Annotated in this window: 32 protein-coding genes; 23 read left to right on the forward strand and 9 right to left on the reverse strand. The window is 69.5% G+C overall.

Features of this window, described 5'->3' with window-relative positions:
* Positions 1 to 264 precede the first annotated feature (264 nt).
* The 4 genes from AC1DYN_RS16615 to AC1DYN_RS16630 all read right to left on the reverse strand — a co-directional run bounded on the left by AC1DYN_RS16615 (position 265) and on the right by AC1DYN_RS16630 (position 9,273).
* Positions 265 to 1,464: a metallophosphoesterase gene (locus AC1DYN_RS16615; RefSeq protein WP_477961459.1), complete on the reverse strand. Its 1,200-nt coding sequence runs from the start codon at positions 1,462 to 1,464 to the stop codon at positions 265 to 267.
* 13 nt (positions 1,465 to 1,477) lie between these two features.
* The gene (locus tag AC1DYN_RS16620) at positions 1,478 to 3,127 is read right to left on the reverse strand and encodes a right-handed parallel beta-helix repeat-containing protein (protein ID WP_477961461.1); all 1,650 of its coding nucleotides are present in this window, start codon (positions 3,125 to 3,127) and stop codon (positions 1,478 to 1,480) included.
* Positions 3,128 to 3,282: 155 nt separating this feature from the next.
* A complete protein-coding gene (locus AC1DYN_RS16625) occupies positions 3,283 to 6,273 on the reverse strand; it encodes an InlB B-repeat-containing protein (RefSeq protein WP_477961463.1) in 2,991 nt (996 codons plus the stop codon).
* A 15-nt stretch (positions 6,274 to 6,288) separates the two neighbouring features.
* Positions 6,289 to 9,273 carry an InlB B-repeat-containing protein gene (locus AC1DYN_RS16630; protein WP_477961465.1) on the reverse strand — a complete coding sequence of 995 codons (2,985 nt, stop codon included), beginning with the start codon at positions 9,271 to 9,273 and terminating at the stop codon, positions 6,289 to 6,291.
* Positions 9,274 to 9,930: 657 nt separating this feature from the next.
* Here AC1DYN_RS16630 and AC1DYN_RS16635 point away from each other — a divergent pair.
* From AC1DYN_RS16635 to AC1DYN_RS16670, 8 genes are all read left to right on the forward strand, one after another.
* The gene (locus AC1DYN_RS16635; RefSeq protein WP_477961467.1) at positions 9,931 to 11,211 is read left to right on the forward strand and encodes a nucleotide sugar dehydrogenase; all 1,281 of its coding nucleotides are present in this window, start codon (positions 9,931 to 9,933) and stop codon (positions 11,209 to 11,211) included.
* 2 nt (positions 11,212 to 11,213) lie between these two features.
* Positions 11,214 to 12,269 (forward strand): SDR family oxidoreductase, encoded by a 1,056-nt coding sequence (locus tag AC1DYN_RS16640; RefSeq protein WP_477961469.1) that lies wholly within the window; start codon positions 11,214 to 11,216, stop codon positions 12,267 to 12,269.
* A 75-nt stretch (positions 12,270 to 12,344) separates the two neighbouring features.
* A complete protein-coding gene (locus AC1DYN_RS16645) occupies positions 12,345 to 12,587 on the forward strand; it encodes an acyl carrier protein (RefSeq protein WP_477961471.1) in 243 nt (80 codons plus the stop codon).
* Between the two features lie 28 nt (positions 12,588 to 12,615).
* A complete protein-coding gene (locus tag AC1DYN_RS16650; protein WP_477961472.1) occupies positions 12,616 to 13,791 on the forward strand; it encodes an acyl-CoA dehydrogenase family protein in 1,176 nt (391 codons plus the stop codon).
* Between the two features lie 195 nt (positions 13,792 to 13,986).
* The gene (locus tag AC1DYN_RS16655; protein ID WP_477961473.1) at positions 13,987 to 14,907 is read left to right on the forward strand and encodes an amino acid--[acyl-carrier-protein] ligase; all 921 of its coding nucleotides are present in this window, start codon (positions 13,987 to 13,989) and stop codon (positions 14,905 to 14,907) included.
* Positions 14,908 to 14,920: 13 nt separating this feature from the next.
* Positions 14,921 to 15,895, forward strand: coding sequence for a DUF1839 family protein (locus AC1DYN_RS16660; protein ID WP_477961474.1), 975 nt, complete (start codon positions 14,921 to 14,923; stop codon positions 15,893 to 15,895).
* Positions 15,892 to 18,372 (forward strand): glycoside hydrolase family 2 protein, encoded by a 2,481-nt coding sequence (locus AC1DYN_RS16665; RefSeq protein ID WP_477961476.1) that lies wholly within the window; start codon positions 15,892 to 15,894, stop codon positions 18,370 to 18,372. The genes AC1DYN_RS16660 and AC1DYN_RS16665 overlap by 4 nt, the downstream gene beginning before the upstream one ends.
* Complete coding sequence (locus tag AC1DYN_RS16670) at positions 18,362 to 20,167, forward strand: serine aminopeptidase domain-containing protein (RefSeq protein WP_477961478.1); 1,806 nt, start codon at positions 18,362 to 18,364, stop codon at positions 20,165 to 20,167. The genes AC1DYN_RS16665 and AC1DYN_RS16670 overlap by 11 nt, the downstream gene beginning before the upstream one ends.
* Positions 20,168 to 20,218: 51 nt before the next feature.
* Here AC1DYN_RS16670 and galE read toward each other — a convergent pair whose 3' ends face one another.
* The gene (galE, locus tag AC1DYN_RS16675; RefSeq protein WP_477961480.1) at positions 20,219 to 21,232 is read right to left on the reverse strand and encodes a UDP-glucose 4-epimerase GalE; all 1,014 of its coding nucleotides are present in this window, start codon (positions 21,230 to 21,232) and stop codon (positions 20,219 to 20,221) included.
* Between the two features lie 103 nt (positions 21,233 to 21,335).
* On the opposite strand from galE, the gene AC1DYN_RS16680 reads away from it, so the two are divergent.
* The 6 genes from AC1DYN_RS16680 to aspS all read left to right on the forward strand — a co-directional run bounded on the left by AC1DYN_RS16680 (position 21,336) and on the right by aspS (position 28,075).
* Positions 21,336 to 21,881 carry a hypothetical protein gene (locus tag AC1DYN_RS16680; protein WP_477961482.1) on the forward strand — a complete coding sequence of 182 codons (546 nt, stop codon included), beginning with the start codon at positions 21,336 to 21,338 and terminating at the stop codon, positions 21,879 to 21,881.
* The gene (gene ubiB, locus AC1DYN_RS16685; protein ID WP_477961484.1) at positions 21,878 to 23,425 is read left to right on the forward strand and encodes a ubiquinone biosynthesis regulatory protein kinase UbiB; all 1,548 of its coding nucleotides are present in this window, start codon (positions 21,878 to 21,880) and stop codon (positions 23,423 to 23,425) included. The genes AC1DYN_RS16680 and ubiB overlap by 4 nt, the downstream gene beginning before the upstream one ends.
* Positions 23,426 to 23,544: 119 nt before the next feature.
* On the forward strand, positions 23,545 to 25,008 hold the full coding sequence (locus tag AC1DYN_RS16690; RefSeq protein ID WP_477961486.1) for a high affinity choline transporter 1: 1,464 nt from the start codon (positions 23,545 to 23,547) through the stop codon (positions 25,006 to 25,008).
* A 102-nt stretch (positions 25,009 to 25,110) separates the two neighbouring features.
* Entirely contained in the window at positions 25,111 to 25,491 is a 381-nt protein-coding gene (locus AC1DYN_RS16695; RefSeq protein ID WP_477961488.1) for an FmdB family zinc ribbon protein, read from the forward strand.
* A 16-nt stretch (positions 25,492 to 25,507) separates the two neighbouring features.
* Positions 25,508 to 26,179, forward strand: a complete 672-nt coding sequence (locus AC1DYN_RS16700) for a DUF502 domain-containing protein (protein WP_477961489.1) — start codon at positions 25,508 to 25,510, stop codon at positions 26,177 to 26,179.
* Between the two features lie 99 nt (positions 26,180 to 26,278).
* Complete coding sequence (gene aspS / locus AC1DYN_RS16705; protein ID WP_477961490.1) at positions 26,279 to 28,075, forward strand: aspartate--tRNA ligase; 1,797 nt, start codon at positions 26,279 to 26,281, stop codon at positions 28,073 to 28,075.
* 71 nt (positions 28,076 to 28,146) lie between these two features.
* Here the strand turns inward: aspS and AC1DYN_RS16710 are convergent, their stop codons facing one another.
* On the reverse strand, positions 28,147 to 31,701 hold the full coding sequence (locus tag AC1DYN_RS16710; protein WP_477961492.1) for a fibronectin type III domain-containing protein: 3,555 nt from the start codon (positions 31,699 to 31,701) through the stop codon (positions 28,147 to 28,149).
* Positions 31,702 to 31,895: 194 nt separating this feature from the next.
* Here AC1DYN_RS16710 and AC1DYN_RS16715 point away from each other — a divergent pair, with 194 nt between their 5' ends.
* Both AC1DYN_RS16715 and AC1DYN_RS16720 read left to right on the forward strand, forming a co-directional pair.
* On the forward strand, positions 31,896 to 32,693 hold the full coding sequence (locus AC1DYN_RS16715; RefSeq protein WP_477961494.1) for a CsgG/HfaB family protein: 798 nt from the start codon (positions 31,896 to 31,898) through the stop codon (positions 32,691 to 32,693).
* Positions 32,694 to 32,893: 200 nt separating this feature from the next.
* Positions 32,894 to 33,805: a hypothetical protein gene (locus AC1DYN_RS16720; RefSeq protein WP_477961496.1), complete on the forward strand. Its 912-nt coding sequence runs from the start codon at positions 32,894 to 32,896 to the stop codon at positions 33,803 to 33,805.
* A 19-nt stretch (positions 33,806 to 33,824) separates the two neighbouring features.
* On the opposite strand, the gene AC1DYN_RS16725 is transcribed toward AC1DYN_RS16720, so the two are convergent.
* Positions 33,825 to 35,099 carry a GNAT family N-acetyltransferase gene (locus AC1DYN_RS16725; protein WP_477961498.1) on the reverse strand — a complete coding sequence of 425 codons (1,275 nt, stop codon included), beginning with the start codon at positions 35,097 to 35,099 and terminating at the stop codon, positions 33,825 to 33,827.
* Positions 35,100 to 35,178: 79 nt separating this feature from the next.
* On the opposite strand from AC1DYN_RS16725, the gene nudB reads away from it, so the two are divergent.
* The 6 genes from nudB to gorA all read left to right on the forward strand — a co-directional run bounded on the left by nudB (position 35,179) and on the right by gorA (position 41,940).
* Positions 35,179 to 35,631 carry a dihydroneopterin triphosphate diphosphatase gene (gene nudB, locus AC1DYN_RS16730; RefSeq protein WP_477961500.1) on the forward strand — a complete coding sequence of 151 codons (453 nt, stop codon included), beginning with the start codon at positions 35,179 to 35,181 and terminating at the stop codon, positions 35,629 to 35,631.
* The gene (locus tag AC1DYN_RS16735) at positions 35,628 to 36,413 is read left to right on the forward strand and encodes an endonuclease/exonuclease/phosphatase family protein (RefSeq protein WP_477961502.1); all 786 of its coding nucleotides are present in this window, start codon (positions 35,628 to 35,630) and stop codon (positions 36,411 to 36,413) included. The genes nudB and AC1DYN_RS16735 overlap by 4 nt, the downstream gene beginning before the upstream one ends.
* A gap of 1 nt (position 36,414) precedes the next feature.
* Entirely contained in the window at positions 36,415 to 37,719 is a 1,305-nt protein-coding gene (gene clsB / locus AC1DYN_RS16740; protein ID WP_477961504.1) for a cardiolipin synthase ClsB, read from the forward strand.
* A gap of 87 nt (positions 37,720 to 37,806) precedes the next feature.
* The gene (locus AC1DYN_RS16745) at positions 37,807 to 38,841 is read left to right on the forward strand and encodes a ligase-associated DNA damage response exonuclease (RefSeq protein ID WP_477961506.1); all 1,035 of its coding nucleotides are present in this window, start codon (positions 37,807 to 37,809) and stop codon (positions 38,839 to 38,841) included.
* A complete protein-coding gene (locus AC1DYN_RS16750) occupies positions 38,838 to 40,565 on the forward strand; it encodes an ATP-dependent DNA ligase (RefSeq protein ID WP_477961508.1) in 1,728 nt (575 codons plus the stop codon). The genes AC1DYN_RS16745 and AC1DYN_RS16750 overlap by 4 nt, the downstream gene beginning before the upstream one ends.
* Positions 40,549 to 41,940 (forward strand): glutathione-disulfide reductase, encoded by a 1,392-nt coding sequence (gene gorA, locus AC1DYN_RS16755; protein WP_477961510.1) that lies wholly within the window; start codon positions 40,549 to 40,551, stop codon positions 41,938 to 41,940. Before AC1DYN_RS16750 ends, gorA begins: the two co-directional genes overlap by 17 nt.
* A 55-nt stretch (positions 41,941 to 41,995) precedes the next feature.
* Here the strand turns inward: gorA and AC1DYN_RS16760 are convergent, their stop codons facing one another.
* Positions 41,996 to 43,030: an asparaginase gene (locus AC1DYN_RS16760; protein ID WP_477961512.1), complete on the reverse strand. Its 1,035-nt coding sequence runs from the start codon at positions 43,028 to 43,030 to the stop codon at positions 41,996 to 41,998.
* A gap of 60 nt (positions 43,031 to 43,090) precedes the next feature.
* Here AC1DYN_RS16760 and AC1DYN_RS16765 point away from each other — a divergent pair, with 60 nt between their 5' ends.
* Positions 43,091 to 43,972, forward strand: a complete 882-nt coding sequence (locus AC1DYN_RS16765) for an EamA family transporter (protein ID WP_477961514.1) — start codon at positions 43,091 to 43,093, stop codon at positions 43,970 to 43,972.
* Between the two features lie 39 nt (positions 43,973 to 44,011).
* Here the strand turns inward: AC1DYN_RS16765 and AC1DYN_RS16770 are convergent, their stop codons facing one another.
* Entirely contained in the window at positions 44,012 to 45,475 is a 1,464-nt protein-coding gene (locus AC1DYN_RS16770) for a S10 family peptidase (RefSeq protein WP_477961516.1), read from the reverse strand.
* Positions 45,476 to 45,573: the final 98 nt, after the last annotated feature.

Genomic DNA, 45,573 nt, shown 5'->3' on the forward strand with positions numbered 1-45,573 from the left:
TTGATTGCCTGGCGGCAATCAAGGCGCTCCTCCTTTACTTCCCTCCGAGGAGCCCCCCAGCTCCCCACGCCGCACCGCGCACTTCCCCCCAAAAAAAGAGCGTGCGTCGTGTTTTTGGGGGGGAGGGAGCGGTGCGCGACGCGAGGAGGTGGGGTGCTCCTCGGAGGGAAATAAAGGAGGAGCGGAAGGCCTGCCGCCAGGCAGGCGTTCCGCGGGGGACATTCCCGCAGAGGAGCGCCCCACCTCCTCGCGGCAAAAGAACCATCAGCGCGAGAACGAATCGACGACGCTGCCATCGACCCCGATGGCCTTGACCGTGATGGTCGAGTCCTTGATGTCCAGCCGCAGGTAGTGGTTCACCGCGCTCGCCTTCGCGTTCAGCGAACCGATCGCACGGAACCCCGCCAGGTCGGAGCCGCCGCCGCCGGTGATCACGTACACCGTGCCTTTCGCGTCGTCGCGCACGCCGGCCGGGTTGCTGCTGTCGGCATACACCGGCACCGAGCGCTCGTACACGTGGTTGTGGCCCGAGATCACCATCTTCACCTTGTACTTGCTGAAGTCCTGCAGCAGCGTGTTCCACGAGGCGTTCGCCGCGTGCCCGTCCGAGTACGTCACCAGCGGCGCATGCGTCAGCACGATGGTGTTCCTGATCAGCGGGTTGGCCGCCGCCTTGGCCAGGTCGTAGCGCAGCCAGTCGAGCTGGTGCTTGTAGTAGTACGAGTCGTAGTTGCTCTCGTTGGCCGCGGTGCAGTTGTTCGAACACTCCATCAGGTTGTAGTAGTCCGAGTTCAGGTGCATCACCGCGAAGTGCGTGTTCTTGTAGTCGAACGAGTAGTACATGAACTCGCCGTACACGCCCCGGGTCTTGGCGCACGCCGAGGCATAGAACTCGCTGTCGGTGAAGTGCTTCACGTCACTGCGCGTCCAGTCCTGGAAATAGGCCTTGGCCTGCGTGTGGTTGGGCACCAGCTTCTGCACGCTCGCCTGGTCGAACACGTCGCAGAAGCCGTTGCCGAACTTGTCGGGGTACCAGCCGTCGCCGAAGTTGTCGTCATGGTTGCCGACCACCGGGAAGTAGTACACCGGCAAGCCCGCCGCCGGCGTCTTGGTCTGCAGCGGCGCGATGATCTCCTTGAAGCTGCCCTTGGACGCATCGCTCGGGCAATCGCCGCGCTGCACCCAGTTGGTCGACTTGTCGTAGCCGGTGATCATGTCGCCGGTGTTGAACACGAAGGCGGCCGACTTCTCCGCCGCCATCTTGCCGACCAGGTTCATGTGGATGACGTTGCCGTCGCAGCCGCCGCCGGCCCGGCTGTCGCCGTAGGCCAGGAAGCTGAAGCTGGTGCCGTCGCCGGCCGGCGTGCTGGGCGCGGCCGCTTCGGCCGATTCGCCGCCACCACCACCGCTGCAGGCCGCCACGACCGCCAGCACGAGCAGGCCCAGGTGAAGAAGACGATGCATCGCAGGACCCCGTTCAGTATTCATAGGCGCCGACGTCGATCTTGCCGCCTTGCGGCCGCGCGGTCGCCAGGTAGTCGCGCGCGACCAGCGCCGTCGGCACGCCGGTGTCGATGGCCGGGCTGGTGCTCTTCAGCGTCAGCGGCGTGCCGCCGGTGGTGGTGGCGTACTGCGGGTCGAGCACGCGGCTCGCATCCGTGAGACCCGTCACCGTCGAGTACAGCGTCGGCCACTGCCCCGCCGGCACCTGGGTGTCGTTCAGCGAGAAGGTGGGCGCGCCGTTCGAGGTCCAGTAGATGTTGCCGCTGATGCGCAGCGTCGCGAAGTTCGTCAGCGCGTCGCCGTTGACCTTGATCACCGGCCGGTTCGCCGAGCCGTAGATGATGTTGTTGACGATCTCGACGCCGGTGCCGGCCTGCCCGACCTCGGATTCGTTGGACAGGAAGATCGAGCCCTGGCCCGCCGTCGCGGTGTTGTAGCAGCTGTTGTTGTAGATGCGCACGTTCGACGACGACGACGTGGCCACGCAGGCCCAGGTGGCGTTGACGACGACGTTGTTGCGCACGATGCCGTCGTAGCTCTCGTAGTTGCCGTCGACCAGCCGCTCGGCATCGGTCTCCTGGCCCAGCATGATCGCGTGGCCGTTGTCGGCGCGCCCGATGTTGACCAGCAGGTTGTTCTCGAAGATCGTGCTGCGCGCATTGCCCTTGGCGTACATGCCGAAGTCGGGCACGTCGTGCACGTAGTTGCCGGCGACACGCGTGTTGTTGGCGCCGACGATGTCGATGCCCTGGGCATTGCTGCCCGGCGTCACGACGCCCGCGCTCTGGAAGATCTCGTTGTCCAGCACTTCCACGTCGTTGGCGGTGCGCACCAGCTTGACCACGTCGGCCACGCTGCAGCACAGCTTGTTGCCCTGGATGCGCACCTTGGCGGTGTCGACCTTGATCACGTTGCCGTCGTCGCCGCCGGTGGTGCTGCCGCGCACCTCCAGGCCCTGCACCGTCCACCAGCTGGCAAAGCAGTCGGTGTTGCCGGTGCCGCTGCCGATCGCGTCCTCGTCGCAGGCGTCGTTGTAGAAATAGATCGTCGGGCCGGTGCCGCTGCGCTGCAGGACCGGCCGCTCGCCGTTGTAGCCGCGCAATGTGATGCGGGCGGTCGAGGTGCCTGCCGTGCGGATCACGACCGCCTCGCTGTAGGTGCCGGCGCGCACCTGGATGGTGTCGCCGGGCTGCGCGCTGTCGACCCCCTTCATGATGGTCTTGAACGGCGCGTCCAGCGTGCCGGCGGCGCTGTCGCTGCCGCTGTTGCTGACGAACCAGCTCTTGCCGTTCGAGCTGCCGCCGGGCGTGAAGCTGGCGCTGACGAGGGTCGCCGCGCTCATCGTCACGGTGCAGGACGCGCTGCCGCTGCAGGCGCCGCCCCAGCCGCTGAAGACGTAGCCGGTGGCCGGCACGGCGTTCAGCACGTAGCTGTTGCCTTGCGACAGCGAGAGGTTGCAGTCGGTGCTGCACGACAGGCCGGCCACCGTCGAGGTGATGCTGCCGGAGCCGTCGACGTGGACCTGCAGCGCAAGCTGCGGTCCGTCGGATCCGCCGCCACCGTTGTCGCCGGAGCCCCCGCCACCCCCACCGCCGCTGCAGGCGGCCAGGATGGAGACGGTCATTGCGGCGGCCGCCGCGAAACGCTGAACTCTGCTGATGCTCACTGCCAGGACCCCGGATGCCACTCACCGGGTCGACAGCCCGGGCGAGTCGGGATTGTCCGACAACGAGGCGGCCCGTGCCGCCGCGCATCCCCCCTAGTCAGGTGGCCCCTGGATCAGCGGGAGAAGCTGTCGAGCACCGTGCCGTCCTTGCCGGTCACCTTGACCGAGACGGTGCTGCCGTTGACGTCCAGCCGCATGTAGTGGTGCGCTGCCGTCGCCTTCGCGTTCAGCGGCCCCAGCGTCTTGAAGCCCGCCAGCGCCGAGCCGCCGCCGCCGGTGACCACGTAGACGGTGCCCTTGGCATCGTCGCGCACGCCGTTCGGGTTGGCATCGTCGGCATACACCGGCACCGAGCGCTCGTAGACGTGGCTGTGGCCCGAGATGACCATCTTCACCTTGTACTTGCTGAACTCCTTCACCAGCGTCGGCCACGAGGCCACCGGCGCATGGCCGTCCGAGTACGAGATCACCGGCGCGTGCATCAGCACCACGGTGTTCTGGATGGCGGTGTTGGCGGCGTTCTTCGCCAGGTCGTAGCGCAGCCAGTCGAGCTGGTGCTTGTAGTAGTACGCGTCGTAGTTGCCTTCGTTGGCCGCAGTGCAGTTGCTCGAGCACTCCATCAGGTCGTAGTAGTCGGAGTTGACGCGCAGCACGACGAAGTGGGTGTTCTTGTAGTCGAACGAGTAGTACATGAAGTCCGGGTACACGCCGTTGCGCGTCTTCGCGCAGGCCGCGGTGTAGAACTCGGCATCGCTGTAGTGCTTGACGCTCGCGGTCGTCCAGTCCTTGAAGTAGGCCTTGCTCTGGGTGTGGTTGGGCACCAGCTGCTTCGGGTCGAACACGCTGCAGAAGCCGTCGCCGAACTTGTCCGGGTACCAGCCGTCGCCGAAGTTGTCGTCGTGGTTGCCGACCACCGGGTAGTAGAAGACCGGCAGGCCGGCGGCCGGCGTCTTGGTCTGCAGCGGCGCGATGATTTCCTTGAAGCTGCCCTTGGATGCATCGCTCGGGCAATCGCCGCGCTGCAGCCAGTTGGTCGACTTGTCGTAGCCGGTGATCATGTCGCCGAGGTTGAAGACGAACGAGGCCGGCTCGGCCACCATGCGGCTCACCAGCGCCATGTGCGCGACGTTGCCGTCGCAGCCGTTGCCCGAGCGGCTGTCGCCGTAGGCCATGAAGGTGAAGGCCCCGCCGGCCACCGGCGCGGCGCCGGTCGTGAAGGTCCAGCTCTTGGCGGCGGCCAGCGCGTTGCCGGTCACGTCCTTCACCGCGGTGCCCAACTGGGCGGTGTAGGTGGTGCCGTAGGCGAGGGCGGCCGACGGCGTGAAGACCGCGTTCGAGCCGGAGCACGACACCGCGCCGGCCACGCCGTTGATCGACAGGCTGGCGCTGGTGACGGTGCTGCAGTTGACCGCTTCCGAGAACGTCACCGACACCGGGCTGGTGATCGCCACCGAGGTGGCGCCGGCGGCCGGGCTGGTGCTGGAGACCGTCGGCGGCGTCGTGTCCGACGGCGTGCTGGACGTGAACGTCGCGGTGACGGCGGCGGCCTGCGCCATCGTCACGGTGCAGGCGCCGACGCCCGAGCAGGCGCCGCTCCAGCCGCTGAAGCTCGCGCCGCTGGCCGGCGTGGCCGCCAGCGTGACGACGGTGCCCGAGGCGAAGCTCGGCGAGCAGCTGGTGCCGCAGGCCGTGGCCGGCGTGGTGATCGCCACCGTGCCGCTGCCGCTGGTCGTCACCGTCAGCGTGAGCTTGGGCCGCTCGGTGAAGGTCGCGCTGACCTTCTGGCTGGCGCCCATCGTGACGCTGCAGGTCGGCACCGTGCCGCTGGCGGCGCAGGCATCGCCCCAGCCGGCGAACTGGAAGCCGTCGGCGGCCGTGGCGGTCAGCACCGTGGTGGCGCCGCTGTCGTAGGTGGCGCTGCAGGTCGCGCCGCAGTCGAGCGCGCCGGAGGCGGCCTTGATGCTGCCCGAGCCGGTCTTGCTGGCCGTCAGCGTGTAGGTGATGGTCTGGAACGTCGCGTTGACGGCGGTCGAGCTCGACAGCGTCACCTTGCAGGTCTCGGCGGTGCCGGTGCAGGCGGACGTGTTGGTCCAGCCGGCGAAGCGCTGCTTGGCGGCGGCCTTCGCGGTCAGCGTGACCTGGGTGCCCATCGGCAGCATCTCGGCGCAGTCGCCGGGGCAGTTGATGCCCGACGGCGCCGACTGCACCGTGCCGCTGCCGCTCACGTTGACGTTGATCGCCGCCATGCTGGCGGGCGTCGGCGCGAAACTCGCGCTGACGGTCTGCGCGCTCGACAGCGTCACCTTGCAGCTGCCGGTGCCGGTGCAGCCCGCGCCGCTCCAGCCGCTGAACGAGAAGCCGCTGGCCGGCGCGGCCGACAGCGTGACGCTGCTGCCCTGCGGGTAGTTCTCGCTGCAGTCGCTGCCGCAGCTGATGCCGGCCGGCGCCGAGCTGACGCTGCCGGAGCCGCTCAGCGTCACGTTCAACGCGAAGCTGGGCACCGGCAATGCGGTGAAGGTGGCGGTCACCGAGCGCGCGCTGCTCATCTGCACCGTGCAGCTGCTGCCGGTGCAGGCGAGGCCGCTGCCGCTCCAGCCGCCAAAGGCGTAGCCGGTGGCCGGCTGGGCCGTCAGCGTGACGGCGGTGTTGGCGGCGTAGTTGCCGATGCAGTCGCTCGCGGTCGCGCAGCTCAGCGTGCCGACGTCCGCGCTGACCGTGCCGCCGCCGGCGATGGTGACGGCCAGGTTGAAGCGGGTGCCGGTCTGCTGGCTGAAGGTGGCGGTGACGGACTTGGATGTCTCCACCGTCACCGCGCAGTCGGCGGTGCCGCTGCAGTTGACCGCGCTGCCGCTCCAGCCGGCGAAGGCATAGCCGCTGGCCGGAGCCGCGCTCAGCGTGACCTGGGTGCCGCTGTCGAAGGCCTGGCTGCAGTCGGCGCCGCAGTCGATGCCGGCCGGCGTCGACTGCACCTGGCCCTGGCCGATGCGGCTGACGGTCAGGCTGGCCTGGGCGGTGGGCGCGGGGGCGGCGTCTTCCTCGCCCTTGCCGCACGCGGCGAGGACGAGCAGGGCGGCGAAGGGCAGCGCGAGGCGAAGGTGCTTCATGGAGGACAGGACCGATCAGTATTCGTAGGCGCCGACGTCGATGGTCCCGTTCAGCGGCCGTGCCGTGCCCAGGTAGTCCTTCGTGACGAGCGAGGTGGCGACACCGGTGTTGATGGCCGGGCTGGTGCTCTTCAGCGTCAGCGGCGTGCCGCCGGTGGTGGTGGCGTACTGCGGGTCGACGATGCGGCTGGTGTCGGTGCGGCCGGTGACGGCCTTGTACTGCGCCGCCCACTGCGTGGACGAGATGCTGTTGTCCTTCAGCGAGAAGCCGGGCGCGCCACCCGTCGCGTAGTAGATGTTGCCGTCGATGCGCAGCGTGGTGAAGTCGGTCATCGCATCGCTGTTCACCTTGATCAACGGGCGCCCGGCCGAGCCGTAGATGATGTTGTTGTAGATCTCGATGTTGACGCCCGGGGTGCCGATCTCGGATTCGTTGGACACGAAGATCGAGCCCTGGCCGGCGGTCGCGGTGTTGTAGCAGCTGTTGTTGTAGATGCGCACGTTCGACGACGACGAGGTCGCGACGCAGGCCCAGGTGGCGTTGACGACGACGTTGTTGCGCACGATGCCGTCGTAGCTCTCGTAGTTGCCGTCGACCAGGCGCTCGGTGTCGGTCTCCTGGCCCAGCATGATCGCGTGGCCGTTGTCGGCGCGGCCGATGTTGACGAGCAGGTTGTTCTCGAACAGGGTGTTGCGGGCATTGCCCTTGGCGTACATGCCGAAGTCGGGCACGTCGTGCACGTTGTTGCCGGCGACGCGGGTGTTGTTGGCGCCGACGATGTCCACGCCCTGCGCGTTCGTGCCCGGAGTCACGAGGCTGGTGTTCTGGAAGATCTCGTTGTCCAGCACTTCCACGTCGTTGGCGGTGCGCACCAGCTTCACGATGTCGGCCACGCTGCAGCACAGCTTGTTGCCCTGCAGGCGCACCTTGGCGGTGTCGATCTTGACGACGTTGCCGTCGCCGCCGCCGCTGGCGCTGCCGTGCACCTCCAGCCCCTGCAGCGTCCACCAGCTCGCGAAGCAGTCGGTGTTGCCGGTGCCGGTGCCGATGGCGTCCTCGTCGCAGGCGCTGTTGTAGAAGTAGATCGTCGGGCCGGCGCCGTTGCTCTGCAGCACCGGGCGCTCGCCGTTGTAGCCGCGCATCGTGATGCGGGCCGACGCGGTGCCGGCGCTGCGGATCACGACCGACTCGGTGTAGGTGCCGGCGCGCACTTCGATGACGTCGCCGGCGGTGGCCACGCCGACCGCCTTCATGAGGGTCTTGAACGGCGCCGTGAGGCTGTTGCCGGCGGCCGAATCGCTGCCGCTGGGGCTGACGTACCAGCTCTTGCCGCTGCCGCCGGTGCTGGTGGCGGTGAAGGTGGCCGTCACCGACTTCGCGGCCGACATCGTCACCGCGCAGGTGCTGCTGCTGCCCGAGCAGGCGCCGCCCCAGGCGGTGAAGCTGTAGCCGCTGGCCGGGGTGGCGGTCAGCGTGACGCTGGTGTTGGCCGCGAAGCTGGTGCAGCCGGTGCCGCAGGCGGTGCCGGTGGGCGAGCTCGACACCGTGCCCGAGCCGGTGGTCGACACCGTCAGTGCATAGGTCGAGGTGGGGGTGGCGGTGAAGACCGCGGTCGCGCTGGCCGCGGCATTGACGGTCACCTGGCAGGTGGCGCTGGTGCCGGTGCAGGCGCCGCTCCAGTTGCTGAAGGTGTAGCCGCTGGCCGGCGTCGCGCTCAGCGTCACCGCGGTGCCGGCGTTGACCGTCGCGCTGCAGGTGCTGCCGCAGGCGATGCTGGCGCCGCTGGCGTTGACGGTGCCGCTGCCCTGCTTGACGACGGTCAGCGTGTAGGTGTTCAGCGCGAAGGCGGCGCCGACGGTGGTGGTGGCCGTGGGCTTCAGCGTGCAGCTGCCGCCGGCGGTGGTCACCGTGCCGATGGTGGCGCAGGCGCCGGTCCAGCCGCCGAAGTGCGAGGCGGTGCCGCTGGTGGCGGTCAGCGTGACGCTCGTGCCGCTGGCCAGCGTCGTGGTGCAGGCGGTCGGGCAGTTGATGCCGGCGGGGCTGGACACCAGCGTGCCGGCGCCGTTGCCGGTGACGGCGGTGTTCAGCGCGACGCTGCTGGCCGGCGTGGCGGTGAAGCTGGCCGACACGCTGCGCGCGGCCGACATCGTCACCACGCAGGTGTTGGTGCCCGAGCAGCCGGCGCCGCTCCAGCCGCTGAACGAATAGCCCGAGGCGGGCGATGCAGTCAGCGTGACGACGGTGTTGTTGTTGAAGCTCGCGTTGCAGGTGCTGCCGCAGGCAATGCCGGCGGGCGACGAGTTCACCGTGCCGGAGCCGCTGGTGCCGACGCTCAGCGCGAAGGTGGACGCGGCCACCGGCGTGAAGCTGACGCTGACGCTGCGGGCGCTGCTCATCGTCACGGCGCAGGTGCTGCCGCTGCACGAGACGCCGCTGCCGCTCCAGGCACCGACCTGGTATCCGCTGGCCGGGGTGGCCGTCAGCGTGACCACGGTGCCGGTCGCGAAGCTGCCGCCGCAGTCGGTGGCGCTGCTGCACGAGAACGGCGTCACGTTGGACGCGACGGTGCCCGAGCCGGCGACGGTCACGTCGAGCGCGTACTCGGTGGCATTCACCTGGCTGAAGGTGGCTTGCAGCGCCTTCGACTTGTCCAGCGTCACGGTGCAATCGCCGGTGCCGGTGCAGCCGGCATCGCTGCCGCTCCAGCCGACGAACTGGTTGCCCGAGGCCGCCGCTGCATGCAGCGTCACGGCCGAATCCTGCGTGTAGGTGCCGCTGCAGTCGACGCCGCAGTCGATGCCGCCCGGTGTCGAGGCCACGGTGCCCTGGCCGACGCGGTTGACCGACAGCACGGCCATCACCGGCTCCGGCGAGCCCGAGACATCGTCTTCGCCACTCTTCGAGCCGCCGCAGGCGGCCAGCGTGGCGGCCATCACGGCCAGGCTCAGGATTCTGGAGACAGGGGAGAACGCAGGGCGCAGGGTCGAGATCAGGGGCATCGCACTTCAATCCGGGCTAACACCGGGATCCGACACGGAGCCCTGGCCGGACGCATTGTGTTGGCGCCCACTCACGAACCTGTTTCCAGATGTGGGATAGACGGACCGGTCCGGATGGTGGCCGTCGGACGACGGATGGACCGCGTTCGGACCGCGCGTGGGCACCCACTCGCCGCAAACCGTGGTGCAGCGCACACAGACCATCCATCGGCTGTCCGAATGGCTGACATCGGCGGCATCCGGTGTCGGGCCGTTGCAACGCTGCCGCGCGCCATGCGCGCAGCCTGCGCTTCGTGCACCCCCGCGTTTGCGGGGAGCTTGTTACAAAAACAATCGGAAAAGACTTCCGACCGGCGCACCCCGGGCTGGCAGAAGTTGCAGGGTGGGCAGCGCCCGTGCCGGGTCGCCGCAAGGTATGTGGGCACCCCGTAACTCAGGGATTGGCGCTGCCCGGGCGTTCTCCGATCATCCCGACCATTCAAATTGGGAGCTTGAGCGGGGTCTGGGTCTCAACCGGTAATCCGGGGCAGTTTTTTTGAAACACCTGGATTTACCATTCGTCCTTTTCCGGCTCGCGTGTTCCCCTCGATGGCAACGCTGGCTTTTCTCAAATTCAACCGCAGACTTATTCGCGGAACACATCGTCCATAAAGAATCATGACCACCGTTGCGATCGTCGGGTTGGGGTATGTCGGATTGCCGCTGGCAGTTGAATTCGGCAAGAAATACAAAACCATTGGCTTTGATTTGTCCGCGCCCAAGATCGCGGCATACCGTGAATTCACCGACCCGACCGGCGAGGTCAGCACCGAGGCGCTGAAGTCTGCCACCTTGTTGCAACCCACCACCGACCCGGCGGCCCTGAAGGACGCCGATTTCATCGTCGTCGCCGTGCCGACGCCGGTCGACGACGCGCACAACCCGGACCTGTCGCCGCTGATCGGCTCCAGCACCTCGGTCGGGCGCAACCTGAAGCGCGGCGCCACCATCGTTTTCGAATCCACCGTGTACCCCGGCGCGACCGAAGAGGTCTGCATCCCGATCCTCGAGAAGGAATCGGGGCTGAAGTGGAAACAGGATTTCTTCGTCGGGTATTCCCCCGAGCGCATCAACCCGGGCGACAAGCAGCACACGCTGACCACCATCACCAAGGTGGTCTCGGGCGACACGCCGGCCACGCTGGCGCTGGTGGCCGAGATGTACGGCAGCATCATCACGGCCGGCGTCTACCCGGCGGCGAGCATCAAGGTGGCCGAAGCCGCCAAGGTGATCGAGAACACCCAGCGCGACCTGAACATCGCGCTCGTCAACGAGCTGTCGCTGATCTTCCACCGCATCGGCATCGACACCCTCGAGGTGCTGGAAGCCGCCGGCACCAAGTGGAACTTCCTGCCGTTCCGCCCGGGCCTGGTGGGCGGCCACTGCATCGGCGTCGACCCGTACTACCTGACGCACAAGGCCGAGCGCCTGGGCTACCACCCGCAGGTGATCCTGGCCGGGCGACGCATCAACGACGGCATGGGCAAGTACGTCGCCGAGCAGACCATCAAGAACCTGATCCAGGCCGGCTTCCAGGTGAAGGGCGCCGACGTCGTGGTGCTGGGCCTGACCTTCAAGGAAGACTGCCCGGACCTGCGCAACTCGAAGGTGATCGACGTGATCCGCGAGCTGCAGAGCTACGGCGTCACGGTGCACGTGCACGACCCGGTGGCCGCGGCCGACGAGGCGCGGCACGAGTACGGCGTCGACCTGGTGGCCTGGGACGCGCTGCCGAAGGCGCAGGCCATCGTCGCCGCGGTCGCGCACAAGGGCCTGAAGGCGCGGACCATCGACGACTACGTCGCCAAGCTGGTGCCCGGCGGCCTGTACGTCGACGTCAAGAGCCAGGCCGATGCCAAGGCGCTGAAGGCGCGCGGCCTGAACGTGTGGCGGCTCTGAACATGGCCGGCAGCGTGGAAACCACCGCATTCGACACCGTGCTCGACCAGGTGCGCGCCACGCCGCGCCGCTGGCTCGTCACCGGCAGTGCCGGCTTCATCGGCTCGCACCTGCTGGAGCAGCTGCTGCGCGCCGGCCAGCAGGTCACGAGCCTCGACAACTTCTCGACCGGCCACCAGGCCAACCTCGACGAGGTGCGCGCCCTGGTGGGCGAGGACGCCTGGTCGCGCCACGCCTTCATCCGCGGCGACATCGCCGACCTGGCTTCCTGCGCGCAGGCCTGCGAAGGCGTCGACGTCGTGCTGCACCAAGCCGCGCTCGGCTCGGTGCCGCGCTCGATCAAGGACCCGCTGACCACGCACCGCTCGAACGCGACCGGCTTCCTGACGATGCTCGAGGCGGCCCGCGCCGCCGGCGTCAAGCGCTTCGTCTATGCGGCGTCCAGCTCCACCTACGGCGACTCGCCGACCTTGCCGAAGGTCGAGGACCGGATCGGCCGGCCGCTGTCGCCGTATGCCGTCACCAAGTACCTGAACGAGCTGTACGCCGAGGTGTTCGGCCGTTGCTACGGGCTGTCGACCATCGGGTTGCGCTACTTCAACGTGTTCGGCCCGCGCCAGGACCCGAACGGCGCGTACGCCGCCGTGATTCCCCGCTGGGCCGCCGAGATGCTGGACGGCAAGCGCTGCGTCATCAACGGCGACGGCGAGACCTCGCGCGACTTCTGCTTCGTGCTGAACGCGGTGCAGGCCAACCTGCGCGCCGGGCTGGCCGAGGATCCGGACGCATCGAACCAGGTCTTCAACGTGGCCGTGGGCGACCGCACCACGCTGAACCAGCTGCATGCGGCGCTGGCCGAGGCCTTGAGGCACGAATGCCCCGGCCTGCGGGTCGAGCCGCCCGAGCATGCGCCGTTCCGCGCCGGCGACGTGCGCCATTCGCTGGCCGACGTGGGCAAGGCGAAGCGCCTGCTCGGCTATGCGCCGACGCACGACGTGGGCGCCGGACTGCTGCAGGCGATCGGCTGGTATGTGCAGCGTGCACGCCAGCCGGCCTGAACCCTTTTGCCCGTTCCGCACGGACGCCGTGCCGCCTTGATTTTCTTTCTTGATTGACTCGACCCAGGACCCGCCATGAACTCCGACAAGATCCGTTCCGTCATCGCCAAGCATGCCCGCCTGTCGGTGGACGCCGCCACGCTGACCGACGACAGCGACCTGTACGCCGCCGGCCTGACCTCGCTGACCACCGTCAACCTGATGCTGGCACTGGAAGACGAGTTCGACATCGAGTTCTCCGACAAGATGCTCGGCCGCAAGACCTTCGAGAGCATCCGCTCGCTGTCCGAAGCGATCGAAGAACTCGTCAGCGCCTGAGCGCTGCGCCGTCATTCCTGGAGACGACATGTCGCAACCCACCAAGCTCAGCCCCCAACTGCCTGCCCTGCTCGAAGGGCTGCACGGCATCGGCCGCGACGTCATCGCGCCGCACGCCGTCGAGGTGGACCGCGACGCGCGCTTCCCGCACGAGGCCTTCGCCGCGCTGAAGCAGCAGAAGCTGCTGTCCTGCTACGTGCCGGTCGAGTACGGCGGCATGGGCCTGAACATCAGCGACCTGTCGCAGATCTGCGAGGTGCTGGGCCAGTACTGCGGCTCCACCGCGATGATCTTCGCGATGCACCAGATCCAGGTCGGCTGCATCGTGCACCATGCGCTCGAGTCCGAGTTCTTCCGCGGCTATGCGCGCGAGATGGTCGAGCAGCAGCTGCTGATCGCGTCGGCCACCACCGAGCTGGGCATCGGCGGCGACGTGCGCTCCAGCATCTGCGCGGTGCAGGTGACGGGCGACCGCTTCACGCTGGAGAAGCAGACGCCGGTGATCTCGTACGGCGCCACCGCCGATGCGATCCTGGTGACCTGCCGCAAGTCGGAAGACGCGGCGCGCAACGACCAGGTGCAGGTGCTGGTGCGCCGCGCCGACTACGTGCTGACCAAGCTGTCGGGCTGGGACACGCTGGGCTTCCGCGGCACCTGCAGCGAAGGCTTCGTGCTGAAGTCGCAAGGGCGCGCCGAGCAGATCCTGCCGCAGCCGTATGCCGACATCCACCGCCGCACCATGCACCCGTTCGCGCACTGCGTGTGGGCGTCGCTGTGGCTGGGGCTGTCGATCGACGCGGTGGCGCGCGCGCGCAGCGCGGTGCGTGCCGAGGCGCGCAAGAACCCGAGCGTGACGCCGATCTCGGCCACGCGCCTGGCCGAGCTCGACACCGTGCTGTTCTCGATGCGCGGCGGCGTCTACCAGGCGCTGCGCGAGTACCACGACCTGCTGCTCGCCGACGATGCCGAGGCCTTCTCCGGCTTCGGCTTCGCGATCAACATCAACAACCTGAAGCTGACCGCCTCGCAGTTCGTCGTCGAGATCGTCGGCAAGGCGATGCTGATCTGCGGCATCCAGGGCTACCGCAACGATTCCAAGCTGACGCTCGGCCGGCACCTGCGCGATGCGTATGGTGCTGCGCTGATGGTCAACAACGACCGCATCCTCGGCCAGAGCGCCACGATGCAGATCGTGCAGCGCTGAAATGAAGACGTTCACTGTCTTCGATGGGCGCCCGCGCCTTTGCCGAACCGGCGGCTTGGTGCGGAGATCCCGGATTGGCATCCGGGCTACCCGGTCCCGTAGCCCGGATGCCAATCCGGGGCAGCACCCTGGCCAAGCCCCTGCTGCAAGCTGCGCGCCCAGCGCCGACTGAGCCATTTTCAAGGACACCACGCCATGTGCACCCACCACGACGATCCGTACAAGCAGTACCAGGCCGAGCTGATCGAGGCCGGCCTGCTGATTCCCCTGGGCGTGCGCGGCGTCTATGGCCGCAGCGGCACCTTCGAGAACATCATCGACCAGTTCGAGTCGCTGGTGACGCGCGAAGGCGCCTTCCAGGACGCCGAGGTGATGCGCTTCCCGCCGATCTTCAACCGGCAGCACTACGAGCGCATCGACCACATCAACAACTTCCCCGACCTGATGGGCTCGGTGCACAGCTTCCTCGGCGGCGAGAAGGAGCACCAGGCGATGCTGGGCAAGTTCGAGGCGAAGCAGGACTGGACCACCGAACTCTCGCCGGCCGAGGTGATGCTGGTGCCCGCCGCCTGCTACCCGCTGTACCCGACCGCCACCGGCACGCTGACCGACAAGGGCCGCGTGGTCGACCTGAAGACCTTCGTGTTCCGCCACGAGCCGTCGGACGACCCGGCGCGCATGCAGATCTTCCGCCAGCGCGAATTCGTGCGCCTGGGTTCGCCCGAGCAGGCGCTGAACCACCGCAACGACTGGCTGCAGCGCGGCCAGGCCATCCTCGAATCGGTGGGCCTGCCGGTGGCGAAGGTGCTGGCCGACGACCCGTTCTTCGGCCGCGGCGCACGCATGATGAAAGCCACGCAGCGCGAGCAGGACCTGAAGTACGAGCTGGTGGTGCCGATCTGCAAGGAAGACAAGCCGACCGCGATCACCTCGTGCAACTACCACCTGGACCACTTCGGCATCTCGTTCGACATCCTGACGCCGGACGGCAAGCCGGCGCACACCGCCTGCATCGGCTTCGGCCTCGAGCGCATCGCGCTCGCGCTGCTGAAGACGCACGGCTTCGACCCGAAGCGCTGGCCGCACGAGGTGCGCCAGCGCCTGGCGATGGCCTGAGCGAGGCCGGCGCATGAAACGTGTCCTCGCGATCGAGCCGGCGAGCTTCCAGCGGCATCCGATCCACACCGAAGCGCGCACCTGGGCCGAGACCAACTGCTACGCCGACGTGCTGATCGAGCTGCTGCACGGCCTGGGCCACGACCCGGTGCCGGCGCTGGCCTTCACGCTGGGCGTCGACTTCGAAGGCGACCAGTGGACCTTCTTCAAGTTCCCCGATGGCGACCTGTACGACCTGTATGGCGTCGACATCCAGGAGCTCGCGGTGTGGCGCCCGCTGGCCGACCACATCGAGGACCAGGTGGCGGCCGGGCGGCCGGTGCTGGTGGAACTCGATTCGTGGTTCCTGCCCGACACGGCCGGCTCGGCCTACAAGCTCGCGCACACCAAGTCGACGGTGGGGGTGGTCGCCATCGACGTGAAGGCGCGCCGCATGGACTACTTCCACAACCAGGGCTTCTACGCGCTGGACGGCGATGACTTCCGCGACGTGTTCCAGCTGGACGGGCTGGTGCACGAGCGCATGCTGCCGCCGTACATCGAGTACCTCAAGAAGCGCCCGAACTTCACGCCGCCCACCGGCGCGGCGCTGCTCGACGCGTCGCTCGCGCTGCTGCGCAAGCACCTGACGCGCGTGCCGGCCGACAACCCGTTCGAGCGCTTCAAGACGCAGTTCGCGAAAGACCTGGACTGGCTGATGCAGGCCGACATCGCGACCTTCCACACCTACTCGTTCGCGACGCTGCGCCAGTACGGCGCGTGCTTCGAGCTGGCCGAGACCTACCTGCGCTGGCTGGCCGGGCAGGGCGTGGCCGGCACCGCGGCCGCCGCCGATGCGTTCGCGCAGATCTCGCAGACCGCCAAGGCCTTCCAGTTCCAGCTGGCGCGCTCGATGGCGCGCAAGAAGGCGCTGGACCTGGCGCCGATCGACGCGATGGCGCAATCATGGGCAGCAGGGATGGCCGAACTGCAGCGCCTGCGCGGGTGACCCGCCCTGTCATGAAGAGCGCGCTGCCCGGCCACATCGCACGCGTGGCCGCGGTCGTGCTGGACGGCGGCTGGGAGATCGCCGCAGGCGGCGTCGACTGGGCGCCGGTGGCCGAACGCGGCACCGTCGCGGCCAGCCTCGGCGTGGCCGTCGACACGCACGACGGCCGCTACGACGCGCAGGACTGGCACTACCGGCTGCGCTTCGCCGCGCCCGCGCGCACGGCGGCGCAGCGCCAGCAGCTGCGCTTCGACGGCCTGGCCGGCCTGGCCGAGGTGTCGCTGAACGGCCAGAAGATCCTCGAGGCGGACAACATGTTCGTCGCCGAGGTGGTCGACGTCACCGCGCTGCTGCAGGCCGACAACGAACTGCAGGTCCGCTTCAAGTCGCTCGACCGCGAACTCGCGGCGCGCCGGCCGCGCCCGCGCTGGAAGACCGCGCTGGTCGAGGCGCAGAACCTGCGCTGGGTGCGCGGCACCTTGCTCGGCCGCATCCCCGGTTGGACGCCGCCGATCCACCCGGTGGGGTTGTGGAAGCCGGTCGTGCTGGAGACTGTCGGCCCGGGCGAGCTGGCCGCGATCGACCTGCAATGCTGCGCCGAGGACGGCGTGGCCCGCCTGCGGCTGCAGGCGCAGCTGACCGCGGGCAGCGACGTGGCCGAGGCGCGCCTGCGCATCGGCGACCAGGTGCATGCGCTGGCACTGTCGCCCGACGGCCTCGCTGCCGACCTGCACCTGCCCGGGCTGCCGCTGTGGTGGCCGCACACCCATGGCACGCCGGTGCTGCACGACTGCGCGATCGAGCTGCGCCAGGGCGCGCACTGGACGCGCATCGATGGCGGCCGGGTCGGCTTCCGCCAGCTGAAGGTGGCGCGCGACGGCGGCCTGGTGCGCTTCGAGCTGAACGGCGAGCCGGTCTTCTGCCGCGGCGCCTGCTGGACCACCGACGATTTTCTCCGGCTGCACGGCGACCCGCTGCAACTGCGCCGCACGCTCGAACTGGCGCGCGACGGCGGCCTGAACATGCTGCGCATCGGCGGCACGATGACCTACGAGTCGGACGCGTTCTACGCGCTGTGCGACGAACTGGGCATCCTGGTCTGGCAGGACTTCATGTTCGCCAACATGGACTACCCGGTCGGCGACGCGGCCTTCCGCGCGAGCATCGAGCGCGAGGCCGCGTACCAGCTGAACCGGTTGCAGGCCCGTGCATGCATCGCCGCCTACTGCGGCGGCAGCGAGGTGGAGCAGCAGGCCGCGATGCTGGGCCTGCCGGCCAGCGAATGGAGCAACGACTTCTTCGCCGAGACGCTGCCGGCGCTGTGCGCGAGCCGCCATGCCGGCGTGCCGTACTTCCGCTCGTCGCCGTGCGAGGGTGCGCTGCCGTTCCACGTCGGCACCGGCATCTCGCACTACTACGGCGTCGGCGCCTACCGCCGGCCGGTCAGCGACGCGAAGCATGCCGGCGTCAAGTTCACGACCGAGTGCCTGGGCTTCTCGCACGTGCCCGAGCCCGAGACCATCGAGCTGCTGGCCGGCCACCCGACGATCGCGCCGCACCACCCGCTGTGGAAGCAGCGCCAGCCGCGCGACAACGGCGCCGGCTGGGATTTCGAAGATGTCCGCGACCACTACCTGCGCGAGCTGTTCGGCCTCGACCCGGTGGCGCTGCGCAGCCAGGACGTGGCCCGCTACCTGGCGGTGTCGCGCGCGGTGACCGGCGAGGTGCTCAAGCGCGTGTATGCCGAATGGCGCGCGCCGGGCAGCGTCTGCGGCGGCGGCCTGGTGTGGTTCCTGAAGGACCTGTGGCCCGGCGCCGGCTGGGGGCTGGTCGACAGCACCGGGCGACCCAAGGCGGTGTACTGGGCGCTCAAGCGCGCGTGGGCGCCACGCACCGTGCTGATCACCGACGGCGGTCTCGACGGGCTGCAGCTGCAGGTGCACAACGAAGGCCGCGAGCCGCTGCACGGCAGCGTCGAGATCGCGCTGTACCAGGACGGCAGCGTGCGCACCGCCACGGGCAGCGCGCCGCTCGAGCTGGCCGGCCGCAGCCGGGTGGGCCTGCAGGCCGATGCGCTGATCGGGCATTTCGCCGACACCGCGTATGCCTACCGCTTCGGGCCGCCGCAGCACGACGTCGCGGTGGCGCGGCTGAAGGACGCCGACGGGCGGACGCTGGCCGAGGATTTCCATTTTCCGCACGGCATGAACTTCGCGCCGCAGCGCGCCGGCGCGCTGGCTGCGCAGGCGCAGCGCGACGACGACGGCAGCGTGCTCGTGACGCTGTCCAGCGAGGCCTTCGTGCAGTCGGTGCAAGTCGAGTGCGCCGGCTACGTGGCCGACGACGCGCATTTCCACCTCGCGCCGCAGTCGCGCAAGCTGCTGCGCTTCCATCCGCTCGACGCGGTGCCGCGCAAGTTCAAGGCGCACGTCGGCGCGCTCAACCTGCGCGAAGGGGTGACCGTCCGTGCGGACTGACGACGCCCCGCTGCATGCCGCCGGGCTGCCGCGCACCGAGGTGCGGCGCGAGCCGGTGTACCTGGGCGATGCGGCGCGGCCGCTGTTCGGCTGGTACCACGTGGCCGAGGCGGTGCCGCGGCGCGATGGCGTGCTCGTGATCTGCAACCCGATGGGCTACGAGTACGTGCACGGGCATCGCTCGCTGCGCCACCTGGCCGACGACCTGGCGCGCGCCGGCCTGCCGACGCTGCGCTTCGACTACCACGGCACCGGCGACTCGCCGGGCTCCGAGCTCGACCCGGGGCGCCTGCAGCGCTGGCAGGACGACATCCATGCCGCGATCGCCGCGGCGCAGTCGCTGAGCGGCAGCGAGCGCGTCGGGCTGCTCGGTGTGCGGCTGGGTGCGACGCTGGCGACGCTGGTGGCCACGCAGCGCGAGGTCGACTGGCTCGTGCTGTGGAACGTCTGCGCATCGGGGCGCCGCTACGTGCGCGAGATGCAGGCGCTGGACATGGCGGCCGGCGGCGGTGAACGCAAGGTCAGCGCGCCGCTGGAGCCGGCGGGTTTCCTGATGGGGCGCGAGACCCAGGATGCCATCAAGGCGGTGCAACTGACGCGCGAGGTGCCGCGTGTCGGTGGTCGCACGCTGCTGGTTGCGCGCGATGACCTGATCGGCGAGGAAGAGGCGCTGCGCGAGCACCTGCTGATGCTGGGCGTCGCGACCGATGCGGTGGCCTTTGCCGGCTATGCGGACATGATGGCCGAGCCGGTGCACACCGTGGTGCCGCGCGCGGCGCTGGGCGGCATCGTGCAGTGGATGGTGGCGCAGACGGGCTTGCGCGACGCGGCGCCGCCGCTGCTGGCCTCGCCGGCCGGCGCGGCGCGGGCGGAGTTCGGGCACGCGATGCTGGACGGCCGCACGGTGCGACTGGCCGAGAGCCTGTGTGCGCTCGGTGCGCAGGGCCAGCTGTTCGGCATCCATGCGCAGGCGGCTGGCGATGCCGCGCCGCAACGGCCGATGGTGGTGCTGTTCAACTCCGGCACGGTGCACCACGTCGGGCCGAACCGGCTGTACGTGATGCTGGCGCGCGAGCTGGCGGCGCTGGGTTTCCCGAGCGTGCGCTGCGACCTGGAAGGCCTGGGCGACAGCGTGCAGCGCGGGGCCGGGCGCGAGAACCACCCGTATCCCGACAGCGCGGTGCCGGATGCGCAGCAGGTGCTGGCGAGCCTGCGCCAGCGCTTCGGCGTGCGCGAGTTCGTGCTGATGGGGCTGTGCTCGGGCGCGTACACCGCGTTCCAGACCGCGCTGGTCGAGCCGGCGGGGCTGATCAGCGAGCTGGTGCTGATCAATCCGCTGACCTGGCGCTGGGTGGAAGGCGATGCGGTCGACACCCAGCATTTCTCGGCGGTGGCGCACTACAAGGGCACGATGCGCCGACTCGACAGCTGGAAGAAGCTGCTGCGCGGGCAGGTGAACCTGGTCTACCTGGCGGGCGTGGTGCTGTCGCACCTGCGCAAGCAGGTGGCCTCGCGGGTGAGTGCGATCAACGAGCTGCTGTTCCCGTCGCGCGGGCCGCTGCTGTCGCGCCAGCTGCGGCAGCTGTTCGCGGCGAAGCAGAAGGTGTCGCTGTTCGTGTCCTCGGGCGACCCGGGCTGGGACATGCTGCAGGACGGCGCGCGCCAGACCGCGCGAAGGGCGCTGAAGAGCGGTGAGCTGGCGCTGGAGTTCATCGCGGACGCGGACCACACCTTCTCGCGCGACGATGCGCGGCGGCGGGTGATCGCGGCCATTACCCGCAGGTTGCGTTCGTAGCCCGGATGCCAATCCGGGAAGTCTCGGACAAGCCCCGGATTGGCATCCGGGCTACACAAAACCGCGCGGGTTCTGGCTCTGCCAGCGCCACGCATCCGCGCACATCGCGTCGATGTCGCGCGTCGCCGACCAGCCCAGCAGCTCGCGCGCCAGTGACGGGTCCGCATAGCAGGCCGCCACGTCCCCCGGCCGCCGCGGCGTGATGCGATACGGCACCGCCTTGCCGCTCGCCCGCTCGAAGGCCTTCACGACCTCCAGCACGCTGTAGCCGCGCCCGGTGCCCAGGTTCACCGTGACCGATTGCTGCCGCTCCAGCAGGAAGCGCAGCGCCGCCACGTGCCCGTCGGCCAGGTCCATCACGTGGATGTAGTCGCGCACGCCGGTGCCGTCGGGCGTGTCGTAGTCGTCGCCGAACACCTGCAGGAACTCGCGCTGGCCGACCGCCACCTGCGCCACGTACGGCATCAGGTTGTTCGGCACGCCGCGGGGGTCTTCGCCGATGCGCCCGCTCGGGTGCGCGCCGACCGGGTTGAAGTAGCGCAGGAAGGCGATCTGCCAGCCGGGATCGCAGCGCGCCAGCTCGCGCAGCAGCTCCTCGCCCAGCAGCTTGGTCGTGCCGTAGGGGTTGGTCGCCGACAGCGCCGAATCCTCGGTGATCGGCAACTTCTCGGGCTGGCCGTATACCGTGGCCGACGAGCTGAACACCAGCCGCCTCACGCCATGGTCCTGCATCGCCTGCGCGACGTTGATCAGCCCGCCCAGGTTGTTGCGGTAGTACTCGAGCGGCTTCTGCGTCGATTCGCCGACCGCCTTGTGCGCCGCGAAGTGCACCACCGCGTCGATGCGGTGCCGGCGCAACACCGCGTCCATCGCCGCGCGCTCGCAGACGTCGGCCTCGATGAACACCGGCGCGCGGCCGCCCAGCCCGGCCAGCCGGTCCAGCACGACCGGCGAGCTGTTCGCGAAGTTGTCGACCCCGACCACGTCGAAACCGGCGGCCTGCAGCGCAAGCCAGGTGTGGGACGCGATGTAGCCGGTAGCACCGGTCAGCAGGATGGTGGGCATGGAGCGCGCAGGGTGGGGCAGGGCGCTGGATCATAGGTCGGCCCCCCGGCAGCCGACAGCCCCCGGGATGGATGGTCATGGGCCGCCACCTACAATCGCGCGCATGCTGAATGCCTTCTTCGCCTCGCTCGGCGCCAGCGCGCTGGAGCGCATCACCCTGCTGCTCAACCACGTGATCGCGTCCGAGAGCGTCGCCACCGACCGCCTCAAGCCGCATGCCGGGCGCAGCGTGCAGCTGACGCTGACCGGCTGGCCCGCGCTGCTGCCGCCCCCGCCGCAGATCGCCTTCCGCATCACGCCGGCCGGGCTGCTGGAGTGGTGCGGCAACGAGCCGCCGGCCGATCCCCCCCACCCCGCCGACCTGCGCCTGACGCTCGATGCCTCGAACCCCGCCCGCCTTGCGGCGCAATGGTTCGGCGGCGAGCGCCCCAAGGTCGGCATCGAAGGTGATTCGGCCTTCGCCGCCGACGTCAGCTGGCTGATCGACAACCTGCGCTGGGACCTCCAGGACGACCTGGCCAAGGTCATCGGCCCGGGCCCGGCCCACGAGCTGTCGCGCTTTGCCGGCATGGTGGCCGGCGGGCTGCGCGAGGCGGTGCACGTGCTGCAGGGCCTGGTGCGGCGCAACGGGGGCGGTTCCCCCCGATGAGGCACCTGCTGCGGCTGCTGTTCATCGGTTTCATCGTCCTGCGCTACGGCCTCGACGAGCTGGCGCTGTCGGGCTTTCGCCAGCGCTGGGTGCGCGTGCTGGTGTGGGTGATGACGCTCGGCCGGCGCCTGCACGCGCCGCGCGGCGTGCGCCTGCGCGAGGCACTGGAGCGGCTCGGGCCGATCTTCGTCAAGTTCGGCCAGGTGCTGTCGACCCGGCGCGACCTGCTGCCCGACGACCTGGCCGACGAACTGGCGCGGCTGCAGGATCGCGTGCCGCCGTTTCCGGCGGTGGTGGCGCGCCAGCTGGTCGAGCGCGCCTACGGCCGGCCGGTCGAGGACGTGTTCGCCAGCTTCGAGGCCGAGCCGGTGGCCAGCGCGTCGATCGCGCAGGTGCACTTCGCGACGCTCAAGGGCGGCCGGCACGTCGCCGTCAAGGTGCTGCGCCCCGGCATGCTGGCGGTGATCGAGGACGACCTGTCGCTGCTGCGCACGATCGCGCGCTGGATCGAGCGCCTGTCGGCCGACGGCAAGCGGCTCAAGCCGCGCGAGGTGGTGGCCGAATTCGACAACTACCTGCACGACGAGCTCGACCTGGTGCGCGAGGCCGCAAACGCCGCGCAGCTGCGCCGCAACATGCAGGGCCTGAACCTCGTGCTGGTGCCCGAGATGGTGTGGGACCTGTGCACCACCAGCGTGCTGGTGATGGAGCGCATGTACGGCGTGCCGATCAGCCAGACGCAGCGGCTGCGCGAGGCCGGTGTCGACATCCCCAAGCTCGCGCGCGACGGCGTGACGATCTTCTTCACGCAGGTGTTCCGYGACGGYTTCTTCCACGCYGACATGCACCCGGGCAACATCCAGGTGAGCCTGGACCCGAAGACCTTSGGCCACTACATCGCGCTCGATTTCGGCATCGTCGGCACGCTGACCGAGATCGACAAGGAGTACCTGKCGCAGAACTTCATCGCCTTCTTCCGGCGCGACTACAAGCGCGTGGCCGAGCTGCACGTCGAGTCGGGCTGGGTGCCGCCGAACACGCGGGTGGACGAACTCGAAGGTGCGATCCGCGCCGTCTGCGAGCCGCACTTCGACCGGCCGCTGAAGGACATCTCGCTGGGCCAGGTGCTGCTGCGGCTGTTCCAGACCTCGCGCCGCTTCAACGTCGAGATCCAGCCGCAGCTGGTGCTGCTGCAGAAGACGCTGCTGAACGTGGAGGGCCTGGGACGCCAGCTCGACCCCGAGCTCGACCTGTGGAGCACGGCCAAGCCCTTCCTGGAGCGCTGGATGAACGAGCAGGTGGGCTGGCGCGGGCTGCTGCTGCACCTGAAGAAGGAGGCGCCGCGCTACGTGCAGCTGCTGCCCGAGCTGCCGCGGCTGCTGCACGACGCGCTGCGCGCGCCGCGCGGTGGCGACCCGCGCTTGCTGGAGGCGGTGCTGGCCGAGCAGCGGCGCACCAACCGGCTGCTGCGGGCGATCATCTACGGGGCGATCGGGTTCGTGCTGGGGCTGGCGGCGACGCAGGTGAGCCTGCATTGGCGGTGAGCGGCCTGCGTCCGGGCTGAGCTTGGGCGAACGGGGGGGCGGCCCGGCATTTGCATGCGGGTGGCTTCCACAATGGATAATCCCCGCCGCCCTCCATCCGCGCCGCGAGCCAAGGTCGAATGAACACCACCCTGATTTCCTTCGTCGTGCTGTACCTGCTGGGAACCCTGGGCCTGGGCGTCTGGGCCGGCACCCGCATCAAGAACACCAGCGATTTCGCGATCGCCGGCCGCAGCCTGCCGCTGATCATGGTGGTCACCACCACCTTCGCGACCTGGTTCGGCGCCGAGACGGTGATGGGCATCCCGGCCAAGTTCGTGCAGAGCGGCCTGGGCGCCATCGTCGAAGACCCGTTCGGCGCCGGCACCTGCCTGATCCTGGTCGGCCTGTTCTTCGCGACCCGGCTCTACAAGCAGAACCTGCTGACCATCGGCGATTTCTACCGCAAGCGCTATGGCAAGGGCGTCGAGGTGTTCTGCTCGCTGGCCATCATCCTGAGCTACCTCGGCTGGGTGGCGGCGCAGATCACCGCGCTCGGCCTGGTGTTCTCTGTGCTCACCAACGGCGCGATGTCCGAGACCGCCGGCATGATCGTCGGCACGCTGGCGGTGCTGGTCTACGTGGTGGTCGGCGGCTTCCTTGCGGTGGCCTGGACCGACTTCATCCAGATGATCGTGCTGGTGATCGGCCTGTCGATCATCGCCGTGTTCGCGAGCGACCTGGCTGGCGGCAGCGACAAGGTGCTGGCGCTCGCGCAGCAGAAGGACCTGTGGCACTTCCTGCCCGCGCCCAGTTTCACCGAGATCGCGATGTTCGTCGGCGCCGGGCTGACGATGATGCTCGGCAGCATCCCGCAGCAGGACGTGTTCCAGCGCGTGATGTCGGCGCGCAGCCCCGAGACGGCGCGCAACGGCGCGGTGATCGGCGGCGTGAGCTACATCCTGTTCGCCTTCGTGCCGATGTTCATCGTCGCCTGCGCCGTGGTGGTGATGGGCGACAGCGCGCTCGACCTGGCCAAGAACGACTACCAGCGCCTGTTGCCCACCTTCGTGCTGACCAAGATGCCGCTGGTGATGCAGATCCTGTTCTTCGGCGCGCTGCTGTCGGCCATCAAGAGCACCTCGTCGGCCACGCTGCTGGCGCCCAGCACCAGCTTCGTCGAGAACATCCTGAAGAACCTGCGCTCCACCATGACCGACCGCGAGCAGCTGTTCGCGATGCGCAGCACCATCGTCGTGTTCGCCGCGCTGGTGCTGGCCTACGCGATCGCGATGAAGGGCACGTCGATCTACGACCTGGTCTCGGCGGCCTACCAGATCACGCTGGTGGGTGCCTTCGTGCCGTTGGTGATGGGGCTGTACTGGCAGCGCTCCACGACGCAGGGCGCGGTGCTGTCGCTGGGGGCCGGCATCGCGGTGTGGGTGATGTACTTCCCGCAGATTTCCAGCTGGGGCGAGCATTTTCCGGGGCAGCTGGCCGGCCTGATCGCCGCATTTGCGGGCATGATCGTGGGTTCGCTCGCGCCCCAGGTGCTGAAGAACCGGCACGAACCGCGCCACCAGGTGAGCGGCTTGAACGCCTGAGATCTGCCATCACCTGCAAGGCCCGTGGGCTGCGCGCGGCGCGCTGCAAGGCGCGCACGCCCGTCCACTTATAATTTCGTGTTTTGAATCAAAGGCTTAGCCATGCCTATCTACGCCTACCGGTGTGCGGCCTGCGGCCACGCCAAGGACGTGCTGCAGAAGATCTCCGATCCGGTGCTGACCGTGTGCCCGAACTGCGGCGCTGAATCCTTCCAGAAACAAGTCACCGCCGCCGGCTTCCAGCTGAAGGGCTCGGGCTGGTATGTCACCGATTTCCGCAACGGCTCGCAGGCACCGGCCACCGGGGCGGCGCCCGCGGGGGGCGAGGGTGGCAAGGGCGATGGGGCCAAGGGCGATGGCGCCAAGACCGAAGGCGCTGCCGCGCCCAAGGCCGATGCGCCGGCCGCCGCCACGCCGGCGGCTGCCCCGAGCACGCCGGCCGCTTCGTCGGGCGGCGGCAGCGCCTCCGGCGGCAGCCAGTGAGTCCCCAAGGAACCTCGTGAAGAAATACCTGATCGCCGGCCTGCTGGTCTGGCTCCCGCTGGCCGTGACCATCTGGGTGCTGCACTCGGTGCTGGGCCTGCTCGACGACGTGTTCGGCAGCGTCGTGGCCGCCTCGCAGGCGGTGTTGCCCGAGGCCGCGCGCCAGCCGCTGGACGGGCTGCGCTCGATCCCCGGCCTGGGCGTGGTGCTGATGATCGCCGGCCTGCTGCTGACCGGCGTGTTCGCGGCCAACATCTTCGGCCAGTGGTGGCTGTCGCAGGCCAACCGGGTGCTCAACCACATCCCGATCGTCAAGTCGATCTACAGCTCGGTGAAGCAGGTGTCGGACACGCTGTTCTCGAGCAGCGGCAACGCCTTCCGCGAGGCGGTGCTGGTGCAGTACCCGCGCCAGGGCTCGTGGACCATCGCCTTCGTCACCGGCCGCCCGGGCGGCGAGGCCGCCACGCACCTGAGCGGCGACTACCTGAGCGTCTACGTGCCGACCACGCCCAACCCGACCTCGGGCTTCTTCCTGATGGTGCCGCGCGCCGACGTGATCGTGCTGTCGATGAGCGTCGACGAGGCGCTGAAGTACGTGATCTCGATGGGCGTGGTGGCGCCGCCGTCGCCGGTGCCGCCCGTGCCGCCGGTCCTGCCGCCGGAAGCCCCGCGAAATCAGATCGGTTGAGCGACCGCTGGCGAACGCTCAACCACCGCCTACCCTTCTTCAAGCCGGCGCTTGCGCGCGCGCAGCCCGGCACCGACGACCGATCCCTGGAGAGAACACATGAGAACAACGTATTGCGGCCTCGTCAGCGAAGCGCTGATGGGCCAGACCGTGACCCTGATGGGCTGGGCCCACCGCCGCCGCGACCATGGCGGCGTTATCTTCGTCGACCTGCGCGACCGCGAAGGCCTGGTGCAGCTGGTCTGCGACCCCGACCGTGCCGACATGTTCAAGGCCGCCGAGGGCGTGCGCAACGAGTTCTGCCTGAAGATCGTCGGCAAGGTGCGGCCGCGCCCGCCCGGCACCGAGAACGCCAACCTGACGAGCGGCAAGGTCGAGATCCTGTGCCATGAGCTCGAGGTGCTGAACCCGAGCGTGACGCCGCCGTTCCAGCTCGACGACGACAACCTGTCGGAGACCACGCGCCTGACGCACCGCGTGCTCGACCTGCGCCGCCCGGCGATGCAGAAGAACCTGATCCTGCGCTACCGCGTGGCGATGGAGGTGCGCAAGTTCCTGGATGCCAACGGCTTCATCGACATCGAGACGCCGATGCTGACCAAGAGCACGCCCGAGGGCGCGCGCGACTACCTGGTGCCCAGCCGCGTCAACGAAGGCATGTTCTTCGCGCTGCCGCAGAGCCCGCAGCTGTTCAAGCAGCTGCTGATGGTGGCCGGCTTCGACCGCTACTACCAGATCACCAAGTGCTTCCGCGACGAAGACCTGCGCGCCGACCGCCAGCCCGAGTTCACGCAGATCGACATCGAGACCAGCTTCCTGACCGAGGAAGAGATCCGCGGCATGTTCGAGGGCATGATCCGCACGGTGTTCCGCACCACGATGGGCGTGGAGCTGCCGGTGTACCCGACGATGACGTATGCGGACGCGATGTTCCGCTTCGGCTCGGACAAGCCCGACCTGCGCGTGAAGCTCGAGTTCACCGAGCTGACCGACGTGATGAAGGACGTGGACTTCAAGGTCTTCTCGGGCCCGGCCACCAGCAAGGACGGCCGCGTGGTGGCGCTGCGCGTGCCGGGCGGCGGCGAGATGAGCCGCGGCGAGATCGATGCGTACACCGACTTCGTCAAGATCTACGGCGCCAAGGGCCTGGCGTGGATCAAGGTGAACGATGCGGGCAAGGGCCGTGAAGGCCTGCAGAGCCCGATCGTCAAGAACCTGCACGATGCGGCGATCAACGCCATCATCGCGCGCACCGGCGCGCGCAACGGCGACCTGCTGTTCTTCGGGGCCGACAAGGCCAAGGTCGTCAACGACGGCATCGGTGCGCTGCGCGTGAAGATCGGGCACAGCGAGTTCGGCAAGAAGAACGGGCTGTTCGAGGACAAGTGGGCGCCGCTGTGGGTGGTCGACTTCCCGATGTTCGAGTACGACGACGAGGGCGAACGCTGGAACGCGGTGCATCACCCGTTCACCGCACCGAAGGACGGCCACGAAGACTACATGGACACCGATCCGGGCAAGTGCGTGGCCAAGGCCTACGACATGGTGCTCAACGGCTGGGAGCTGGGCGGTGGCTCGGTGCGTATCCACCGCGCCGAGGTGCAGAGCAAGGTGTTCAGCGCGCTGAAGATCGGGCCGGAAGAGGCGCAGCTGAAGTTCGGCTTCCTGCTGGATGCGCTGCAGTACGGCGCGCCGCCGCACGGCGGCCTGGCCTTCGGGCTGGACCGGCTGGTCACGCTGATGACCAAGGCCGAGTCGATCCGCGACGTGATCGCGTTCCCGAAGACGCAGCGCGCGCAAGACCTGCTGACGCATGCCCCGAGCCCGGTGGATGAGAAGCAGCTGCGGGAGTTGCACATTCGGTTGAGGAATCCGCAGGCGGCGTCGGCGGGGTGATTCCTCTGCGCTGCTGAGCTGAAAAAAGAAAATGCCGCCCTTGGGCGGCATTTCGCGTTTGATCTGTCGAATCAGGTTGGTGCCGGTGGCGCGATGCAGAACCGGCCTAGCAACTTGTTCGTGACGTATGGTGCGCTGTCGCCCACCGCGTTTCTGGCCTTTACGGTGACTTCGTAGTAGTTGTCACCTCCGGTGAATTGTCGTGTTCCACCGTTCGCACCGAGAATCACGTCGCTGTCAGTCTTCATCAAGCCGCCCCCGTAAGAAGGAGGTGCGTATTCCCGCAGCGTGAGAACGTATTCGGTGATCGGGCTTCCGCCAGTGGATGTGCCTGCGCTGACTGCGGCGTCGAAGACTTTCCCGCACTGGGCTGTCCAGGAGACAGTCGGCATGCTGGGCACCGTGATCGCCGTCGTTCCCGTGGCTGTCGCGGCACTACTCAGGTTGGCCTGATTCGTGACCGTGACGGTGCACGAATAGGCGGTCCCATTGGGCAGTCCGTTGACCGTTGCCACCATGTTGGACACGGTGGCCGTCTGCACGGTGCTGCCCGCGGTGCACGACAGCCCATAGCTTGCGATGGCGCTGCCGCCGTTCTGCAGCGGCGCGCTCACCACGATGTTCAACGCAGCGTTCCCGGGCGAGGACGTGCCAGGCGTGACGGTCAACCCGGGCGCACTCGGCGCGGTGACCGACGTGGTGGCGCTGGCACTGGCTTGGCTGCCGTCTCCGAAGCTGTTGTGCGCCTTGACCGAGCAGGAGTAGGTCTTGTTGTTGGGCAGGCCGGTGAAGGTCTTGCTCAGGCTGCTCGGCGATGGCGAGAAGCTCAGGCCTCCATCGCAGATCAGCTTGTAGCTGTCGATGCTGGCGCCGCCATTCTGGGCCGGTGCCCCGACCGTGACGGTCAGGGACGCGTTGCCGGCGCTCGCCGGACCCGCGGTCATCGACAGCGTCGGAGCACCGGGCGTCGTGCCGGGCGTGGCCGCCGCTTGCGACGTGCTCGACCCCGCGCTGTTCGTCGCGGTCACCGAGCAACCGTACGACACGCCATTGGTCAGCTCCGTCACGCTGAACTTCCCGTTGTCGATGCCGCCCACCGTGCCGCCCGTGCAGCTCGCAGCGTAGGTTTCACCGGCCACCGGCGTGAAGCTGTAGTTGAGCGTCCGGTCGCCCACGCTCACGGACAACGCCGGCGCGAGTGGCAGCGCGTTGGGCGTCCCGGTGATCGTCGCGGAATCGGTCGACAACGAGCCCCGCGTCGCGCGGACCAGGCATGCGTAGGGCGTGCCGTTGGCGAGCCCGGTCGCCTTCACGCTGCTGGCCGTGCCGGCGCTCTTGTTGATGTCGCCCGGCGAGCACACGAGCGCATAGCTCACGTCGCTGCCGTTGGCCGAGGGCCGCGTGAACGAGACGGTCAGCTCGCCGCTGCCGACCGACGAGATCGCCACATCGGATGCCATGGCCGGCGCCGTCTCCACGACGCCCGCCGAGGGCGTCGCGAGGATGGCTGTCGACGGTTCGCCCGAACCGGCCACGTTGCGCGCGAACACCTTGCACTCGTACGGGTCGCCGTTGGTCAGCTCCGTGACGGTGATGCCGTAGGTGTCCTTGCCCGCGGCGTCGACGGCCCACAACCGGGTCCCGTTCCTGCAATTCGCGGTGTAGCCGCTGATGTCGGCTCCGCCGTCGYCTGCCGGCGCCTGGTAGCTGAGCGTGATGCTGGCGTTGCCGGCTTCGGCGCGAACGTTGGTCGGCGCTTGCGGCGTGGTGCGCGGCTTCGTGCTCTTGGACTCGACGGACCGCGTGCTGCCCGCGGTGTTGGTGGCCTCCACCCAGCAGGCATAGATGCTGCCGTTCTTCAGCCCGCTCACCGTGATCGGGCTGGACGCCGCGGACGGGCTCCGGACGTCGCCACAGGTCGCGGCATGGCTGCTGGCGGGCGAGCCGGCACCGCTGCCCGCGTCGAAGGCCACGGCGATGCTGGCATTGCCCGGGGTCACGCTGAGCAGCACGGGCGCGGGCGGCGCCGTCACTGCGAGCGTCACGGTCTGTGCGGCGGACGCGCTGCTGACAGTGCCCGTCTCGGTGCGGGCGGTCACGACGCAGTCGTAGGGCACGCCGTCGTCCAGTCCGTTCACCGTGATCGGCGAGGTCGTGCCGGTCTGGCTGACCTGCTCGGTCGCGGATGTGCAGGTGACGGTGTAGTCGACCACCGGCGAGCTGCTGTCGGTGACGGGCGTGAAGCTGATCGCCACGCTGCCGTTGCCGGCCGTGGCCTGCACCGCCTGCGGGGCACTCGGCGCGGCGGTGCCGGTGGACACCGGGGCCGCCAGCGCCGTGACGGTCTTCGTGGCCGAGGCGGCGCCCGCGCCGACGTCGTTGACCGCGGCCACGCTGCAGCCGTACGCCGTGCCATTGACCAGGCCGGCGACCAGCACGCTGCGTGCGTCCGGGCCGGTGTCGCGTTTCGCGAGCTTTTCGCCGGCGATGCAGCTGACCCGGTAGCCGGTGATGGGCGACCCGCCGTCCGTGGCGGGGGCCGTGAAGCCGATCGTGGCGGTCGTGTCGCCGCCGATCGCGTCGGTCAGCGTGGGTGCCCCCGGCACGGTGGCGGGCGTGACGGTCACCGCGCCGGAGTCGGCGCTGGTGCCGGCCGGGGTGACGCGGGTCACCACGCAATGGTGTTCCTCGCCATTCTTCAACTGCGGCACGGTGATCGGGCTGGCGCTCGATTCGACGGTGACGACCTGGCTGTCGATGTAGCAGGTCGCCCGGTACAGGTCGCCCGACTCGGTGGCCGTGCCTTTCGCGCGGCGCTTGGACGCACTGGCGCTGGTGCTGCCGGTGTTGAACGCGACGATGGCCGCGCCGGCGCTGCGTGTGACCGCGATGCCGGTGGGTGCCGCCGGCGCCCCGGCCGCCACCAGCGTGCCCGCCAGCGGGGTCACCACCGCCGCAGCGGAGGCCTTGCCGGCTCCCACCGCGTTGAGGGCACTGCTCCAGCAGGTGTGGGGAACGCCGGGGGTCAGCCCCAGTACCACGATCGGGCTGGCGGCGGCGTAGCTGTAAGAGACCTTGTCCGGCGCGAGGCAGACGCCGAGGTACGAGCTGACGGCGGTGCCGCCATCGGTGCTGGATTCGGCGAAGCTGATGACCGCCGAGGTGGCGCCCGCTGTCACCACCACCGAGCCGGGCGCCGCCGGCGTTCCGCTCGTGGACGCCGCGCCGGCGGTCACTGCGGCAGCGCTGGCCGCGGCGCTGGTGCCGCTGCTGTTGACGGCGCTCACGGTGCAGCTGTAGGTGTCCGCGTTGTGCAGGCCGGTCACCAGCACGTCGTCGCTGGCCGTGCCATGCGAGTCGGTGTGCACCTTGACGGTCTCGGTGCTGCTGGTGCACTCCGTGTCGAACCCCGTGACGTTCTGCGGGTTCGAGACCTTGAAGCTCAGCACGATCGACTGGTCTGCCGGCGTGGCGACCACGTCGGATACCGCGGACGGGGCGGCACTGATCACCGTGCCGGTGTCGGCCGCGTCGCTGCCACCGCCACCGCCACCGCCGCCGCAGGCGACGACGAGGCTGGCCAGCAGCAGGCCGAGGGAAGGTGAACGCAAGGATGCAAGCTTCATGGATCGAGAGCTCCGGAAGACCGAGGGGGAGGAATCGGGCGGGTGCCAGCTTGCGCATCGAATGTGGAGAAAAGATGCAGCCGCGAGCACACAGACGGGCCGGTGTCCATCCCCCAGGTCGCGTGCCCGTTCGTCAGTCGGGCCCTGGCATCATCCGGGGCCATTCCGTCCACTGTTTTGAAAAGGATCCCGCCATGAATCGTGTCTGCCTGCTGGCGGGTGTTGCAGCGGCCCTGGTCTTGTCGGGCTGCGGCAAGCAGGGCGCCGAACTCGGGCAAGGGGGCTCGGTCGTCACCGGCTCGGCCGGCCCGGCCGGTGCGCAATCGGCGGCCCGCGAACTGGTCAGGTGCGATGCACCGGTGGCCACGCTCGCGCTGGTGGAGAACCCGAACGGCTACACCATGGTGTCCGGCTACAACTTGCCGCAGTCGCCGGTGCCGCTGGTGCGGCTGCTGGCGCAGCAAAGCGGCTGCTTCCGCGTGGTCGATCGTTCGGCCGGCCTGCGCGCCACGGTGCAGGAGCAGGAGCTGAAGGACGCCGGCATCCTGCGCAAGAACGGCAGCACGGTGGCCAAGGGCAAGGGCTACGAGGCGCAGTATTCGCTGACGCCCAGCCTCACCTTCAGCGAGCAGAACGCCGGCCGCGAGATCGGCGGCATCCTCGGCATGATCCCGGTGCTGAACAAGTTCGTCGGCGTGGCCGACAGCGTCAAGCTGAAGGAAGCGCAGGTGGCGCTGCTGCTGACCGACAACGAGACCACCGAGCAGCTCGCTGCGTCGACCGGCTCGGTGCGCGTGACCGACCTGGGCATGGGTGGGCTGGTGCTGGGCAAGCTGGGCGGTGCGGCGGGGGCCGGGTGGAGCAACAGCAACGAAGGCAAGGTGATCGCCGCGGCCTTCCTGGATGCGCACAACCACCTCGTGACGCAGGTGCGGATGCTGCAGGGCAAGGAGCTGCCGCCGGCGGTGCCGGTGAAGGGTGTGAAGGGCTGAACGTTCCGGGGCTCGGAAATGTGACGAGGCTGACACTCGTCACACGGGCGGCGTGACTTGCTGGCAGGACGATGCGAGGTCCCATGGGTACCGTCGGTGTCCTTGCCATTCACGCTTCGCCCATGCGTTCCATCTTGCGCACATCGTTCCGCTCTCGAACCGATGGATACGTTGACTGCGGACCTCCGCCGGAAGCTGCAGTGATCGACGCCGAGCAATGGAAGCAACTGCTTCGAGAGGCGAGCCATCCCGGTACCATCGAACTGCAAGCGATCGATCCTGGTGACGGATCGATCGACCTGCTGGTGCTGCCGCCCCCGCAGGCCAGGCCCGAACAGCCCACCGTGATCCTCGATCTGGGCGCATGCGCAACGCGCCTGACGGTTCACACCTGGGTGGGTCGGCAGGTGCAATGGCGCGGTCAACTGATCGACGTGGAAGCTCCGCAGGTTCAGGTGTGGATACCTCCTGAAGCGGGCGAACTGCCTGTCCAGTTCGGACGCCCCAAACTGGTGGCCGAGGCCGTGGTGCGACCACCGCTCGAACAACTTCCCAAGGGTTGGACGCCTGTCGAAGAACTGGATGAAGTGGCCTGCAGGCTCGACAAGGCCTCCGTCTTCATCGAGATGGGCCAGGGGATCATCTCGGACAGACTGGAGGTGATGAGCTCGCAGCTGTGGTCGTGCTGCTTCATCGTCGGGATCAACCGGGCGACGGGATTGGCTGGGGCGTATCACTATCCAGCGGCCTCGTTGCACGACCCGCACGTGTGGCTCGACATGAACGCCTGGCGGGATGCATTGCATCCCACGCAGGCGATCTTGCTGAAGCCCGCGTATGGCGCGGAGACCGACACGGGGACGTGGACCGCAAAGGCCGACCTCGATGCACTGGCTGCATGGCTGCAGCATGACGGGGCGCAGCTGGAGATTCGATCGGCTTCCCGTCCCTGGATGCGCAGTGACGGGCGGCAATTCCTGGCCGGAGATGCAGACGCCAAAGGCCTGGGGGACGCCGACCACATCCTGTCCGCGTGCCGTGCTGGTGACTACGCGGACAAGAAGGAACGATTGCTGAGACTGATCGGCAGCGACATGACGAGCCGCCGTTGAGACGCTGGGAACGCCGTCGCTATTGCGGGGCCGCCGGCACCGCTTTGAACGGATTGCGCTCCGGCGCCTCCTCGTGCCGCAGCAACCCCAGCATGCGCCGCGTGATCTGGTTGATCACCGGCTGGCGGTGCCGCACCCACACCTGCATCGCCTGCGGCCTGGCGCCCAGCCGGGCCTTCGGGTCGAGCGCGGTGCGGCCGAACGACACCTCGCGCGCGCCCATCGCGATCGCCTGCTCGATGCTCGCATGCAGCAGCCGCAGGTACAGCGGATGCCCGGCCGCGGCCGCACGGTCGAAGCCGATGTGGTACGCCACCGCGGTCCCACCGTCCAGCAGCGTCGCGATGAAACCCAGCAGCGTGTCGCCGTCGAACACGCCGCTGTGGCGCAGCCGCGGCCCGGCCGCCTTCGTCAGCGCGCCGAAGTAGCCCGGGTGCAGCGTGAACGGCCGCAGGCTCGCGTTCTCGTGCACCTGCAGGTACAGCGCATGCATGCGCGCCAGCAACGCGTCGTCCGGCTCGAACACGCGCACCGACAGCCCGGCCTTGCGCACCGGCTCGACGATCTGGTTCTTCACCGCGCTGCGGTACTTGGAGGCCATGCTGGCCAGGTAGTCGTCGTGCGTCTTCCAGGCCTCGGGCAACGCCAGCACCATGTTGGGCTCGGTGTCGACGCCGCGGTACGACAGGCCTTCCAACACCTGCAGCGCCGGCGCTTCGCGGCTGGTCACGTCCTTGACCATCACGAAGCCGGCCTGCCCGGCCAGCTTCTCGGCGCGGCGCACGCGGTACAGCACCTCGGCCACCGCGGGCCACACCGCCGCCGGGTCGACGTCGGGCGCCATCGCCACCGCATGCATGCCGTAGCTCAGCAGGTTGCCGCACACCAGCACGCGTTCGCTCAGCCGCGTCGCCACGGCCGTGCCGCTGCCGGCCGCGGCGCGCCCGAGCAACTGCTTCAGCCGCGCCCGCTTGCCCTCGGCCGGCGTTACCGCACCGGGCCGCGGCCGCAGCCGTTCGCGTTCGAGCTCGGCCCATTGCATCACCACCGCGGCCACCGGGCCACCGTCATCGCTGATCAGCGCATAGCGCGGCGACAGGCAATCGGGCGGGGCCGCTTCCAGCACGCCCAGGTAGGCGCGGCTGAAGAACCACGACTGGCCGTCGACGACGGCATCCCAGTGGGCCGGGTTCAACTGGCCGAGCACGTCGGCGATGGCGAAGCGCAATCCGCTCGGCCGGCGCAGCCGGCGGCGTTGCGAGAGTTTCAGCTGGAGGGTGGTCAGGCTGGGCATGGGGCGGGAGTTTGCCCGACCCGGGCGCGGGGCATCGGCCGACACGGGCCGGCCGGTGCGAGCCGCTATCCTTCATGCCATGAAGATCCCGGAGTCGGTGCTGGTGCTCGTCCATTCGCCGCAGCGCGAGGTGCTGCTGCTCGAACGGGCCGACGCCCCCGGCAGCTGGCAGAGCGTGACCGGCTCGCGCGCCATGCCCGATGAAGCCCTGCGCGCCACCGCGGTGCGCGAGGTGTCCGAGGAAACCGGCATCGCCATCGGCTCGCCCGGCGTGCCGGCCGAGCGCCTGGTCGACTGGGGGCAGCGCAACGTCTATCCCATCCTGCCGGCCTGGGCGCACCGCTACGCCGCCGGCGTCACCCACAACACCGAGCACGTGTTCTCGCTGCAGGTCGATCGCCAGACGCCGATCCGCCTGAGCCCGCGCGAGCACCTGCGCTACCGGTGGCTGCCCTGGCGCGAGGCGGCAGACTGCTGCTTCTCGCACACCAACGCGGCCGCCATCCTTCAACTGGAGTCCCTCGCGCGATGACGGCGTCAGCATCCACCCTGCATCCGCCGCACATCCTGCGCGTGGCCACCTACAACATCCACAAGGGCGTGCGCGGCGTCGGGCCGCGCAAGCGGCTGGAGATCCACAACCTGGGCCTGGGCATCGAGGCGCTGGACGCCGACGTGGTGTTCCTGCAGGAGGTGCGCAGCTTCCACCACGGCGAGGCGCAGCGCTTTCCAGACACCCACATCGGCTGGCCGCGCATGCCGCAGGCCGACTACCTGGCACCCGACGGCTACCACGCCGCCTACCGCACCAATGCCCGCACGAATGGCGGCGAGCACGGCAATGCGCTGCTGTCGCGCTGGCCGCTGGGCGAGGACATCGGCCACCACGACGTCTCCGACCACCGCTTCGAGCAGCGCGGGCTGCTGCACGCGCGCGTGGACTGGCACGGCGTGCTGGTGCATGCCATCGTGGCCCACCTCGGCCTGATCCATTCGAGCCGGGTGCGCCAGGTCGAGCGCATCGGCGCCTTCGTCGCGAGCCAGGTGCCCGCGCACGAGCCGGTGGTGCTGGCCGGCGATTTCAACGACTGGGGCGGCAAGCTCGACGCGCCGATGCACGCGCTCGGCCTGCGCCGCGCCGAGCGCGCCGGCAGCAGCTCGCAGCGCACCTTCCCGTCGCGCATGCCGGTGTTCTCGCTCGACCGCATCTACACGCGCGGCTTCCGCTGCACCGGCACCTCGGTGCCGCGCGGCGCGGCGTGGGCGCGGATGTCGGACCACCTGCCCCTGGTGGCCGAGCTCGAACTGGAATGACATGACCAGGCACCGCCGCCGCCATCACGGCGAACCGCCGCTGCCCGACGAGCTGTGGCGCACGCTGCCGCGCGCGCTGTTCTGCGGCAACAACCAGGTCGAGCTGCTGTGCGGCGGCGACCAGCTGTTCCCGGCGATGGCGCGCGCGATCGACGCGGCGCGCCACGAGGTCTGGCTGGCCACCTACATCTACCTCGACGAAGGCAGCGCCGGCGTGGTCACGCAGGCGCTGCTGGCGGCTGCGCGGCGCGGCGTCGCGGTGCGCGTGGTGCTCGACGGCTTCGGCTCGCGCGCCTTCCTGCCGCACCTGCAGCCGCTGCTCGAGGACGGCGGCATCGACCTGGCGATCTTCCGCCCCATCACCAGCTGGTGGAGCTGGTTCCAGCCCGGCCAGCTGCGCCGGCTGCACCAGAAGCTGTGCGTGATCGACGGCGAGGTCGGCTTCTGCGGCGGCATCAACCAGATCGACGACCGCATCGACCTGGTGCACGGCGCCACCGAGCAGCCGCGGCTCGACTTCGCGGTGCAGGTGCGCGGGCCGGTGGTCGACCCGATCGAGCAGACCATCCGCGCGGTGTGGACCCGTGCCGAGCTGGGCCAGGACCTGCGCGAGGAGGTGGTCGCGCTGGCGCGCAGCACCGAGCCGATCGCGCGCGCCAAGCGCCTGCTGCGCCGGCTGCGCATGCCGCGCAACAAGGGGTTGCAGCTGAGCCCCGATGCATTGCCGCCGGTGCGCGCCGCCTTCGTGCTGCGCGACAACCTGCGCCAGCGCCGCACCATCGAGCGCAGCTACATCGACGCGATCCGCTCCGCGCGCGAACGTGTCGACCTGATCTCGCCCTACTTCTACCCGGGCCGGCCGTTCCGCCGTGCGCTGCGCGAGGCGGCCGACCGTGGCGTGCCGGTGCGGCTGCTGCTGCAGGGCAAGCTCGACTACCGCATCGCCGGCCTCGCCGCGCGCGTGCTGTACGACGAGCTGCTGAACCACGGCGTGCGCATCTACGAATACACGCCCGCCTTCCTGCATGCCAAGGTGGCGGTGATCGACGGCGACTGGGCCACCGTCGGCAGTTCCAACATCGACCCGCTGTCGCTGCTGCTGAACCTGGAGGCCAACGTGATCGTGCGCGACGAGGCCTTCAGCCAGGCGCTGGCGGCGCGCTTCGACGCGGCCGTCGCGGCGTCGCGCGAGATCGACCCGAAGCAGGCGCATCCGCGCACGCTGCGCGGCGCGCTGCAGCGCGGCTTCGTCGCGTGGTGCGCGCACGTCTACCTGCGCATCGCGGGCTCCACGGGACGGTATTGATGAGTCCCGTAGCCCGGATGCCAATCCGGGAATCGTCCCTCTGGCGTGAAGCCGCCCCGGATTGCCATCCGGGCGACGAGGAGCGGCATGACCACTGACCTTGTCATCGAGCGCCCCGAGGGCCTGTACTGCCCGCCCGGCGACTTCTACATCGACCCATGGCGCCCGGTCGACCGCGCGGTGATCACGCACGCGCACGGCGACCATGCACGCCGCGGCCATGCGCACTACCTGGCCTCCGCGCCGTCCGAAGGCGTGCTGCGCGCGCGCCTCGGCGACGACATCACGCTGCAGACGCTGGCCTACGGCGAGGCCATCGAGCACCACGGCGTGCGGCTGTCGCTGCACCCGGCCGGCCACGTGCTGGGCTCGGCCCAGGTGCGCCTCGAGCACGGCGGGCAGGTCTGGGTCGCGTCGGGCGACTACTTCGTCAGCGGCGCCGGCGACGACAACCGCACCTGCACCGCGTTCCAGCCGGTGCGCTGCGACTGCTTCATCACCGAATCGACCTTCGGCCTGCCGATCTACCGCTGGCAGCCGCAGCACGAGGTGTTCGCCGACATCGATGGCTGGTGGCGCGCCAACGCCGACGCCGGCCGCGCCAGCCTGCTGCTGGGCTACAGCTTCGGCAAGGCGCAGCGCATCCTGGCCGGCGTGGACGCCGGCATCGGGCCGATCGTCGTGCACGGTGCGGTCGAGCCGCTGAACCAGGCCTATCGCGCGGCGGGCGTGCTGCTGCCGGCCACGCAGCGGGTGACGGACATCACCGACAAGGCCAGCCTGGCGCGCGCGCTGGTGGTGGCGCCGCCCTCGGTGCAAGGCTCCGCCTGGACGCGCCGCTTCGGCGACTACAGCGACGCCTTCGCGAGCGGCTGGATGCAGCTGCGCGGCACGCGGCGGCGGCGCGCCGTCGACCGCGGCTTCGTGCTGAGCGACCACGCCGACTGGCCCGGCCTGCAGCGCGCGATCACGGCCACCGGTGCCACGCGCGTGATCGTCACCCACGGCTACGAGGCGGTGATGGTGCGCTGGCTGCAGGAGCAGGGCCTGCAGGCCGGGGCCTTCCACACCGAATATGACGACGAGCGCGAGGAACAGGGCGACAAGGAAGGGACCGCGTGAAGCGCTTCTCGCACCTCTTCGCCGAGCTCGACGCGACCACCGCCACCTCGGCCAAGGTGGCCGCGCTGAAGCGCTACTTCGCCGAGGCAGCCCCGGCCGACGCGGCCTGGGCGGTCTACTTCCTGTCCGGCGGCAAGCCGCGCCAGGTGGTGCCCACCGCGACGCTGCGCACGCTGGCCTGCGAACGCGCCGCCATCAGCGACTGGCTGTTCGAGGAGTGCTACCAGGCCGTCGGCGACCTGGCCGAGACCATCGCGCTGGTGCTGCCGGCGCCGGCGCATGCCGGCGACGTGGGCCTGGCCGACTGGGTCGAGCAGCGGCTGCTGCCCTTGCGCGGGCTGTCGCCCGCCGAGCAGGCGGCGCGCATCACGGTGTTCTGGGACGAGCTCGACACCACCGGCCGCTTCCTGCTGACCAAGCTGATCGGCGGCGGCTTCCGCGTCGGCGTCAGCAAGCTGCTGGTGCAGCGCGCGCTGGCCGAGCTGGGCGGGCTGGACCCGAAGCTGCTCGCGCAGCGGATGATGGGCTGGACCGATGCCAAGGCCTCGCCCGATGCGGCACGCTTTGCGGTGCTGCTGGCGCGCGAAGGCGAGGGCCCGGTGGCGAGCGGGCAGCCGTACCCGTTCTTCCTGGCCCATGCCGTCGAGGCCTCGCTGCCGGAGTTCGACGCCCGCCTGGGTGCGCCGGGCGACTGGCTGGTCGAGTGGAAGTACGACGGCATCCGCGCGCAGATCGTGCGCCGCGCCGGCGGCACCTGGATCTGGTCGCGCGGCGAAGAGCTGGTCACCGAGCGCTTCCCCGAGGTCGTCGAGCTGGCCCGCGAATGGCCCGACGGCACGGTGCTGGATGGCGAGATCCTGGTCTGGAAGGACGGTGCGCCGGCCCCGTTCAACCTGCTGCAGCAGCGCATTGCCCGCAAGACCCTCACGAAGAAGGTGCTGGCCGACGCACCGGCCAGCTTCATCGCCTACGACCTGCTCGAGTGGGACGGCCAGGACCTGCGCGGCCGCCCGCAGCGCGAGCGGCGTGCGCTGCTCGAAGCGGCGGCGGCCGGCCGCGCGATGCGCCTGTCGCCGGTCGAACGGCGCGCCAGCTGGGCCGAACTGGCGACGCTGCGCCAGGAATCGCGCGCCCGCGGCGTCGAGGGCTTCATGCTCAAGCATGCCGATGCGCACTGCGGCAGCGGGCGGCGCAAGCAGGAGGGGCTGGCGGCAGGAACCTGGCTCAAATGGAAGATCGAGCCGCTGAGCGTCGACGCGGTGCTGATCTACGCCCAGGCCGGCCACGGCCGGCGGGCCAGCGTATACACCGACTACACCTTCGCGGTGTGGAACCGCCCGCCGGCCGGCGCGGCCGAGGCGCAGGCGGTGGTCGACGCGATCGCGGCGCGCGAGCCGGCGCACGCCGACGCGCTGCAATTGGTACCGTTCGCGAAGGCGTATTCGGGTTTGAGCGATGACGAATTCCGCGAGGTTGACCGCATCATCCGACAGACGACGATCGAGAAGTTCGGTCCGGTGCGCAGCGTGCGGCCGTCGCTGGTCTTCGAGCTCGGCTTCGAGGGGATCAATGCGAGCCCGCGCCACAAGAGCGGGATTGCCGTGCGCTTTCCACGCATGCTGCGCATACGCCACGACAAGCCTTTGCACGAAGCCGACACGCTGGCTACGCTGCGGGCGTTGATGAACATGACCAGGGAGCCGGGGAATGGCGCTGACAACTGACAAACAGCAGTACGACTGTGACCTGTTCGTGATCGGCGCCGGCAGCGGCGGCGTGCGCGCAAGCCGCATGGCGGCCCAGCTGGGCGCGCGGGTGATCCTGGCCGAGGGCAGTGCGCTGGGCGGCACCTGCGTCAACCTGGGCTGCATCCCGAAGAAGCTCTACAGCTACGCGGCGCATTACCACGAGTCCTTCGCGCAATCGCGCGGCTTCGGCTGGCAGCTCGACGAACCGGTGTTCGACTGGGACGTGCTGAAGGCACGCCGTGGCGCCGAGATCGCGCGCCTGAACGGCGTGTACGCCGAGCTGCTGCGCGGCGCCAGCGTGCAGCTGGTGCGCGGCTGGGCCAAGCTGCTGGACGCGCACACGGTGGCGGTGAAGACCACCACGCACGAGCAGCGCTTCAGTGCGAAGCACATCGTGCTGGCCACCGGCGGCGAGCCGGTGCGGCTGGACCTGCCGGGCAGCGAATGGGCGATGAGTTCGGACGACATGTTCGACCTGTCGCCGTTCCCGAAGCGGCTGGTGGTGGTGGGCGGCGGCTACATCGCCTGCGAGTTCGCGTCGATCTTCAACGGGCTGGGCTCGAAGGTGACCTTGCTGCACCGCGGGCCGCAGCTGCTGCGCGGCTTCGATGCCGAGATCGCGCACTTCATGGCGGCCGAGATGCGCAAGAAGGGCGTCGACATCCGGCTGAACGCGCGCATCGCCGCGGTGGAGCGGCGCGGCGAGATGCAGCGGCTGCAGCTGGCCGACGACAGCGTGCTGGAGGCCGACACCGTGCTGCACGCCGCCGGCCGGCGCGCGCGCAGCCGGGGGCTCGGGCTGGCCGAGGCGGGCGTGCGGGTGAATGCCGACGCCACGGTGCCGGTGGACGCGCACTTCACCACCAACGTGCCGTCGGTGCATGCGCTGGGAGACCTGGTGGGGCACAAGGCGCTGACCCCGGTGGCGCTGGCCGAGGCGATGCTGCTGATCGACCACCTGTTCGGCGAGGGCAAGCGGCAGCCGCTGGACTACGGCACGGTGCCGACGGCGATCTTCACGCACCCGAACGTCGGCACGGTGGGGCTGGGCGAGGAGGCGGCGCGTGCCGAGCACGGCACGCTGCGCATCTACCGCAGCGAGTTCAAGCCGCTGCAGCACACGCTGAGCGGCAGCACCGAGCGCACGCTGCTGAAGCTGGTGGTCGACGACGCGAGCGACCGGCTGCTGGGCGCGCACATGGTGGGTGCCGATGCCGGCGAGGTGGTGCAGGGCTTTGCGGTGGCGGTGCAGGCGGGGCTGACGAAGGCGCAGCTCGATCGCACGATCGGCATCCACCCGACGGTGGCGGAGGAGTTCGTGACGATGCGGGTGCCGGTGTCGCGGAAGTAAGCCGGCCCGCTGCCCGTAGCCCGGATGAAGCGCAGCGGAATCCGGGATCCTCAGGTCACTTCAGTTCCAGCCGCAGCGGCGACGCAGCCCGGAACGATCCCACCTCGATGCCATTCCAGTTGCGCAGCGTCGTCTCGCTCAGCCCGCGCATGAACGCCGCATCCTCGTCATCCAGCGCCAGCAAGGCCTCGATCGCGGCCGCCATCGCGACCTCGGCGGCCCGCGCCGTGTTGCCATCGTCCATCTTGATCGCGACGCCGAGCCCGCGCTCGGGCAGCGCGGCGCAGTAGACGCCCTCCGCCCCCACCTTCACGAAGGCGCGCTCGCCCAGCCGCTCCATCACCCGCGTGTCGAACCGCCCGGTGCCGGCCACCATGAACGGTGCCCGTGCGACGGCATGGCGCAGCTGCTTCGCTGCGCGCGCATGCCCCGGTGACAGACCGACCCCGGTGCCGACGCGCGCGAAGGCGTGCGCCAGGTGGCGCAGCGGGATCGCGAAGGTCGGGATCGAGCAGCCATCGGTGCCGCGCGGCGCCGTCGACAGGTCGAAGCCGGTGGTGGCCTGCAGCGCCGCCGTCACTTCGCGCATCACCGGGTGGTCCGCATCGACATAGCCCTTCGCGTACTGCTGCAGGTCGACGCCGTTCGACTGCGCACAGGCCAGGCACAGGAAGCCGGCATGCTTGCCGGAGCAATTGTTGTTCAGCGCGGTCGGCTGCAGCCCTTGCGCGGCCAGCGCGCGCGACGCCGTGTCCAGCAAGGGCCAGTGGGCACCGCATTCCAGTGCCGTCGCGTCCAGGCCGGCCTTGGCCAGCATGCCGGCGGCGGTCGCGGCGTGCACTTCCTCGCCGTTGTGCGACGCGCAGGCCAGCGCCAGCTCTTCGTCGGAAAGCCCCAGCCGCTCGGCAGCGCCGCTGGCCACCAGCGGCAGCGCCTGCAGCACCTTGACGGCAGAGCGAGGAAAGATCGGCCGCTCGATGTCGCCCAGCTGGGCGAGCACGCCGCCGTCGGCGTCCACGACGGCCACCGCACCGGCATGGCGCGACTCCACGTGCACGCCACGCAACACTTCGACGAGGATCGGATTCATACGGGTCTCCAGGCCGCAACTCTATCGACAATGCGCGTTCCGCCCGCCGCTGCCGATTCCATGTCCCTGTTCGCGCTGTCCCTGGTCCTGATCGCCGCCCTGCTGCATGCCACCTGGAACCTGGTCGCCAAGAAAGCCGGCGGCGACAGCCGCTTCGCGCTGCTGTCCAGCCTGATGATCGTGGTGCTGTGGGCGCCGGTGGGCATCTGGGCGGCGTGGGACACGGTGCCGCTGTGGGGTCTCAAGGAATGGGCGCTGATCTTCGCGAGCGGCATCGCCCACCTGGTGTACTTCAACGTGTTGCTGCGCGGCTATGCGGCCAGCGACCTGACGGTGGTGTACCCGGTGGCGCGCGGCACCGGGCCGCTGATCAGCTCGTTCGGGGCCTTGCTGCTGCTCGACGAGCACATGAGCCTCGCGGGCGTGCTGGGCGTGCTGGCGGTCACCGGCGGCGTGTTCCTGATTGCCGGCGGCCCGTCGCTGTGGGCGCGCGCGCACGACCCGGTGCAGCGCCGGCGCGTGATGGCCGGCCTGGGCTACGGCGCAGCCACCGGCTGCATGATCGCGCTGTACACGCTGATCGACGGCTACTCGGTCAAGGTGATGCTGATCTCGCCGATCCTGATCGACTACTTCGGCAACCTGGCGCGGCTGCCGTTCATGCTGCCCGGCGCGTTGCGCAAGCCCGCGGCGTTCATGGAATCGGCGCGCGCGCTGTGGAAGCACGCGCTGGTGCTGGCGGCGATCAGCCCGCTGGGCTACATCCTGGTGCTGTATGCGGCGCGGCTGGCGCCGCTCTCGCACGTGGCGCCGGCGCGCGAGGTGTCGATGCTGTTCGCGGCACTGCTCGGGGGGCGTTTGCTCGGCGAGGGCGAGCGTGGTACGCGCATCGCGGGGGCGGCGTGCATTGCGGCGGGCGTGGTGGGCCTTGCCACCGGGTGACCCGGATTGCGCTTCGCTCCATCCGGGTCGGCGCCCGCATCACCCGCGCACGAACGCCCGCAACTCGGCCGCCATCCGCTTCAACGACGGCTGGTGGATGTACATCATGTGGCCGGCCTCGAAGTAGCTGACGCGGATGTTCTGCCGCAGCGGCTCGCGCAACCCCAGGTGGTTCAGCGTGTAGTCGCCGGCCGCATGCGGCGTCGCGAGGTCGTAGTACCCGCTCGCCACGTACACCCGCATTGCAGGATTGGCATGCAGCGCGCGCCGCAGGCTGCCGCCGACGTTGACGTACTTGCCCGCGAAATCCTTCCAGCCCCACTTGTCCCAGATCGGCGCATGCACCACGTAGGGTGCATCGGTCTCGTACTGCAGCGTGTCCTTCAGCAGCCGGTTGATGCCGCTCGCGTACGCGCCCAGCAGGTTGCTCATCGCCGGGTCGCTCTCGGGCTCCTCGCCGGCGTCGTCGCGGTCCAGCCCGAGGAAGCGGCTGTCCAGCCGGCCCACCGTCTGGCCGCGCTCTCGCAGCAGTTCCTTGAAGTAGCGGAACTCGCGCGGCCGCAGGTCGCAACGCAGCACGTACTCGACACTCAATCCGCTGTACAGCGCCACCTGGCCGGCGATGCGCTGGCGCTCCCTGGCGTCGAGCGCCGAGCCCCGCATCAGCGCCACCGTGTAGTCGCCGAGCGCAAACGCCTCGGCCGCTGCCAGCACCTCGGCCAGCGGCTTCTTCTGCAGCGCGGGGCTCAAGGCCTTGTGGTACCACGCGGTCGCCGCATAGGTCGGCAGGAACAGCGGATAGGGCAGCTCGTTGCCGTGGTCGAAATGCAATGTCTGCAGGTCGACCGCCAGCGACACCAGCATCACGCCGTTCAGGAAGATGTCGTGCTTGTCCTGCAGGTGCAGCGACAGCCCGGCCGCGCGCGTGGTGCCGTAGCTCTCGCCGATCAGGTACTTCGGGCTGCCCCATCGGCCGTAGCGCGCGAGGTACAGCCGGATGAACTCGCCGACCGCATCCAGGTCGCGCTGGTAGTCGTGGAACTCGGCCACCTTCTCGCCCTCGGCCATGCGCGAGTGGCCGGTGCCCACCGGGTCGATGAAGACCAGGTCGCTGTCGGTCAGCAGCGTGTGCTCGTTGTCCGCCAGCGCATAGGGCGGTGGCGGCGCGTTGCCCATCTCGTCGGTGACCACGCGCTGCGGGCCCAGGATGCCCAGGTGCAGCCACACGCTGCTCGAGCCCGGGCCGCCGTTGAAGCTGAAGGTCAGCGGGCGCTTCCCGCTCGACGGCCCCTTCAGCGTGTACGCGACGAAGAACAGGCTGGCGCGCGGCTTGTCGGCGCTGCGCTGGCCTTCGTGCTGCTCGTCCTCGCGCAGCACCAGCGTGCCGCAGGTGACGCTGTACTCCAGCGTCTTCTTGCCGACCACCGTGCGGTGCTCGGTGGTGACGAGGCGCTCCTTGATCTCCTGCCGGGGCGCCGGGGTGTCGGGGGTCTTGTCGGTCATGGATGGGTGGTGAGGGCCTGTTAACACTACGGGAAGGCTCGCGCCGGTGCCTGGCAAGGCGCTGGGCAAGGCGCGACGCGCAGCCCGGGTGGGGTACC

It is taken from the genome of Rhizobacter sp. P2_D12 (genome assembly GCF_056404395.1).

Excerpts from the sequence above, each read along its gene's own strand:
- AC1DYN_RS16620 (WP_477961461.1), bottom strand. The coding sequence starts at position 3,127 with ATGACCGTCTCCATCCTGGCCGCCTGCAGCGGCGGTGGGGGTGGCGGG.
- AC1DYN_RS16735 (WP_477961502.1), top strand. The coding sequence starts at position 35,628 with ATGACGGCGTCAGCATCCACCCTGCATCCGCCGCACATCCTGCGCGTG.
- AC1DYN_RS16645 (WP_477961471.1), top strand. The coding sequence starts at position 12,345 with ATGAACTCCGACAAGATCCGTTCCGTCATCGCCAAGCATGCCCGCCTG.
- AC1DYN_RS16635 (WP_477961467.1), top strand. The coding sequence starts at position 9,931 with ATGACCACCGTTGCGATCGTCGGGTTGGGGTATGTCGGATTGCCGCTG.
- AC1DYN_RS16715 (WP_477961494.1), top strand. The coding sequence starts at position 31,896 with ATGAATCGTGTCTGCCTGCTGGCGGGTGTTGCAGCGGCCCTGGTCTTG.
- AC1DYN_RS16660 (WP_477961474.1), top strand. The coding sequence starts at position 14,921 with ATGAAACGTGTCCTCGCGATCGAGCCGGCGAGCTTCCAGCGGCATCCG.
- AC1DYN_RS16690 (WP_477961486.1), top strand. The coding sequence starts at position 23,545 with ATGAACACCACCCTGATTTCCTTCGTCGTGCTGTACCTGCTGGGAACC.
- nudB (WP_477961500.1), top strand. The coding sequence starts at position 35,179 with ATGAAGATCCCGGAGTCGGTGCTGGTGCTCGTCCATTCGCCGCAGCGC.
- AC1DYN_RS16640 (WP_477961469.1), top strand. The coding sequence starts at position 11,214 with ATGGCCGGCAGCGTGGAAACCACCGCATTCGACACCGTGCTCGACCAG.
- AC1DYN_RS16765 (WP_477961514.1), top strand. The coding sequence starts at position 43,091 with ATGTCCCTGTTCGCGCTGTCCCTGGTCCTGATCGCCGCCCTGCTGCAT.
- AC1DYN_RS16630 (WP_477961465.1), bottom strand. The coding sequence starts at position 9,273 with ATGCCCCTGATCTCGACCCTGCGCCCTGCGTTCTCCCCTGTCTCCAGA.
- gorA (WP_477961510.1), top strand. The coding sequence starts at position 40,549 with ATGGCGCTGACAACTGACAAACAGCAGTACGACTGTGACCTGTTCGTG.
- galE (WP_477961480.1), bottom strand. The coding sequence starts at position 21,232 with ATGCCCACCATCCTGCTGACCGGTGCTACCGGCTACATCGCGTCCCAC.
- AC1DYN_RS16650 (WP_477961472.1), top strand. The coding sequence starts at position 12,616 with ATGTCGCAACCCACCAAGCTCAGCCCCCAACTGCCTGCCCTGCTCGAA.
- AC1DYN_RS16760 (WP_477961512.1), bottom strand. The coding sequence starts at position 43,030 with ATGAATCCGATCCTCGTCGAAGTGTTGCGTGGCGTGCACGTGGAGTCG.
- AC1DYN_RS16695 (WP_477961488.1), top strand. The coding sequence starts at position 25,111 with ATGCCTATCTACGCCTACCGGTGTGCGGCCTGCGGCCACGCCAAGGAC.
- AC1DYN_RS16655 (WP_477961473.1), top strand. The coding sequence starts at position 13,987 with ATGTGCACCCACCACGACGATCCGTACAAGCAGTACCAGGCCGAGCTG.
- clsB (WP_477961504.1), top strand. The coding sequence starts at position 36,415 with ATGACCAGGCACCGCCGCCGCCATCACGGCGAACCGCCGCTGCCCGAC.
- AC1DYN_RS16615 (WP_477961459.1), bottom strand. The coding sequence starts at position 1,464 with ATGCATCGTCTTCTTCACCTGGGCCTGCTCGTGCTGGCGGTCGTGGCG.
- AC1DYN_RS16745 (WP_477961506.1), top strand. The coding sequence starts at position 37,807 with ATGACCACTGACCTTGTCATCGAGCGCCCCGAGGGCCTGTACTGCCCG.
- AC1DYN_RS16680 (WP_477961482.1), top strand. The coding sequence starts at position 21,336 with ATGCTGAATGCCTTCTTCGCCTCGCTCGGCGCCAGCGCGCTGGAGCGC.
- AC1DYN_RS16725 (WP_477961498.1), bottom strand. The coding sequence starts at position 35,099 with ATGCCCAGCCTGACCACCCTCCAGCTGAAACTCTCGCAACGCCGCCGG.
- aspS (WP_477961490.1), top strand. The coding sequence starts at position 26,279 with ATGAGAACAACGTATTGCGGCCTCGTCAGCGAAGCGCTGATGGGCCAG.
- AC1DYN_RS16625 (WP_477961463.1), bottom strand. The coding sequence starts at position 6,273 with ATGAAGCACCTTCGCCTCGCGCTGCCCTTCGCCGCCCTGCTCGTCCTC.
- AC1DYN_RS16770 (WP_477961516.1), bottom strand. The coding sequence starts at position 45,475 with ATGACCGACAAGACCCCCGACACCCCGGCGCCCCGGCAGGAGATCAAG.